Here is a 57671-nt window from a genome sequence, read left to right as displayed (position 1 = left end):
TTCCGCTTCCTTGTCCTATTTTTTCTAAAGCGGTAATTACAGCCTGAGTTGCATTTTTATAATTTAATCCGTTTAAGAAATCAGAGTTTGCAATTTCAACATTGTCTTTTGAACCGTAGGCCGCTTCAGAAATATCAACATTTGCAAAAATATTTTTGATTTCCGGCATTCCGTTTTGACCTTTAAAGAAATTCGCAAAAGCGTAATCTCTCTCATCTCCACAAGGAACCGCCATTACAGCGCCTGTTCCGTAACCAGCTAAAACGTAATCACCAATCCAAACTGGAATTGCTTCTTTTGTAAAAGGATGCTCAGCATAAGCTCCTGTAAATACTCCAGAAATGGTTTTTACATCGGCCATACGCTCACGCTCTGAACGTTTTGCGGTTTTTTCTATATAGGCTTCAACAGTCGCTTTTTGTTCCGGAGTTGTAATTTTAGCTACCAAATCATGTTCTGGCGCCAAAGTCATAAAAGTTACTCCAAAAATAGTATCAGGACGAGTTGTAAATACGTCGATTACTTCATCATGATTTTTTACGTTGAAAGAAACCATTGCACCAACTGATTTTCCGATCCAGTTTCTTTGTGATTCTTTTATAGATTCGCTCCAGTCAATATCATTCAAACCTTGCAACAAACGCTCTGCATAAGCAGAAATACGCATGCTCCATTGCGTCATTTTTTTACGAATTACAGGATATCCTCCACGTTCCGAAACACCGTTTACGATTTCATCGTTTGCCAAAACAGTTCCTAAACCAGGACACCAGTTAACTTCTGTTTCTGCCAAATACGTCATTCTGTATTGCAAAAGGATTTTTTCTTTTTGGTCTTCAGAATACGAATTCCATTCCGCTGCAGTAAAAATCGCAACATTATCATCGCAAACTGCTTCAACCAATGCATTTCCACTTTCTTCAAAAACAGTTACAAGTTCTGTAATATCAAAAGCTTTTCCTTGTTTTCTGCAATACCACGAATTAAATAATTGGATAAAAATCCATTGGGTATGTTTGTAATAATCAGGATTTGAAGTACGAACCTCACGGCTCCAATCAAATGAAAATCCGATTTTATCTAATTGTTTTCTGTATCCGGCAATTTGTTTTCCTTCTTTATCAACGCCACCATCAATATTTACACGCGTTGTATCTTCGGGACGTTGTCCTGTCTGAATCGCGTATTGTTCTGCAGGCAATCCAAAACTATCGTATCCCATTGGGTGTAAAACATTGAAACCCTGATGTCTTTTGAAACGAGAATAAACATCTGAAGCAATGTAACCCAGCGGATGCCCAACGTGTAACCCTGCTCCTGACGGATAAGGAAACATGTCCAGCACATAATGCTTTGGTTTTTCAGAATTGTTACTTGCAGCAAAAGTTTGGTTTTCAGCCCAATATTTTTGCCATTTTTCTTCGATTTCGTTTGGATTGTATTTCATTCTTTCTTTAAGGTTCAAAGGTTCAGAGTGACAAAGGCTCAAAGGTTTGTCACCTAATTTAGAGCGCAAATTTACATTTATTACAGATTGTACCAAAGCTATTTCGCTGACAAACAAATAAAATAACAAAATACTTATTTTTAATTACGTAAAAACACTTATTTTTACATTTTAATACTTAGAAAACTATCCCCAATCCAAAGAATTATTTTACCAGAAAAGAATTATTTTTGAATAGCATTAAAAAAATTGAAATGGCTGACAGCAAAAAATACAAAGTTGAAGTTCGGGTTTGGATTGAAGAAACTGAAGGCGCTTTTTTAGGAATTGGAAAAATCTGGCTGCTTGAAAATATTCGAAAAACGGGCTCTATAACCAATGCAGCCAAAGAAATGAAAATGGCGTATCGTCAGGCCTGGCAATTAGTCGAAGAAATGAATCAGCGTGCTGAATCTCCTTTGGTCGAAAAACTGCTTGGCGGAAAAGGCGGCGGCGGTGCAAAATTAACCGAAGCTGGAGAAAAAGCGATTACTGTTTTCTACGAAATCGAAAAACGTATTAAAGACTTTGCATTAAAAGAAACCCAAAATCTAAAATTTAGGCTCTAAGTTACTAGTCCGAAGCCCCGGAACTGAGTTGCTAAGATTTTTATATTGATTTATTCATGTTTGAATCGTATATTTATGGTACGAAAGTTAAAACTTTGAACGTTATTAACTTCAAATAAAGAAATTCTTTATTATTTTTACCACATAATTTAAGCATACTATGAGTTCTAACTTTGATAAATTTCAAAAGCGCAGGTTAATTTCCTCTTATTTTTCGGTCGTATTAAGTGTTTTTCTGGTGTTATTCCTTTTAGGAGTACTAGGATTATTCATTATCAATTCTAAAAAACTGGCTAATGATTTTAAAGAAAAAATCGCAATGACGGTTTTCTTTAAAAATGAAGCTAATGATAGTGTTATCAAAGCATTCAATACCGAATTGAAAAGAGCACCTTTCGCAAAATCTTATGCTTATGTTTCTAAAGAAAAAGCAGCAAAAGAACATACTGATATTATCGGAGAAGATTTCTTAACCTTCTTGGGAGAAAATCCATTATTGAACTCGTACGACATTCACCTAAAAGCAGATTATGTTGAGCGAGACAGTATTTCTAAAATTGAAAGCAGTCTGCGCCAAAATACCATGATTGAAGATATTGTTTACGACAAACAATTGGTAAATCTGGTAAACGACAACATCAAAAAAGTAAGTATGTGGATTTTGATTATTAGTGGTTTCCTTGCGGTAATTGCCGTCTTATTAATCAATAGTTCATTACGTTTATCCATTCACTCTAATCGTTTCATCATTAAAACAATGCAAATGGTTGGCGCAACAAAATCGTTTATCCGTAAACCTTTTGTAATGCGCAGTGTAAAATTAGGAATGTTAGGTGCCGGATTGGCTATTGTCGCTCTAATTGGACTATTACTTTATGTAGAAACTAATTTCCCTGGCTTAGGAATCTTAGAAGACAAAGTTTTAATCGGATTGGTTTTATTGGCCGTTTTCGGATTAGGAATTTTAATTACCTGGGTAAGTACGCATTTTGCAACACAACGTTTCCTGAATTTAAGAACAGACGATCTTTATTAAATTTTAGAATTCAGACTTTAGATTTTAGATTAAAAAAAATGCCTTCGACTTCGCTTAGGCTGACAAAATAAATAAAATGAAAAACAATATTAAAGAAGAACAACAACCTCAAAAACAAGAATTTCTTTTTGAAGGTATCAATTATAAAATCTTATTGATTGGAATTGGTGTAATTACCCTTGGATTTATCTTAATGTCTGGAGGAGGAAGTGATAACCCGAATGTTTTTAATGAAGATGTTTTTAGCTTCAGACGCATTCGTTTAGCTCCAACAACGGTTTTAATTGGTTTTGGAATCACGATTTATTCGATCTTCAAAAAATCTAAATAATAGATTTTTTGAATTTTGACTGTCATCCTGAGCGTAGTCGAAGGACAACAATCTAAAATCTGAAATCTAAAATCTAAAATTCTACATGAATACATTACAAGCTATCATTCTTGCCATTATTGAAGGAATTACAGAATTTTTACCTGTTTCTTCAACTGGACATATGATTATTGCCTCTTCTTTTTTCGGAATTGCACACGAAGACTTTACAAAACTTTTTACAATTGTTATTCAGCTTGGCGCGATACTTTCAGTTGTAGTTTTATATTTCAAACGTTTCTTTCAAACACTTGATTTTTACTTTAAACTTTTGGTTGCGTTTATTCCGGCCGTAATTTTAGGATTATTATTGAGTGATTTTATTGATGGCTTATTAGAAAACCCTGTTACAGTTGCAATCTCGCTTTTAATAGGAGGTTTGATTTTATTAAAAGTTGACGAATGGTTCAACAACCCAAATACAGCAGAAACCTCTCAGGAAATTACCTATTTACAAGCTTTTAAAATAGGATTATTTCAGTGTATCGCTATGATTCCCGGAGTTTCAAGAAGTGGTGCAAGTATCGTAGGTGGAATGTCGCAAAAATTATCAAGAACAACTGCTGCTGAATTTTCATTCTTCTTAGCTGTTCCGACAATGTTGGGTGCAACAGTAAAAAAATGCTACGATTATTACAAGGCTGGATTTGAGTTATCTCATGATCAGATTAATCTATTAGTTATTGGAAACGTAGTAGCGTTTATCGTCGCACTTTTAGCAATTAAAACCTTCATTGGATTTTTAACCAAAAATGGTTTTAAAGTTTTTGGTTACTACCGAATTCTTGCCGGAATCGTTTTATTAATTATCCACTTTTTCATTCACCCGCTTACCATAATATAATGACAACTGAAGAATATTTAGACGGACAAGTTTTACTGATAGACAAACCTTTAAAATGGAGTTCGTTTCAAGCTGTCAATAAATTAAAATACCTTTTAATCAATAAAGTTGGGCTTCCAAAAAAGTTCAAAATTGGACATGCGGGAACTTTAGATCCTTTAGCATCTGGGCTATTATTGGTTTGTACAGGAAAATTTACCAAAAGAATTTCTGAACTTCAGGGTCAGGCGAAAGAATACACGGGAACTTTCCACATTGGAGCCACTACTCCATCGTATGATTTAGAAACCGAAATCGACCAAACTTTTCCAACGGATCATATTGATGAGGCTTTGATTCATGAAACTGTAAAACAGTTTTTAGGAGAAATTGATCAAAAACCACCTATTTTTTCAGCCATAAAAAAAGACGGCGTCCGCTTGTATGAGCACGCACGTGCCGGAGAAACAGTGGAAATTGCCAGCAGAAAAACTACAATTCATGAATTTGAAATCACCAGAATTGCATTACCTGAAATTGATTTTAGAGTGGTTTGCAGTAAAGGAACATACATTCGTTCCCTGGCTTTTGATTTTGGAAAAGCCTTGAATTCAGGTTCGCATCTAACTGTTTTACGCCGAACTAAAATTGGTAATTACGACGTACAAGATGCGATCGACATTACTTTGTTCGAAGAAAGTTTGAAATTGGAGTAAAAACAAAATAGCACATTACGGAATGAGGCGATAGTAATGTGCCAACTTCTAAAATAATTTTGTTTTCCGTACTTGTTTTTTTGAGGTTAATAATGTGTCATATTTTTCCCTCCAAACAATAAACCTGAAATAAAATCGTAAAATCTGTCGAATAACTTCATCATGGCAGTGTATTTTTAATTGTTAAACATCAAATAAACACCAGTAAAAAGAGTAAATCAAAAAATAATAATAGAAGTGGGATTATGACAACAAGGTACAAAATATTATAATCAGAAAAAAATATTTTAACGGATTATTTATTACTAAAATTCTTGTTTTCAGTAGATTACCCTAAAAACAAGGGGTTTCACCGATTTTATTTCATACAAAAACTTACAATCTATCGTATTTTATGTTTTCCATAATCTGAAGCAATTCTTCCTGAACGGAAATTCCTTTATCAGCCAGATACCATAATTGCAAATCGGTTTTGATTTTTTCATCGATTGCACCAAATTCTTTTTTATAATTGGCCATTAATTCTGTGGCGCCTTTTGGTCTTGGTCCCCAGTCTGCACGAACAATTCCGGCTTCTTTGCAAATCACAATAACTTTTGGGATTGCTCTACCTCCATTTGTCAGATAGTGACGCATTAACTCATCATTTTCATCGCGTAAAACAATTCGAAGATCGACTTTTTTATTTGATTCATTTGCCATTTTATGGATAATAGGAAGTATTTGAGCAGCGTCACCACACCAGCCTTCAGAAATCACTAACCAAATATAATGGTTGTCTAAATTTTGAAGTTTTGTTATGGCCTCTTCAGAAATTTTAATCGTTTTTTCCAATCGATTCATTCGTGCTTCATTGAGACTTGTATAGTGCGTCAGACTTTCGGATTGTTCATCACCGGTTGATTTTCCTTCAGATAATAAATCGGTTACTAATTTTCGATATTCGGCATAGGAATGACTGTTGAATAATGCTTTAGCGACAATACTTTTCATAATTCTTTCGTTTTGGTTTTATAAATTTAAGAAATTTAAAAAGACAACCAAATGACTTTTATCAGATTCACTCAAATAAAGTCTAAAAGTCTTTCAGAATTAAATATATAAAGAGTAATTAATTTTTTGTAAACATTATTTTTAAAAATCAGAATATGTCTATATTTGCACAAATTAACGCAACACAAACATGAAATATAAAAGAATTCTTCTAAAACTTAGCGGCGAGGCCTTAATGGGTGATTTACAATACGGAATTGACCCTAAAAGATTAGCCGAATATGCTGAAGAAATTAAGCAAATTCACAGTAAAGGAGTAGAAATTGCTATTGTTATTGGAGGAGGAAATATTTTTAGAGGCGTTGCTGGTGCAAGTGCCGGTATGGACAGAGTACAAGGCGATTATATGGGAATGCTTGCTACCGTAATTAACGGAATGGCTTTACAAGGCGCTCTTGAAGACAAAGGAATGAAAACACGTTTGCAGACTGCTTTGAAAATGGAATCTATTGCAGAACCATACATCAAAAGAAGAGCGGATCGTCACCTTGAAAAAGGAAGAATCGTAATCTTTGGAGCCGGAACCGGAAATCCATATTTCACAACTGACACTGCTGCTGTTTTAAGAGGAATCGAAATAAATGCTGATGTTATCCTGAAAGGAACTCGTGTTGATGGTGTTTATGACTGTGATCCTGAGAAAAATGCTTCTGCAGTAAAATTTGATTTCATTTCGTTTGACGATGTTCTTAAAAAAGGATTAAACGTTATGGATACTACAGCTTTCACATTAAGCCAGGAAAATAAATTACCAATAGTTGTTTTTGATATGAACAAAATTGGAAACTTATTGAAAATTTGTGAAGGAGAAAACATCGGAACTGTAGTTAATATTTAAACTACTTAGATTACTAGATGTTAGATCATTAGATTTTTACAAAATCTTAATAATCTTTAAAGCAATTAAAAAAATAAAATTATATTAGTTAGTAAATTAGAGGATTGCGATTTTAAAAATCCAATCGTCTAAAAATCTAAAAATCTAAAAAAATGAGTGAAGAAATAGATTTTATATTAGAGAGTACTGAAGAATCAATGAATGGCTCAATTGCGCATTTAGAGAAAGAATTCCTAAACATTCGTGCAGGAAAAGCTTCTCCTGCGATGTTGGGAAGTGTTTTTGTAGAGTATTACGGATCTGCGACGCCGCTTTCGCAAGTTTCAAAAATTAGTGTTCCAGACGCAAGAACAATTACTTTACAGCCGTTTGAAAAAAACATGCTTCACGTTATTGAAAAAGCAATTATGGTGGCTAACATTGGTTTCAACCCAATGAATAATGGAGACATGATTATCATCAGCGTTCCGCCTTTGACAGAAGATCGTCGTAGAGAATTAGCCAAACAAGCTAAATCTGAAGCGGAAGATGCAAAAATTGGTGTTCGTAACGTACGTAAAGACGCTAACACTGATATTAAAAAATTAGAAAAAGAAGGAACTTCTGAAGATGTTTGTAAATCTGCTGAAGAAGAAGTTCAAAACTTAACGAATGCTTACATCAAAAAAATCGATGAATTATTGGCTGCGAAAGAAGCTGAAATCATGAAGGTGTAATTTTTATTCAACATAAATTAAAAATCCGTTTGGTTAAATTATACCAGACGGATTTTTTTATTCTTATTTTTGCATACCAAAATTAGAAAGTTTTCGTTTTTGAAACTATAACCCTCAGTATGAAGCTATTTTGTTTATTGACTTTGTTTTTTACGCTTACTATTCAAGCGCAATTTCAAATAAACGGAATTGTAACCGACTCAAACAGGAGACCTCTTCCGTTTGCCACAATCACTACTTCAGACAACCACAATACCATCACAGATGTTGATGGGAAATTTGATCTGAAAATCAATGCAAAAACTAACACTTTTGCGGTTTCTTATATTGGATTTCAAACTAAAATTATTACTTTAACAGATAGTAAAAAGTTTTATTCGATTTCACTTTCTCAAAAAACAGATGATTTAAAGGAAGTTGTTGTTTCTAATGAAAATCCAGCTTTAACCATTATAAAGAAAGTTATTGCAAATAAAAATTTAAACAATCCACAGAAGAAACTTAGCAGTTTCGAATACAAAACCTATAACAAACTTATCGTTACGGCTAATCCGGATTCTATTGATGGCAGAATTGATTCCTCCGCAGCCTATAAAGATTTCAATAAAAAAACGATAAACGTAGACTCATCAGACTATAAGTTTAAAGAAATCATCAGCAAGCAGCATTTATTTCAGACTGAAAAAGTTTCTCAATATCAGTTTGGAAATAACAAGCTAAAAGAAACTATTCTCGGTACCAAAATGGCAGGTTTTAAACAACCTGTTTACGAAATCATTGCTTTTAATCTACAGTCTATTTCGGTTTATGGTTCGAAATATGAATTATTCGAAACCAAACACCAGAGTCCAATTGCAGACAATGCTTTTGCAGATTACAACTATAAATTACTCGACACCGTTCCAATAAAAGGGAGAAACACGTATATGATTTACTTTAAAAACAAGAAAAAAAGGAAATCAAATGGTCTTGAAGGGGTATTATACATTGATAAGGAAAATTTCGCTGTTGCGAAAGCGGTGATGCGAATAAAAGGCGTTTTGGATATTAGCGGTATTCATGAATTTGAATATATCCCGGATGAGAAAATTTGGTTTCAAAGCAAGACTACTTTCAAAATTGTAAAAGGAAAAAGTAACGATGATATCAAAATTTTAGGTGGAACTATTCAGTTTGACGGAGATATACAAGACAATTTTGAACCTCGAAAAAAAACGGCTTCAGATTTCACTTATTTGCTTTCGGAAAGTAATAATTTCGACATTCATTACAACACCAATTCTCCAATAAAAGATCCATCGCTTTATATCGAAATTAAAGACGATGCCAGCAAAAAGCCAGAAGAATTCTGGGATACTTACAGAATAGAGAGTTTAGACTTAAAAAGCCAGAAAACATATCAATTATTAGACAGTATTTCGATAAGTAAAAGAATTGAAAAACGTTTAGGCCTTGGACGAAAAATCATAAACGGTTATTTACCTATTGGTCCGATTGATCTTGATTTAAAGAAAATCATCAGTTATAATAATTACGAAGGATTTCGTTTAGGCGTTGGCGGAATTACAAATGACCGTTTTTCTAAAAACTTTAGAATCGAAGGTTATACCGCATATGGAACAAAAGACGGTAATTTCAAATATAGCTTAGGCTCCGGCGCTTTATTGGATAAATCAACCAATACCTGGCTTAACGGATCATACACTGACGATGTGCGAGAGATTGCAAGTACAGTTTTCGCTGTGGATAAACGTGTTTTCAAAATTTACGATCCGCGCCCCATCAATATTAGTACTTTTTATAAATACATTAGCTGGAAGGCGAATGTACAGACAAAAATAATTCCGAAAACCGAAGCGGTTTTTGAATTAGCGCGAACAGATGTTGAACCAAAATTTGACTATTTATACAATTTAAACGGACAACTTTACTCGAGCTATGTCATGACAACGGCTATGGCCTCAATTGTTTGGGCACCATTTAGCGATTTCATGCAAACACCAACCGGAAGAACGGAAACTGAAAAAAGGTTTCCGAGATTTACTTTTCAATACACGCAATCTTTACCAAATGTTTTAGAAAATGATTTTACTTTCAGCAAAATAGATTTTAAAACCGAGTATGAAAAAAAGTATTTAAACGGACAAAAAACTAGTCTGCTTTTACAAGGAGGTGTCGCCATGGGAGATGTTCCTATTACCCACTTATACAACACAATGCCAAACAACCTGACTAAAGAAACCATTATCCAGCGTATTACTTTTGCCGGAAGAAACAGTTTTGAAACCATGTTTTTTAATGAATTTTTCTCAAGTCAATATGTGTTTTTTCAAGTTAAGCACGGTTTTGACCGAATTAAAATTATGAAAAAAGTCCGTCCTTCCTTGGTATTAGTAACAAGAATGGCATGGGGAAATATGGAAAAACCGGAACAGCATGTTGGACCGGCTTATAAAACTTTAGACAAAGGTTTCTTTGAATCAGGAATTGAACTAAACCGAATCTTCAAAGGTTTTGGTTTAGGCGGATTTTACCGTTACGGACCAAATCAATTATTAAGATTTGACAATAATATTGCGGTAAAGATTTCTTATGTAATTGATTTGGGGTTATAAATTAAATTTCAATCCCGACACCTCGGGATAAATTCCAAATTCCAACCAAACGTCCAGTTTGTCATTTCGACGAAGGAGAAATCACACACGGAATCGACAAAGATTCGCAATTTTGATTGCAGAGCTCCTAGTGTCATCCTTCGTTCCAGGATGACAAAAATGCGAATAGATCAAATAACAAAATCCCAAACTCCAATCATAGAATTGGAATTTGGGATTTTTTATATTGGATTTTTTAAATTTTATGGTTTCAAAATCAAAACCGAAGGTGTATTATTCAACCAGATACTTTGCGATTCAATCAATTTTTTCCAGCTGTCTAAACTAATAATCATTAAGTTCTGACTTTCTAAAAACTCTTTTTTAATTGTTCTGTCGTGCATAATCATAATATGATTCGGTGCAATTTGTTCTATTGAACGAATACTTTCCTGAATATCACGAGTATTTTTTACTTCGCCACTGGCATCCAAAACCGTAATCTGTGATCCGTTATTGTTGATTAATTTCTTGGCGTATTCAATTAAAAAAGAATCTTCTTTACTGAAAATCGGCATGAAAATCTGATTGACTTCTTCTAAATCTTTATCAATAAAAATTCCGACCGGCATTTTACTTTTTGCAATAATATGACGTGTTCTTTCATCAAAAGGAGAATTTTCAAACAAACCTTCCTTTCCTGTGAACTTATCAATCAAACGATCCGGATTTACGATTCTCGTTGTAAAACCAAGAATCTTTCCAAGCAAAGTTCCGTCAAAAATAGACTGTCCTAAACCAACTAATAATAAATCATATTCGCCTTGATTGGCTGTATCTATAATCTCAGTATCGATATCATTTGTTACTTTAAACACACTCAGCATATTTTGATTCAAACGATGTGATTCTTCAATTACCGGAACTAACATTTTACGTTCGTGATCTTTAACATCAAAGGAATGTATTTCAGTACTTAATGATAAATGCATTGCCGTTACTATTGAATTGTCTCCTTGTTTTTTAACTAAGCTATTGGCAATTTGCAATAGTTTTTTTCCTTTTTCCGGAGTTGCAAAGGAAAGCAGAATTTTGTATTTGCTTTTGTTCCCTATTTCCTGAGGAACAGCCGTAACTTTATCTTTAAAAATAAAATTAATAAAGTCTAATGCCGGACCTGTCATAAATGTCGTCACCAAAGCCATAATCACCATCATGGTAAAGATTTCAGTCGAAAGAACTCCTAAATCATAACCAATATTTAAAACTACTAGTTCCATTAAACCACGTGTATTCATCAAAGCTCCAATGGCTAAACTGTCTTTCCAGTTTTGACCCACAAATTTTGCGGCCAAAGCACTTCCAAAGAACTTTCCGGTCACGGCAACGGCAATAATTACAGCTGTTACTTTCCATAAATAAGGATCGTTAAGTAAACCAATTTGTGTACGTAAACCTGTAAACACAAAGAACAAGGGTAACAAAACGATAATGGAAACATCTTCTACTTTTTCGATAAAAATATTTCTGAATTTATTATTTTCCGGCATGATAGCTCCAGCCAAGAAAGCACCAAACAAGGCATGAATTCCAATTAATTCTGAAGCATACGCAGAAAATAAAAGCGTTAAAAAGAAAATAGCAACAACCGGTTTATTCAAACTTTCACGTGTTGAATTCAAATCACCCACACGTTTTAAGAACGGGCGAACTATTTTCAACATAACGATTACATACAAAATAGCCAAGCCAATAACATACAAAGCACTTGTAAATGAACCTGCTTTTACAATCGCAATTACAACGGCTAAAATACACCAGGCCGTAATATCATCTGCCGCAGCACAGGTTATGGCAATTGTACCGAGTTTTGTTTTTTGCATGCCTCTCTCCTGAACAATTCTGGCCAAAACCGGAAAAGCAGTAATACTCATGGCAATTCCCATAAATAATCCAAAAGACGAAAACTCAACTCCAACCGGGGCAAAAGTTCCGTATATAAAATAAGCAAATGTTAATCCTAAAGCAAAGGGAATTACAATACTCGCATGACTAATTACAACCGATTCGTGTGCTTTATTTTTCAGCACTTTCAAATCCAATTCCATTCCAATCACGAACATGAAAAGAATCAAACCAATCTGACTTAGGAATTGTAAGTTTCCTAAAGATTCTTTTGGGAATAAAGCGGCTGAAAATTCAGGGAAATACATTCCGACCAAAGAGGGTCCCAAAACAATTCCGGCAATCATTTCACCAATTACAGATGGCTGCCCGATTTTTCTGAAAATCCATCCAAACAAACGGGCTACTAAAATTATGGTTACAATCTGAGCCAGTAAAATAGCTAATGGATGCTGTAAATTTTCGACCATTGAATGCAGAAAATCATTCCAATGATTGCTTTCAATTTTTTTCTTAACAATGTTACGCCCAACTTCTAATGCTACACCTTGTGAAATTACCCAATAGATCAGAGCGCCGAAACCTCCAATAATAGTAACATAAAATAAAGAGTTTTTAATGTTATTCATAACTCGTTTTTTTGATTTATTGCCGCAAATATCAGCACTGAAAGTGTAGTGAAAAAGTAAATTTACACCTAATTTTCAATCTATGTAACAAGTCCGAAAAACTTTGTAATAAGTTAGATCTTTATCTTTTTTAAAAAGTCAGAACGATACGTTTCGCTCAGAATCAAAGTCGTATTTTTATTATTTTCTTCTAGATGATGCAATACAATCTCGTTATGATTAAAGAATTTGATTGCTTTAACCGCTATAATTTCTTTTTTATTTATTCGACAGAAATCAGCTTCTGGCAATTCTTGTAAAAGTGTATCAAATTTTACGTTTTTCAAATTCAGAAAACTGCCATCAGAAAGCAAAACCGTTTTATCACGACTGTCGCTGATTGCTGTTTTTATCAATTGAATTTGATCGAAATACAACAACGTTTTTCCTTTATCCGTATTTAACTGAATGAATTTTTTTGCCGTTTCTGGTTTGTTGAATCGTTCAAAAGCTTTTGAGATTGCTTTCTGTAAACGTTCTAATTTTACAGGTTTTGTAATATAATCTACTGCATCGATATTAAAAGCATCGGCAGCATATTCTTTATACGCCGTACAGAAAATCATCAATTTATTGTCTAACATTTCAGCCAAATGCAAACCGTCAATTCCTGGCATTTCGATATCTGATATTAGCAAATCAAAATCAAGATTCGGAATCTCGGCAAGAAGTTTTTCAGGATTATTAAACGTTTTTACGATTTCTAATTCGGGAATTTGTTCGCAAAGCATTTTCAGGTACATTAATCCAGGCAACTCATCGTCCAGCAGCAAGCATTTCAGTTTTGTATTCAAGTAAATCTATTTTTAGATGGGCAATATAAATATCATTTTCTACGAATCGGTCCAATTTAAAATTATTCTTATAAATAATTTTAAGACGATGTTCTAAAGTGGCGTGGCCAAAACCGCTTCGTTCCTTTTTCAGTACTTTTTTATCCGATATTTTATTCGAAACGGTCATAAAAAAAGCGTTGTCTTTGAACTCAAAAACAACCGAAATAAATGCATCGGCACTTTGAAGATCAGCATGTTTAAAAGCATTTTCAATTAAATCAATCGAAATTAACGGCGCCAGTAAAGGCTGTTCGTATAATTTATCTTCTTTGTTAATGTTGGTTTTGATTTTCAACTCAAAAAGCGGACTGATTTTAATTTTATTGATTTCGATTAGATTCAGTGCAAAATCAATTTCTTCTTTTGCCGTGACGAATTTCTTTTTGCTTTCGTATAAAATATAATCCAGAACATTCGCCAGTTTATCCAAAGCAAAGTACGTTTGGTACGCGTGCGACTGAATTGAATTCAAAATATTCTTAAACAAGTGCGGATTCAGTTTTGATTCTAACGTTTCTAACTGCAAGTCATTTACTTTTCTTTCCAAAGCATAAAAACTTTCTTCGGCATCATCTTTTGATTTTTTGGCTTGCATTAACTGATACACCATAAAACAAATGATGATGACGAGCAATAAAATTATCGCTAGAAAAATAAAAGTGATGGTATTGTTTTCCTGCATGCTTTTGAAAGTTTTTTTGCCACGAATTTCACAAATTTTCGCGAATTAAAAAGTCTGTAAAATCTGTGGCATTTTTTTTAATGTTAAAAAATTTATCAGCGAAAATCCGTTTCATCCGGTTATCAGTGTGCTAAATTTTTAATGACTAGAAACAAACTTCAACCCAATAATCGAAGCAATTAATGTTGAAAGAAAAAATATTCTCCAGAAAGTTGCCGGCTCTTTAAAAATAAATATTCCGACTAAAACGGTTCCAACAGCACCAATTCCGGTCCAAACGGCATAAGCGGTTCCAATTGGTAATTCCTGGGTGGCTTTATATAATAAAATCATACTAATGGACAGACAGACAAAAAATCCAGCCATCCAATAAGTTGAAATAATTCCTGAGGTTTCTTTGGCTTTGCCTAAACAAGATGCAAAACCTACTTCAAAGAGGCCCGCAATGATTAATAAAATCCAATTCATTTTCGTTTCATTTTTAAATTAAGTACAAAGATGAGAAAAGCTACTGACTAAACAGCAAAAAGCAAAAATTTATCACAAGCCAGGATCTTTCAAATTTGTGTTAACATTAAGTAAAATACCAGCGATTGTTTATGATTTAGAGCAGTTTTCACTACATTTGCAACCATTTTTAAAGATTTTATGAAAAACGCTATTCACGTTGGTTTTTGGGAAAAAATAGCCCGAATTATTCTTAAAAACAGAATAACAATATTGGTTTTGGTTGTGGCCCTGACAATTTTCCTTGGTTACCAATGGAAAAACCTTGCTATGACGTATACCGAAGCTAATTTACTTCCAAAAAATCATATTGCAAATAAAGATTATCAAAAATTCCTGGACAAATTTGGTGAAGAAGGAAACCTGATTGTAATTGGTTTTCAGGACAAAAAATTCTTTACTCCAAAAAATTATGCCGCCTGGAATGAGTTGATGACCGGTTTAAAAAAATCAAAAGAAGTTGATCTGGTTGTCTCTCTAAATGATTTGAAAAAATTAGAGAAAGATACAGTAAACCAAAAATTCGTTCTTAGTCCTTTTATTGATCAAAGTAAAACGGTTGATCCGGCTTATTTGAAAACCGTTCAGCACGATTTATTTAATAACTTGCCTTTTTACGAAGGATTACTTTTTAATAAAGAAAGCGGAAGTGTCCGTTCGGCAATTTACATGAACAAAGCACTCGTAAATACTGCTGAGAGAAAGACTTTTATTCTTGAAAATTTAGTTCCAAAGATTGATAAATTCGAAAAAACAACCGGAATCGATTTGAAAGTTTCGGGAATGCCATACATCAGAACGATCAACGCTGCGGATATGAAAGGTGAAATCGGACTGTTTATCGGCGCGGCTTTATTTACTGTTTCTTTGATTTTCTTTTTCTTTTTCCGTTCGTTCAGAGCAACTTTTATCTCAATCTGTATTTTGATTGTTGGTGTAATCTGGTCGTTTGGAACGCTTGGATTATTTCATTATAAAATCACGATTTTAACGGCTATTATTCCGCCATTAATTATCGTAATCGGAATTACGAATTGTATTTTCCTGATCAATAAATACCAGCAGGAAATCAAGTTGCATAACAATCAGGCAAAGGCTTTACAGCGTATTATTTCTAAAATTGGAGTTTCGACTTTAATGACGAATTTAACTACGGCGATAGGTTTTGCTACGTTTATGATTACAGGAAACGATTTGCTTTTTGAATTTGGTTTGGTGACTTCTATCAATGTAATTTCAGTGTATTTATTGACGCTTTTAATTGTGCCGATTGTATACAGTTTCATGTCACTTCCAAAAGAAAAACATTTATATCACTTAACTAAAACCTACATTTCTACATTGTTAGATTTTGTAGAAAATGTGGTAAAAAACAAACGAAAAGTAATTTACACGATTTACGGTTTGCTTTTAGTTTTCAGCGTTATTGGAGTTTCGCAAATGAAAGTTTCAGGAAGTTTGATTGGTGAAATGCCAAAAAGCGCTTCTTTCTTTAAAGATATTTTATTCTACGAAAAAGAATTCAACGGTGTCATGCCGCTTGAAATCATGATTGACACCAAAAAGAAAAAAGGTGTTATGAAAGCATCAACCATTCGTAAAATGGATGAGTTGCAAAATACAATTGAAGAAATGCCTGAATTGGCAAAACCAGTTTCGATTGTGAATTTGGTTAAATATTCAAAACAGGCTTTTTATAATGGAAATCCTGAATATTACCAATTACCAACTTCGCAAGAGCAAACTTTTATTTTGGGTTATGCTAAAAATGCAACAAAAAACAGCAAAGAAAATCTAATGAAAGCTTACGTTGATTCAACTGGACAATATGCCAGAATCACAACTTTCATGAAAGATATTGGTACCGACGAAATGGCGAAAGTCGAGAAAAAATTACATTCAAAAATTGATGAAATTTTCCCGAAAGATCGTTACGAAGTTACGGTTACCGGAAAAGCATTGGTTTTCCAGAAAGGAACATCGTATTTGGTTGACAACTTAATTGAATCGTTGATTTTTGCGATTTTAGTGATTGCTATTTTGATGCTGTATTTGTTCCGATCGTTCAAAATGGTTTTTGCATCGGTAATTACAAATGTTTTACCGCTTTGCATTACGTCCGGATTAATGGGTTATTTTGGAATTCCGTTAAAACCTTCGACGATTTTAGTATTTAGTATTGCGTTTGGAATCTCGGTTGATAATGCGATTCAGTTTATGGCGAAATACAAACATGATTTAATCCAAAGCAACGGAAAAGTAAAAAAATCTGTTTTTAGTGCTTTAAGAGAGACCGGAATCAGTACTTTTTATACATCGGTAGTTTTAATTTTAGGATTTGCTACTTTCACGCTTTCTAGTTTTAGCGGAACGATTGCCCTTGGTGGATTAATTTCCTGCACATTGGCGTTTGCAATGTTTGCGAATTTATTGGTTTTACCGGCTTTGGTTTTGACTTTTGAGAAGAAGAAGGCTAAGAAAGAGGATTTGGAGGGATTGGAAGGAAACACTAATTTCACGAATTAGCACGGATTTAAAAGGCTACAAAAGTTGATGAAGAAAAGTATAATAACTCTTGCCTTTTTATTTTTGTACAATACAAATTGCCACGCTGAAGGGCAGGACATTGGATTGAATGAATTAGCCAATATTATGAATCTGGTTCATTCTATTGTAATTTTAATCAGTATTGTTTGTTATATCATAATTTCAAGATTTATTTTAAAAGTGATATTGACAAAAAAGACGATAATAGTTTTTGGTAAAAAAATAAACAATAGCACTTTTTTAGTCATATCTGTAATAACCTTTTTATTAGCACTGTTTTTGGCAATGATTTTCTATTTCTATTTTGAAGGTTGAATAAGAATTGAAACACAATCTTGTCATTCCGAGGAACGAGAAATCTCCTCAAGTGGCTCGACAAAGATTGACGCTTTTGTTTGCGGAATTTCTAGTGTGATTCCTCGTTCCTTGGAATGACAAAACAGGACTTTTGAAAACGAGCCCTGATAGCAGCGGTATCCTTTTTAGGCAATCGGAAATATCTCGTTTGTAAACGTTCTGCCTAAAAAGATATAGCGGATAGCGGGAAACAGCTTCTAATTTTAATAATTATCGTTTATATTTGCAGTTAATGCACAACAAATAATTTAATTTCAATATTATATATAAAAATGAAACACACAAAAGTTAAAGACTTATTAAACAGTACGACGACGCTACAGGAAGTAAATGCAAAAGGATGGGTGAGAACTTTTAGAAATAATCAGTTCATCGCGCTTAATGACGGTTCTACCATTAATAATATACAATGTGTTGTTGATTTTGAAAATACACCGGAAGAAACTTTAAAAAGAGTTACAACCGGAGCTGCAGTTTCTGTAACGGGAACTTTGGTAGAAAGCAAAGGTGCTGGTCAGAAATATGAAATTCAGGTTAAAACGCTTGAAATTCTTGGAGATTCTGATGCTGAGAAATTCCCAATGCAGCCAAAAAAACACTCATTAGAATTTTTAAGAGAAAATGCACATTTACGTGTTCGTACCAATGCTTTCGGAGCCATTATGCGTGTGCGTTCGGTATTGTCGTTTGCAGTTCATAAATACTTTCAGGACAAAGGTTTTGTGTATGTAAATACACCAATCATTACGGGTTCTGATGCTGAAGGTGCGGGAGAAATGTTTAAAGTGACAGCTTTGCCTTTCGACAATACACCAAGAACAGAAGACGGAAAAGTAAATTATAAAGAAGATTTCTTCGGAAAAGAAACCAACTTAACCGTTTCTGGACAATTAGAAGGAGAAACTTTTGCAATGGCTTTGGGTCAAATTTATACTTTTGGACCAACTTTTAGAGCAGAGAATTCAAATACTTCTCGTCACCTGGCAGAATTTTGGATGATAGAGCCGGAAGTTGCTTTCAACGACCTTGATGACAACATGGATTTGGCAGAAGATTTTATTCAGTATGTAATTAAATATGCTTTAGACAACTGTAAAGATGATTTGAAATTTTTGGAAGGAAGACTTTTAGAAGAAGAAAAATCAAAACCTCAGGCGGAAAGAAGCGAAATGGCTTTATTAGAGAAATTAAATTTCGTTTTGGAGAACAACTTCAAGCGTGTTTCTTACACAGAAGCTATTGATATTTTAAAAGATTCAACTCCAAATAAAAAGAAAAAATTCAGCTACATTATTGAAGAATGGGGAGCTGATTTACAATCGGAACACGAACGTTATTTAGTGGAGAAACACTTTAAATGTCCGGTAATTTTATATGATTATCCAGCAAATATTAAAGCGTTTTACATGCGTTTGAACGACAACACAGAACCTGGAAGAGAAACAGTTCGTGCTATGGATATCCTTTTCCCTGGAATTGGAGAAATCGTTGGTGGTTCTGAAAGAGAAGAGCGTTACGATGTTTTGGTTGAAAAAATGAAAGCCTTAGATATCGACGAAGAAGAATTATATTGGTATTTAGACACCAGAAGATTTGGTTCTGCAACACACGCAGGTTTCGGTTTAGGATTTGAGCGTTTGGTATTGTTTGTAACAGGTATGACAAACATCAGAGACGTAATTCCTTTCCCGAGAACTCCAGGAAACGCAGAATTTTAATCTAAGATTCTAAGTTTCTGAGATACTGAGATTCTAAGTTTTTAGAATAGAAATGAAAAATAATTTTAATCCGAATTTAATTCGTCAATAAAAAGATACTTAGCGTCTTAGTGCCTTAGTATCTTAGCAACTTTTTTTATGCTAAAGCAATTTTTAAATTTAAAATTATCACAAAAATTATCTCCACAGCAAATTCAGCTGATGAAGTTAATTCAATTGCCTACGCAAGCTTTTGAGCAACGTTTATTAGAAGAAATGAACGAAAATCCGGCTTTGGAAGCTGGTAAAGAAGACGAATACGAAGCTGATGAATTCGCAAATGAAGACTACGACGATTATGATGATGCAGAATCAGACAGAATCGAAGCGGACGACATCAACATTGACGAATACCTAAGCGACGACGATACTCCGGATTATAAAACCCAGGTTAACAATTATAGTGAAGACGAAGAACGCGAAACGCCTTTTGCATCGCCAATTAGTTTTCATCAGGATTTAATCAATCAGTTGAATACTTTTATTCTGAATGATGAAGAGCGTGAAATCGCTGAATTCCTTGTTGGAAGTATTGATGATATGGGTTACATCCGCAGAAGCGTTGCCGATATGGTGGACGATATGGCCTTTACTCAGGGAATTTATACTGATGAAGCAATGGTCGAAAAAATGTTACATGTAATTCACGAACTGGAACCTTCGGGAGTTGGTGCTCGTGACTTACAGGAATGTTTGTTATTGCAGTTAAAGCACAAAACGCCAACGGAATATATTGATTTAGCGATCGATATTATCGAAAATCAGTTTGATGCTTTTACCAAAAAACATTATGATAAATTATTGCAGAAATATGCTGTTTCGAACGAACAGTTGAAAAAAGCCATTCACGAAATCGAAAGATTAAACCCAAAACCGGGCGGATCTTACACTGGAAACAATAAAGTAACGGAGAATGTAGTTCCGGATTTTGCTATCAGAATTGTTGATGGTGAACTTGAATTGACCTTAAACGGAAGAAATGCTCCTTCGTTGCACGTTTCTAAAGATTATCAGGAAATGATGCAGACGTATAAAGATTCTCGTGATAAATCGTCGGCACAAAAAGATGCCGTTCAGTTTATCAAACAAAAACTGGATTCGGCTAAATGGTTTATTGATGCGATCAGACAACGTCAGGAAACGTTATTTGTTACGATGAATGCGATTATGCATTATCAGGAAGAATACTTTTTAGACGGCGATGAAACCAAACTAAAACCAATGATCTTAAAAGACATTGCGGATATGGTTGGTCTGGATATTTCGACAATCTCGCGTGTTGCCAACAGTAAATATGTGGAGACGCCGTACGGAACAAAACTGATTAAAGAGTTTTTCTCTGAAGCGATGAAAAATGATCAGGGAGAAGATGTTTCGACTTTAGAAATCAAAAAAATCCTTAAAAATACAATTGAAGAAGAAGATAAAAAGAAACCCTTACCAGATGATCAATTGGCAGAAATATTAAAAGAAAAAGGGTATCCGATTGCGAGAAGAACGATTGCAAAATACCGTGAACAACTTGATATTCCGGTTGCAAGAATGAGAAAGAAGATTTAATATAATCCTATTTTTATAAAATAATAAACCCGACAAATTTAAAATCTGTCGGGTTTTATTTTATGAAGAAGCAAGAAATTCGGAAGGAGTCATTGTTGGTATTTCAGAGTTTTTAAAATCTTTTTTATTCCGAGTTAGAATAATATCAGATTTATGATGCAAAGCACTAAAATATTGAACAGCATCTTCAAAATCATTAAAACTTGAAATTAAACTTTTGTCAATCACAATTTCATCAATATTTGCAACATCACATATAATTCTAAACTTTTTTAAAGCTTCTAAAACTAATTTCTCCTCTATACTCCTTGAAACTACATAAACCGTGTTTACAAAAGACAAAGAAGAAGCTGCTAATTTAAACTCTTTATTTTCCGCCATCGAAGCAATGACAGCTATATCATTATAAAAAGGCTCTCTTTGATCAATCAAATCGATTAATACATTTGTGTCTAAAAATAAATTCATATTATTTATATTTTTGAGACAAATAATCCTGACGATCTTTTTTATAGTCGAAATCCACTGGAACCTGCCCCTTACCTACTGTTAGACTTTTAACAAAAGAGCTTATTTCAATTTCTTTTGTATTTTCTTTTTTTTCAGTTTCAGTAATTGCCTTTAAATAATTTTCAACCAAAAGTGACAAACTATGCTGATGTTGAGCCGCATATATTTTAGCTTTTTCAATTACGCTTTTATCTAATTTCAATGTTAATTTTGCATCCATGACTCTACACTTTTATACGTACAAATATAATAATTTTGTCCGTACAAAACAAAACCCAACAAATTTAAAATCTGTCGGGTTTTGTTTTATATAGGAATTTCTAAATTATTTATATTGATCCGGTAATATTTTCACATCAAACAAAAAAACATTCTTTTTGTCTTTGTAGCTATAAAGCAATGTATAATCATTGTCACGAAAAACCTGAAGCCCTGGATTTGCCTTAGCAGTGCTGATCAAACTTTTTTCGATTTCAGCCTGTATAACATCAATTTCTGCAGATTCTTTTTCTACATTCAGCAATGTCAAATTGTATTGAACCGCTTTTTCCTCAGGTAAATTAGGTAAACTAACACTATCTAAGCGAATGCCTTCCTGAATTTTGAGTGGGCAATTTTTATTGTATTTTGCAACTAATTCTGTGATTTCGACTTTTACTTCTACTTTATTTTCAGAAAGAAAAAATTGAAAATAAACAGCCAAAGCCACCGCGATTCCAATTACACCTACTACTAAGATATTTTGTTTTCTTTTAGTTTTATTGTCCTGCATTGTATTTCGCTTAAATGGATTTTAAATCTATTTTTCCTGACTTTTTTTCATTGCATTATAATAGGCCGCACGGCTCAATGGCTCATACTCTTCCGTTTCACCCAACATTACCAATTTATCGTTATCCGTTTTACGAAAACTATAATTGGCAAGATTTCCTGTTCTGGTACAAACAGCGTGAACTTTAGTTACATATTCGGCTGTAGCCATAAGTGCCGGCATGGGTCCAAAAGGATTTCCTTTAAAGTCCATATCAAGTCCTGCTACTATCACACGAATTCCCTGATTGGCAAGATCATTACAAACGGTAACGATTTCATCATCAAAGAACTGCGCTTCATCAATTCCGATAACGTCGCATCCTTGGGCTAAAATAGCAATATTGGCTGCAGCCGGAACGGGAGTTGAGCGAATTTCATTGGAATCATGCGATACCACCATTTCGTCATGATAGCGAGTATCAATAGCAGGTTTAAAGATTTCGACTCTTTGTTTGGCAAATTGGGCGCGTTTTAATCTGCGGATTAACTCCTCGGTTTTACCCGAAAACATTGATCCACAAATAACTTCAATCCAACCAAATTGTTCTTTGTGATTTACTGTATTTTCGAGAAACATTTTGTATTTTTCTACCTTTAAAAATGAATAGTTTTTATTACTTTGTACTGGTAATAAATCGACGTGAAAAATCGCTGTTTTTACACTTTTTCAAAAGTAGAAAATTTTTATCAAATCGGAGATTCGCAATCGCTTATTAACAGAAATAAAAAAAAATCTTGTTGATTTCTTTCCGTAATAAAGACATTCAATTACAAAACATATAAATTACCCCTATTCACTATAATTTCAACAGCTATGAAAAAAAAATTGGAAGCCGATTTAATCAGCATTGCACATCGAATTTTAAAACTTAAAAACAAATCCGATATCAATCAATTGTATCTTGAAACGCAGAAATTATATGAGAAACTGGCGGTTTTAAAATTTATAGACGAAAACTTCGAAGGCGCAAAACCAACCATCAGTCAAGGAGAAATCACTTCACAAATTGAAACTATTTTTGAAAAAGAAGAAATAACTCCGGCGGAAATTAAAGAAGAAACTCCAATTGTTGCTAAAGAAACTATAGTTGAAGAAACTCCTGAACCAGTAATTGCAGAAGAAATAGTTGCTGAAATTCCGGAACAAATAACTCCGGAACCAGCTCAAGAAATTATCGAAGAAACGGTTGTCGAAAAAATTGAAGAAACGGAAGCTGTTACTGAGACGGAAGAACCGGAAACAGTTGAAGAAACAAAAACTACCGAAAGTGTTAAAGATCCAATTATTGAAAAAATCGAAGAAGCTGTTCTCGAGGCAAAAAAAACAATAGAAGCAAATAGAGATCTTTCGTTTAAAACAATCAGCGATATAAACCCAATTCCGGATTTTAAACCCGCTTTTGAATTAGATAAGTCAGAAGAAAAAATTGAAGAAAAAGAAGAACCAAAAATTCAAACTACATCAAAATCAAACCCACTTCCTCTTGCATTTGAAGATTTCGGAATCAATTATGCCGATACGCAGTTTGTAAAAGTAGATAGTTTTGAAGCTGTTGCTTCATCTCCTTTTCCATCTCTTAATGAAATTCAAGAGACAAAAATTGAAACAGAGGTTCTGGAAACTCCGGCTGAACCAAAAGTGGTAACATTAAATGAAAAACTGGCAAAAGGTTTTCATATTGATTTGAATGACCGAATTGCTTTCACTAAAAACCTTTTCGGAAACAGTGCTGAAGATTACAGCCGTGTTTTAAATCAATTATTGACTTTTGATACTTACGGAGAAGCGCAGGAATTTATCGAAAACATGGTAAAACCAGATTATAATAATTGGGAAGGAAAAGACGATTACGCTGAGCGTTTCTTAGGAATTATAGAGAAGAAGTTCTCATAAACACGAATTTCACAGATTTACACTAATTGATATTCGTGAAATTTTAGCACTTAAATTATTCGTGTTAATTCGTGCAATCTGTGTTTAATATTTAAAATTGATTATGTCTAAATTATATATCGTTCCAACGCCAATTGGCAATCTTGAAGACATGACTTTTCGTGCCATTCGGATACTTAAAGAAGTCGATTTGATTTTGGCCGAAGACACCAGAACGAGTGGAAAATTGTTGAAGCATTTTGAAATTGGCACGCACATGCACAGCCACCATATGCACAACGAACACAAAACAACTGAAAATTTAATTGCACGTTTGAAAGCTGGCGAAACCATCGCCTTAATTTCAGATGCTGGAACTCCGGCGATTTCTGATCCTGGATTTTTATTGACGCGCGCTTGTGTCGAAAATAAAATTGAAGTTGAATGTTTACCAGGCGCAACAGCTTTTGTTCCAGCTTTGGTGAACAGTGGACTACCAAATGATAAATTTGTTTTTGAAGGTTTTCTGCCTGACAAAAAAGGGCGTCAGACTCGATTTTTGGCTTTAGCCGAAGAAACAAGAACAATGATTTTATACGTTTCTCCACATAAACTCGTTAAGACTTTAGCCGAGTTTATTCAATATTTTGGAGAAGACAGACAAGTTTGTGTTTCAAGAGAATTATCAAAAATGCACGAAGAAAATGTTCGCGGAACGGCAAGAGAAGTTTTAACTCATTTTGAAAAAACAGCACCTCGCGGTGAAATCGTCGTTGTCGTTGCCGGAAAAACAATAATTAAAGAACCTAAGAAAAGTAAGTTTTCTAAGGATGAAGAAGAATAAAAAACAATATTAACCACAGATTAATAAAAATAGTTTGCCACGAATTGCACAAATTTTCACTAATTAAATTCGTGATAATTCGTGTAATTCGTGGCAAAAAAATAACACCAACATCATGAGCATTCAAGCCTTTTTAGAAAAAGTAAAACAAACTCCAAACGACATAACATTCCCGGAAACTATTGCAGTAATTGAGGAAAACTACAATTTTACTCCAACCGCTTTCCAAAACGGAACACAGCATAACGCTGCCGGAGAAAACTCAGGTTCTTGTAAATTATTTTCTTTTGCCAAATTGCAAAACTTAAGTAAAGAAGAAACTTTAGCCTGTTTTGGTGCCTTTTATTTCGAAGAAGTTTTAGGAGATCCAAACGGAACTAACCATCAAAACATTAGAAATTTCATCAACTTAGGCTGGGACGGAATTCAGTTTGATGGAAATGCTTTGGAATTAAAATAAAATATTTCTAATTATACATTTGTCAGGCTGAGGGGAGTCGAAGCCCTTTTCTAGTAATAAGAATCTCGACTCCACTCGATTTGACAGCTAAACATAAAAAACTTTGTCAAAGTTTGAAACTTTGACAAAGTTAAAAACTGAATATTCTTCTACAGATTAAACGATTTTTGATTTCTTCAATCTAAAATTCAAAATCTAAAATCAACAATAAAAAATGCGTTGGACATTAAAACCAAAACCTTCTGAAGATAAAGTTAAACATTTGGCGCAGGCCTTAAATGTAGAAGATTTTGTAGCCACGCTTTTGATTCAGCGTGGTATTGAAACTTTTGAAGATGCCAAAAATTTCTTTCGCCCTTCATTAGAACATCTTCATGATCCATATTTGATGAAAGATATGGATAAAGCAGTTGCCCGAATCGAAGCGGCAATTGAAAATCGCGAAAATATCTTGGTTTTTGGCGATTACGATGTTGACGGAACTACCGCTGTTTCTTTAGTTTCATCGTATTTGAAATCACATTATCCTAATATTGCCACTTATATTCCGGATCGTTATGACGAAGGTTACGGAATTTCCTTTAAAGGAATTGACTTTGCCGATAACAACGGATTCTCCTTAATTATCGCACTCGATTGTGGAATAAAATCCATTGATCATATTGCTTACGCGAAAGAAAAAAACATCGACTTTATCATTTGTGATCACCACAGACCCGGAAATACGCTGCCGGATGCGGTTGCAATTCTAGATCCTAAAAGAGAAGACTGCGCCTACCCTTACGATGAGTTGTGCGGTTGCGGTGTCGGATTTAAATTGATTCAGGCTTTAGGTCAAAATCGAGACGAAACTATCGAAGATCTTGTTCCTTATCTGGATTTAGTTGCCACGGCAATTGCGGCAGATATTGTTCCGATAACAGGCGAAAACAGAGTTTTGGCTTACTTCGGATTACAGGTAATCAACAGCGATCCAAGACCGGGGATTAAAGCTTTGGTGCATCAAGTTAAAAAGAAAGTCTTAGACATTACAGATGTTGTTTTTATTATTTCTCCTCGAATAAATGCTGCAGGAAGAATCAAACACGGTAATCACGCCGTTGAGTTGTTAACCGAATTTGATTTTGAGCAGGCACAGCAATTTGCGTCAGAAATCGAACAATACAATGCAGACCGAAAAGATTTAGACAAAAAGATTACTAAAGAAGCTTTTCAGCAAATTATAGCAAATCAGGAAGAAGAACGTTTTTCAACCGTTGTTTTTCAGGAAGACTGGCATAAAGGTGTTATCGGAATTGTCGCTTCAAGATTGATTGAAACCTATTATCGTCCGACTTTGGTTTTTACTAAAAGTGGTGATAAATATGCTGCTTCAGCAAGATCTGTAAAAGGTTTTGATGTTTACAATGCCTTGGATGCCTGTGCACAACATTTGGAACAATTTGGAGGTCACATGTACGCAGCCGGAATGACATTAAAAGCAGAGAATTACAAAGCTTTTAAAGAAGCTTTCGAAAAGCAGGTCGAAGAAACCATTTTGCCTGAAATGCGAACTCCGGAAATCGAAATCGACGCCGAAATTAATTTTTCAGACATCACGCCAAAATTAATTCGGATTTTAAAACAATTCGAACCTTTTGGCCCGTTGAATATGACGCCCATTTTTATGACTACGGAGGTAAAAGATACTGGTTATGCTAAAACGCTGGGTTCAGCAGATGAACATTTGAGATTGTTTGCTAAACAAAATAACTCAGAAGGAATCGCCGCAATTGGATTTGGACTTGGGAAAAAACTAGATATTACAAAAAATCAAAATACTTTTCAGCTGGCTTACACTATCGCTGAAAACGAGTGGAACGGAAATGTCTCTACTCAACTTATGTTAAAAGATATTCGGACAAATGGAAAATAAAGAAAAGAAAAACGACCCCTATCAGGCACTTCGTTTTAGAGAATTTAATATGTTTTTATTATTGCGTTTCGCAATGGTTTTTGCCTGGTCAATGCAGTTTATTGTTATTGAATGGGAAGTTTACAGCTTAACCAAGAATCCGCTTTCACTTGGAATCATTGGTTTGATGGAAGTAATTCCGGCCGTTTCAATGGCTTTATTTGCCGGACATATCGTCGACCAGAGAGAGAAAAAAGGAATGCTGGTATGGTGTATTTTAGGTTTTTCAATCATCAGTTTTGGGTTATTTTTACTAACCTGGCCTAAAATTGTTGGCGGATGGTCGTCTGATATTATTTTATATTCGATTTACTTTTTAGTATTTCTGGGCGGATTGGTTCGTGCCTTTTTAGGGCCAACAATCTTCTCGCTATTATCTTTAATTGTACCGAAAAAGGCTTATCCAAATGCTGCAACCTGGAGTAGTTCAGTTTGGCAAATTGGTGCGGTTTTAGGGCCAGCGGTTGCAGGTTTTTCTATCAATTGGATTGGAGTTCACTGGTCAATGTGTCTTGTTGTTGGTTTCTCAATATCTGCCTTAATTGCTTTAACTCAAATTGAGAAAAAACCAATTTTGAATCCGAAGATTGGTGAACCGGTTATGGAAAGTTTAAAAGAAGGAATTAAATTCGTTTTTAATAATAAAACTATTTTAGGAGTACTTTCTCTTGATATGGTTGCCGTTCTTTTTGGAGGAGCCGTTGCTTTATTACCGGTTTTTGCACAGGATATTTTAAAGGTTGGACCTGAAGGTTTTGGTGTTTTAAGAGCTGCGCCTGCAATTGGTGCTTTTATTACCATGTTGATTTCAGCTTATGTTCCGTTATATAAAAAAGCCGGAATGAAGCTTTTGATTGCTATTTTCATTTTTGGACTTTGTATTATTGTTTTTGGAGTTTCAACTATTTTCTGGCTATCTGTTGTGGCGCTGTTTTTAAGCGGTGTTGCTGACGGAATTTCAGTTGTAATTCGTCAGACGATTTTACAACTGAAAACTCCAGATCATATGCGTGGGCGTGTAGCTGCAGTAAATTCTATGTTCGTGGGTTCATCCAACGAATTAGGTGCTTTTGAAAGCGGTTTAACAGCAAAATTAATGGGAACGGTAACATCAGTAGTTTTTGGAGGAAGTATGACCTTATTGACTGTTTTAGGCTTCGGAATTGCCTCGTCTACTTTTAGAAATTTAGATCTTCAAAAAGACATGGAAGATCATCAAAATATGGAATAAATGAGCAAATTCAAAAAGCTACTTTTAAAAATTCATATCGCAACATTAATTATACTTTTAATAAATTTCATAATTAATGTTGTTTTCGAAATTAGCTTAATTGCCAACTTACATCTAATTCTTAAAGTTCTATTTTATTTTTCAGCTTGTATCTTGTTCTTTTATTATGTCAAGCCTTTTAAAAAAATAGCTTTATACTTTTCACTTTATATCTTTTCGCCTGTTTTTATTTTTATAAGCTGGTTAATTGATGGAATTATGGGAGCTATTTTATCATCTATTTTAGTTTTTTTCTTTTTTCCAAATGATATCAGATTTGAAAATGAACAAATCCAAATCAAGAAAACACCTAGAGGCTTTTTAGGTGCTTGTTGTAAATACGAAGTAATTGAAAAAAAGTATTTTTTGTTTGAGAGAAATATCGCCGAATTTCAATTTGAAAGAAATCTCAATTTCAAAAAAAACGATATTAAAATTCAAGATAACATTTTGCAAATGCATCTCATCATAAAAGATTATAATGAAGAAAAAGAGCATTACATCGCAAAAGACACTACAATTTATGCCGTTTTAAAAACTAAATCCATAAAGTAAATGAAATCATTACTTTTCGCTTTCTTTTTCACCCTTTCACTTTTTGCAAGTGGACAGAATCTCTACATCAAAACTTATGGAAACAAAAAAGAGAAAACCATAATTTTTATTCATGGCGGTCCAAGCGGCAACTCCACTTTATTTGAAGGTACAACTGCTCAAAAATTAGCTGATTTAGGATTTTACGTAATTGTTTACGACAGAAGAGGTGAAGGAAGATCTGTGGATCCTGAAGCTAAAATTACCTATGCAGAAGCATTTAAGGATTTAAATTCGATTTACAAAAAATACAATCTCAAAAAAGCCACACTTCTGGCGCATAGTTTTGGCGGTTTAGTTGCCACACTTTACACCGAAAAATATCCTCAAAACGTAAGCAACCTCATCATGGTTGGAGCTTTATTTTCACAGCAGGAAACTTACGATCATATTTTGAATTCGGTTTCAAAGATTGCAGCCGCTAAAAAAGACACAATTCAATTAGCGAAAATAAAGGCAATTGAAAAGCTAAATAAAAATTCTGCTGAATATCGAAAAGCCTGTTTTGATTTAGCAAGTGAAAACAATTACTTCAAAATACCAAATCCAACTGAAGCTTCAAAAAAACTATATAGTGATTATGAAGCAAGTGATTTCTTCAAAACGAATATTCGAAACAAAAATGCTCCATTACTTTTTTATAAAAATGAAAAGCAAAACAATATTGACAGCAGACCGTCCTTAAATAAAATAAAAAAGAACAGAATTCCTATTTATGCCATTTACGGAAAAGAAGATGGTATTTTTTCATCGGCCCAAATCAAATCTATAAAAGGTATAGCGGGACAAAACCATTTTGTTTTATTGGATAATTGTTCCCATTATTTATTTGTTGATCAACAAAATCAATTTCTTAAAAGTATTAAAAAATGGCTTAAATAAAATCACATAGCCCAAATATACTATAATTAAACTTATAACATACCCATGAATGAAATCATTTTATTTATGCTTAAAAAATTCAAATATCTGGAAATGTTAAACTTAGAATAAATTGATTTTAAACCATCAACTTATTTCATTTCTTTATAAGAAAATTAATTGTAAATGAAATATAACATTACTCTTCTGTTCTTCTTGCTTACTTTTGGAATAACGGCTCAGGAAAATTCAATTTCCGGGGAAATAAAAGATTCCAAAAACAATTCAAATTTAGATTATGTCAATATCGGTATTTCAAATAAAAATGCCGGAACGATATCAGACGCAAAAGGAAATTTTAATTTAAAATTGAACAACAAAGTCATACCAAACGATACGATTGTTTTTTCGCATATTGGTTTTGAGACTGAAAAATTACTGGTCAGTCAACTGAAATCAGACCATAATAAAATAATTCTGGAACCTTCTGAAAACACTTTAAAAGAAGTGGTCGTACAATTCAAAAAGCCAAGATCAAAACAATTTGGCCGAAGCGCAAAAGGTCTTGCTCTAATGCATGCTAATTTTTTCTACGCAATGGATAAAACCATTGATGACCGGTTAAGCAGGGAAAAAGGAATGCAATTCAAAATCAAAAAAGACTGTAAAGTCAATGATTTCAATTTCAACATTACGGTAAATGACTTTAAATTGGTCAAATTCAGATTAAACTTCTACAAAGTAGAAAATGATTTACCATCAAAAATTATTGTCGAAAAAGACATTCTCTTTGAAGTAAAAGATGGATTTCGAGGATTGTATACTTTGGATTTGAAACCCTATGATATTTATCTCGATAAAGAAATGGGAGAAATTGCCGTAACCATTCAATGGATTGAGAGTGTGAAAAAGGATGAAAAAAGCAAATTCTTCGCTATTTCAACTGCGGTAGCACCAACTCAAACCAGTTTTTCCAGAGAAAGAAACATGAACACCTGGTACAAAAGCGATCAAAGCCTTACCTTCTACCTCAACACTATGTGCCAATAATTTTTCATCCCACCATATAAGTCATGTAGGTTCATTTCGCCAAACTTAAAATTTATAATATGCCTTATATGGTCAAACATTTTTTCCAAATTTTATGAGTTTCTATTTAGAATTAATATAAATAATATTTATATTTGTTGAAATAAAGGATTGCAATGAGAGAAATAGAACAATTATACCACAACAATTTTGGAATTGCCTTTTATTGGAAAAAGGAAAACGAAACCATTACAGACAAAGTACAATTGGTATTCAAAGAAACCGGATTCTATTTTACGGTTCAGGAACTGAATTACTTTTGCGATTTAATCGAAGACAGCATGATTGAAAACGCTTGTTGTGAAGCCTGCGAACTGAAAAACTCCTGTCATAAATTTCTACTCAAAACGCCTTGTGCTCAAATTGATTTAGCCGTTTCTATAAAAGAATTAAAATCGATTAAAGATTTAGTTGAAGGCTCTTTATTCCGAATTGAGCTTGATGAATATGTTTACGGAGTTGGGATGAATTAATGAACATTCTAAATATTTTAACAGCATTCCTTCATAATTGAAATATATTTTGGTTTTCTTCAAAAAAAAGTATATTTACGGTAATGAAAAAATTAAGCATTCTTTTTGCCATTACTGTTTTAGCGGTTTTCTTATCCAACTGCACGAACAAATCTGATGAATATATTGATCCTCGCGGAACCGATTATGCCGGTTCTGAAAGTTGTATTCAATGTCATCAGACCCAATATGACATGGCTTTAAAAAGTTCGCATTTCAAAGCAACAGCACCAGCCTCTTTAGAAAATGTTTTAGGTGATTTCGACAAAGGAAATCATACTTTCATCTACGATAAAAACACCAAATTAGTCATAGAAAAACGCAACGACAGCCTCTATCAGGTTTTGTATAAAAACGGAAAAGAAGTTGAAGCACATCGTTTTGATATCGTTTTTGGAACGAAACATGCTCAAACCTCTGTTTATTGGCGAAACAAGAATACGTACGAACTACCCATTTCTTATTACCATTCTATAAAAGGCTGGGCCACAAGTCCGGGATTCCCAGCTGACAAACCTTACTTTGACCGAATGGTAGTTAAAGATTGTTATGCGTGCCATGCTTCAAATGCCAGCAGTCGTACTGTTGAGCAAAATTCTACTGAAAGAAATTTCATGTCAATGGATGTTGAAGATATAATTGATCCTAAAACTATTGTTTATGGAATTGATTGTGAACGTTGCCATGGCCCGGCCAAACAACACGCCGAATTTCACCTTAAAAATCCAAACGTAAAAGTTGCCAACAGCATTACCCGTTTAAAAAACTTAAACAGACAACAAAAATTAGATGCCTGTGCCTTATGTCACGCCGGAAATGACGGAATGAAATTGAAATCGCGTTTTGATTTTAAACCAGGTAATAATCTTTCAGACTTTTACAGAAGCACAAGAAGTGTAACCGATACGGCTACATTTGACGTTCACGGAAATCAATTTCGTTTAATGGCGCAAAGTAAATGTTTTATCAACAACGAAAAAATGGATTGTATTACGTGTCATAATCCACACGAAAATGCTTCAAAAAACTTAGCTTCTTATTCTAAAATTTGCATGAGTTGCCACCAAAACGGTATAAAACATTCAGATAAAACACTTAAAAAAATGTCTGGAAGTTTATTGGCTAATAATTGTGTAGAATGTCATATGCCGAAAAAATCATCGGGTGCGATTAAATTTCAGCTATCTGATAGCAAACAGCTATCGAATTATATTTTAAGAACACACAAAATCGGAATCTATCCGGCCAAATAAAGGTTTATTTTTCGAATTTTTTCAATTCAAAAGTCTCACCATCAAAAACACCGTAAGTAAAATAACCAATCCAGTCGCCCAAATTCACATATTTGGATTCTTCTCCAACCGGAATAATCATTGGTAAATGGCGATGGCCGAAAATAAAGTAATTGTAATGTTTCGTTTCGAGTTTACGTTTGGCGTATAAAACCAGCCATTCGTTTTCTTCCCCTAAAAATTTCACATCTTCATCCCCCGAAATCAGTTTGTTTTTAACCGATAAATATTGCGCTAAACTAACGCCAACATCAGGATGTAACCAGCGAAAAAGCCATTTTGAAAACGGATTCGTAAATACCTTTTTCATTCGTTTATAGCCTTTATCTCCAGGACCTTTTCCGTCGCCGTGGCCAATTAAAAAGGTTTGACCGTTAAAAGTAAATTCCTTATTATCATGATAAACCGGAATATTCAATTCGGTTTCAAAATAATCATTCATCCATAAATCATGATTTCCAACGAAGAAATAAATCGGAATTCCGCTGTCGCGAATCTCTGCCAGTTTGCCTAAAATACGCACAAATCCTTTTGGTACAACGGTTTTATATTCGAACCAAAAATCAAACAAATCACCCAATAAAAAAATAGCTTCTGCATCTTCCTTTACCTCATCTAACCAGGCGACAAATTTCTTTTCACGCGGTAAACTCAACTCAGGAGTCGGAGCACCAAAATGCTGATCAGAAGCGAAATATATTTTTTTCATTTAGATTTTTAGATTGTGAGACTTCTTAGATTTTTAGACTTCTTAGATTTCTGTTGGAAAACTTTGGACTTTCGACTAATTAATTGTCAGAAGCATACCATTCTGCAAATGACGATTCTGTTTCCTGAAGTTTAAGAGAGAATAATGTTATTCCGGCAGGAAGTCTTGCGACGATTCTTTCTGCGAAATCTACCACCATGTTTTCACTTGTTGGTTGGTAATCTACCAAAATTACGTGATGTCCGCGGTTTTTCAATTCATTTGCCAATTCGATATGCGGAGTCGTTTCGTTAAAAACAGTTGCATGATCAAACTGATCGACGATTTCTTCTTTTACAATTTTCTTTAGATCCGAAAAATCAATTACCATTCCGAATTTCACATTCGATCGATCTGTAATTGGCGAACCAATAACCGTTACCGATAATTTATAACTATGTCCGTGAACGTTCTTGCATTTTCCGTCGTAACCGTATAATGCATGTCCGGTTTCGAAGTTAAATTGTTTTGTAATTCTGATATTACTCATCGATTTGAATTTTAGGTTGCAAATTTACGAATTAATAACCGTTTAAATAATAAATTCCAAATAAAGAAAAATCCAAAATTCCAATAGTATTGTGTCTTTATTGGAATTTGGAATCGAGCGATAGCGAACAGGCGAAGCAATTTAAAAATATTGGAATTTCCCTTTTCTTACTTCTTAAATTGCCTCAAAGCCTCTTTCGCGAAGTCAGACAAAACCAATTTCCCCGTAATTGCAGCACGCTCAATTAATATCGATTCCCACTGTTCGGTTCCTTCCCAGATGATTTTCTTCATTTCGAATAAAGCTTCCGGATTATATGAACTCAGTTTTTGAGCAAAATTCTCCACTGCAGCATCCAATTCATCCGCGTTATGTAGCGACGCATAAAGTCCTTTCTCCAAAGCCCATGCCGCCGATTTCCAATCTGTTGCTGCCAACGTCATTTCAGTCATAGCCGTTTTACCAATTTTACGCGAAACAGCCGGTTCAATTACAAACGGACCAATTCCGATTGCCAATTCAGATAATTTTATAGCACTTTCAGTCGTAGCCAAAACATAATCACAAGTCGCAATAATACCGACACCACCGCCAACCGCTTTTCCCTGAACCCGACCCACAATTATTTTAGAGCAATTGCGCATGGCGTTTAATAAATGTGCAAAACCAGAGAAAAATTCTGTTCCCTGTTCTTCATTTTCCACTTGCAAAAGTTCATCAAACGAAGCCCCGGAACAAAATGCTTTCGAACCTTCGCTTTGCAAAACAATAACCGAAACCGCTTCATTACGGCTCAGCGAATTAATTTCAACAGTTAAGCGATTCAACAATTCACGCGGAAAAGAATTACTCGCCGGATGACCAAATTGCACCGTCGCAACGGCATTATTAAAAGTAGTTTGTAAAGAACCGTTTTGAATTTCTGCACTCATAAAAATAGTTTTGAACGTAAAGTTACGGTTTTGAAAAATAATTTCACCCGAAGCCTTTTGAAATTTGTTTTTTGAAAATTAATTGACTTTATTTGCTAACGCTTTGGGGGATTAGCTCATTTGGCTAGAGCGCTTGCCTGGCAGGCAAGAGGTGACCGGTTCGAATCCGGTATTCTCCACTTTTCATTATTAAGCACTTATAGAAATATAGGTGCTTTTGTTTTTTCTACGGGTACAACATAGGTACAACAAATTTAAAATATCTCTACTATTATAATTTTAGCAATTTGATTACTTTTGATAAATGCAAAGCACAAAAGAAAATCCATTAGGCTATTTTGAATCATATATAGTAGGTAGCGGTTTAAAAATATCGCTTGCGGAATTTATTCATGATTTAGTTCATGTTTCAGGTTATCATATCACAGATGTTGACAAAACCACCGGTATTGTAAAATATTTTGATTACAATGATTCAGAAACTTTTGAAGTCGAATCTAAATTTGAAAAGCAATTAACTAATGATTTACTTAATGAACTAAACAATACAAAAGTATTAATCAGTGATGCAGTCACAGAAATGGTTAAAGCAAATCAAGATTATATCAACTTTTTACTCCTTCAGCAAATACAATTACAGTATATAGTTAATAGTGGTAAAGAAAACATAAACTCATTTCCAGTATTACTAAAGCCTTTGTTAGGAGTTGCAAATTATATAAACAATAAGTTTTTAACAGAAAGCCCTAAAAAAATACACCTTGATTTGTCTTGTTTAAAAACTGATACAGACAATGCTATAATACAAGATAAAAACCAAATCATTTCTTCAGTTTTAAGTTACTTAAAAACACAAAATGAGAAAGATCAAAAAATCATGTCCGATCAAGAATATGAATTAATGATTGGTTACATCAGTTTCTACGTTGAAAACAACATTCTTCCTGAAGATATTCAAAAATTACAAACTTTAAACATTTCAAAAAACCTATTAAGATTTACTTTCTGGGTTCTTCATAAAAAACTTTATACAACGAGCTTAATCCGTCCAGATTTTATTTCATTAATAAAGCAAATATTTTCAGACTTTGATGAGTGGGAATTATCAACCTTAAAACGAAAATTTGGAAATAAGGATAAAGTCACCCATAATGGCAAATTGTTTATTCCAGAAATAATCAAAAATGAACTAAGATAATTCAATAGAAAAGTGGTATAACCACTTTTTCTTTTTTTACAACCACAATAACCACTTCAGAACCACTTTCCATTTTATTTAACCATTTCGTATCCTCTCAATTTTGCATCGGATAACAGGAAGAACCTGTTTATAATCAAAATTAAACGAAAATGGAGGAACAAATTCTTCAAGAAATCAAAAGTCTGAAAGACCAAATAGAGTCTTTAAGCCTATCCACAAGAGATATATTAAATATGGATGAGGCTATGACCTACCTGCAAGTTAGCAGGTCCTATCTCTATAAATTAACTAGTGGAAAACTAATCCCCCACTACAAACCCACTGGAAAATTAATTTTTTTCAGGAGATCTGAATTAGACCAATGGATCTTAAAAAACAGAGAGTCTAGTCTAGATGAAGTAAAAGAAATTGTAATGTTGAATTTAAAGAAAAAAAAATGATAGTAGAAAATATCAATGGGAGCTTCTATAAGATTGCTCCCAATAATGGAAATATAAAAGTGATAATTGAAAAAGCTAAATTGTTAAATTTTTGGGAAAATTTGGGCTATAGAAAATTAATATTAAAAAGTGGAAAGTATGAATTAGTCAAAGTAAATGAAAATTCTATTGTTGAAATTGTAGAAGATTACAGATTAGCTGATGAAGTAAGAACTTATCTTGAAACGCTAAATCATCAAATAGTATTCGAAGAGTTCTTAAAAAAAGATTATGCATCTAGTTCTTTGATTAAAAGTTTAAAAGGAATAGAAATAAAATTTAGTAACGGAAATTCGAATGAGGCTCAATTTTTTTATAAGAATGGAGTGGTGAAAATTTCAAGTACAGCTCATTCAATAACTCCATATAACGAATATGAAGGATATATATGGAAAGATCAAGTTGTTGATAGAGTATTTAGTCCCACTTCTGAATATAAAAAATCCGAATTTGCATCCTTTGTTAATAAACTATCTGGACTTGATTCCAACAGATTTAAAAGCTTAAGAAGCATAATTGGTTACATGCTTCATTCTTATAAGGATCCGACAAATAGTCCTGCCATTATTTTATTAGATGAAGATATGGATATGGAACAAGAGGAAGCAAAAGGAGGTAAAGGAAAATCATTACTAGCTAGAGGTATAGGAAAGATCATTCCATATTATTTCAAAGAGGGTAAGAATTTTAATAAAAACTTTCCATTTAGTGGGTTAGAAAAGCATCATAAAATGATTTTCATAGATGACATAAAAAAAGGTTTTGATTTCGAGAGTCTATTTGCTATTATAACAGGAGATTTTTCTTTTGAAAAAAAGTTTAAAAATGAGGAAGTTATATCCTTTTCAGAATCTCCAAAAATATTAATTAGTTCAAATTACATGGTTTCTGGTGTAAGAGGCTTTTCAGAGGAAAGAAGAAAAGTAGAATTTGAAGTATCATCATATTATGGTCCTCATCTTACACCATTTGAAGATTTTGGTCACAGACTATTTGATGATTGGGACGAAATGGAATGGACAAGATTTGATTCCTTTATGCTATTCTGTTGTAAAGAATTTTTGAAACATGGATTAGTGAAAGCAGACTCAATTAATCTTGCAGATAATAAACTAAAAAATGACACTGACCCTAAATTTATTGAGTTTATGGATGAAGAAATAACAAATGATTGTAAAATAGATAAAAGAGAGTTATTTAATAGTTTCAAAGAAAAGTATAAGCCTGATTTTATTCTATTGTCTTCGAATCAATTTACAAAATGGTTAAAAATATGGGCAAGTTCTAGAGGTCATATAACAAAAATTGACAAATCAAATAGCAAGCAGTATTTTGAAGTTATAATTAAAAGATAAAATCATTTCGTACTAAAAAAAGGGCTTTTAACTAAGCCCTTTTTTTATTCTTAATTCCTAGATCTTTAGTGTACATTAAAATCCGTGAGATTTAAATGTTGGTGTAAATGTTCCATCTTTTGTATTATACAAGAATAACGCTTCATAAATTGTATCATGGCATATAAACAGACTTCCTAAATTAGAATTACTAAATAAGGTCTCATTTGACTGATTCCCTATTATTTTTAAACTCAAATTTGCAATTCCAGTACTACTACCACTTGCAGAATCTGCTGAATTAAAGTTCAAAAGTTTTATATGTACTCCAATTATCTTACCAGACAGATTTTCATTCTTTAGAATTGTCTCCTTAGCACTACCGTTGAAATTTAGGCTACTTTTAATATTGTCATCTGAAAGATATTCCATCTTTACAGAATAAGAATTTGTTGAAGCACCACACGAATTAGTTTTTAATATACCTCCTACCTCGACTTTATAGCTAGTATTTACAATAGTTGTTCCTGACTTCTTCTCGTAAATTGTAAAATTAGAATTATCTCCTTCTTTAAATAATTTAATTTTATAGCCACTCATGAAAGTAATATTATCTTTCATTACAACAGTTACACCTTTAGGAAATGTTCGGGTTAATAAACCATTTACCAAACTCCAAGTACCATCTTCTTCATCCATATCTGAACAATCAAAATAATTTTTATAATTGATTGTTTTGTCATCATTAAAGGTGTAGCTATTTTTACAAGCATTACTGTTTAGCTTTATTGTTTCTACACCTGTAGTTAAATTTCTACTTCCCGTACTTGTAACTTCCCATGTTCCAACAAGCTTTTCTTCTTCCTTACTTACACTTGCAGAATTTTCATCACTATTACAACTTGCTACAAGCATATAAAATAGAAGTAAGATTGATAATTGTAGAGTTTTTTTCATTTTAATTAGTTTAAGGTTTGTATTTAATAATTTTAACTTTCTGGGAATTAGGATATGTAATTATCTCAACTAGTCCTCTAAAATCGTTTAATCCATTTCCAATGTATAATTGAAATCCTCTAAAACCATAACTTTTAAAAACCCCACTATTATAATTGGTGGGGTTAACATCTGGCTCCAAAATGATAACCTTTATTTCAGAATCATCTTTAACATCTCTCAGCTTTAATGGATAATTAGATATATTGAATCCATTTGTATGTCTAATAGATTTTGTGTCCCAATCAAAAAATATTGAAGTTGAGGCATTAACATTTTTTTCATCTTCAAGATGATAACTTGAAGAATATTGATTCTGACCAATTGAGGTAAATGATTTAATCATTAGTAAAAGCACTATAATCTTTTTCATATTAGATTTACTTATAATTTATTTCAGGTTTATAATTCATTAATTTAGAGTACATAGATACGAATTAATTAAATACGTAACGTATCCGTTCCTCTAAAATTCAGTCCAAAGGTCAAATTTTGACTAATGGATAAAGAGCAGACACTTCAAAAATTTGGCAAGAAGATTAAAGAAATAAGAGAATCCAAAGGATTAACTCAAGCTCAACTTGCACATAATATTGATAAAGACAGAGAATCAATTGCACGATTGGAGAGAGGAGCAATAAATCCTACTTACATTTATTTATTAGAGGTATGTGAAGGTCTTGAAATTACAATAGAAGAACTAATGAGACTCAGTTCTAGTAGCGAATAAAATTTAGCTATCTATATATGTATTGAATAAAAGTAAAAAGTGCATTTTTATATTAAATACAATCAAGTAATAACACGCATACACTTTTACTTTATAGTAAGACCTTAACATTTCGCAAAGGAACTAGATCTTATAATATTATATTATCACTAAAGCTATAATACCCTTTTGTTGTAATAATTAAATGGTCTAGGAGGTTTAAGTCTAATAATTTACAAGCTTCTTTAAGCTTTTTTGTAATTGATTTATCAGGCTCACTGGGCTCTAAACTCCCACTTGGATGATTATGTACAATTACAATACTCGAGGCATTACATTTTAATGCTATACCAAGAATTATTTTAATATCTACAACAGTTCCTGACGTCCCTCCTTTTGACATTTCATAAAGTCCTAAGACAATATTAGCTCTATTAAGAAGTACAATTTTTACTTCTTCTTGGAATTCTATTAGATCTAAATCCCACTGCTTCAAAACCAGATTATACAAAATTTGGCTATTTGTTACTTTTATCCTTTCAAGGTTTGTATTTGAATAGGAAACTTTTATTTCTGCTACTTCCATAATAATAAAAGTGTCAGAACTTGTAAAGACATACAATACACGAACTAACACTTTTTGAATTAATTAAATTGACATTTCAGCTAAATGACCATTTCTAGAAAATGTTTCTATTTTAGTAGCAAAGTCACTTTCAAATGACTCTCTTTTGGAATTAGTGGGAATAGAACTATTTAACTCTGGCTGATACGCATATCTATGAGTTAACATGATAATTTCTCCCGTATCTCTAATTGTGTATTCGTAAGGATCAGAATCAATTTTGGTAATATTCCCTGGCATCTCTGTCCCTAATAACGCTTTACAAGTTTCTTCATCAAATGTTGAAGAAATATTTGCTTTCTTAGCTGTCGCATAGTATTGTCCTGTTTTAGTACTTAATACCATTTCAATCCCACTTTGGATTTCTAATACAAAGAATGATTTCCCTTCCTCTGTTTGTCTTTTTTGATAGTTTACAATTCTTACCATGTTTTTGATTTTTTGAGTTGAAAATACCCTGAGTTAAAACATCAATTCGCCTACAAAAAATTACAGCTCTCAACTTGAATTTTATATGTATGAAAAAAATGATTAATATCAGGAGCAATAAATTCGTCATTACTCAGAATAAGTGTGGGTATTTAATGAGTTGTTTATATTAAATATAACACTTGAATGGAATCTGAGGTATCTATCAAAATTAACATAGTGCTCTTGAGTGGATAGTTGACATAGTATAGAAATAGATCTAAAATCATATGTGATATGAATTTACTTATCATACTGACCATAAAAGTGCATTGTGTGCATAGTAGAATAATATATTATAGGAACAATTTTTTTATTTTCTCTACAAACAGGTTGGGGTATTTGTAAGTTGTTTAGAACCCCTACGGGGTACTTTGAGGTAGAATGGGGATGCATAACATATAGAGTAACAAAAAAATTTTATAAGATTTTTTTTAATTAACAGAACAGGTGTTTATACCTGTTAAGTGTGTTAAATAATTGATATATTTGTTAGTGAAGCCTTTTTCTCATTAAAAGTTTCATCAAGTTTTAAAATTTAAGAAAAGTTTGAATTTACATTGTTCATCAAGAATTTAAAATTTAAGAAAACATGCCTGAAAGAATAAGCATGATACTGGATGTTTCTGAAGAGGAACTTGATGCAAGAAAAACTATCAGCTAGTAAGAGAAAAAATTAATCATTTAAAATTTAAATAAATGGATATTAGAAAGCTAAGTCTACACAAAATTGACATAACAAAAAATACTGCTGAAAAAATTGAAATTGACATTAAGAAGGAGACTATTATTGAATATGTAAATAATCTTGTTGATGAAATTCTAGACAGTCCTAATAAAAGAATGTATCGGTTTAAGAATGGTGAAACTCAAGTTAAATCATCATTAGATAAACTTGTTAAAGATGATGTAGAAGTAGAAAAAATTCTTTTGCACAATGCTGAAAGATTATTAGAAAAAGAGGTACATGCACATGCTCAATTAAAATTAAAAAACTTATCCGTCAATATACAAAAAGGAAGCTTATTGCATTTGCATTTTGTTCAAGAAGGAATTAGTAAAGTATTGATTTGTAAAGTTGAACATGATGAGTATTTAAATGAACTTAGTTTTGATAAAAACAATGGTTTAAATACTAAAAAGAAGGTTTTTAAGTCATTCTTGCTGTTTTTAGATACTGGACATATTTATCTGAATGACAAAAATAATAGTAAATATTGGTGGGATGACTTTTTAGAGTTAAATCAATTAAATACCGATGATAAAAATACGGAAACATCTTTACATGAAATAGATAAGGTTTTAACAGCATATAAAACTAAGTATTATGCTGACTATTTAATTGTTAGGAATGCCTTGATAGGTCACTATCGAAGTAGAGAAGATTTTAATTTTACTACTATGGTAGATGATGTTTTTACAAAGTATACTCCTATTAGTATAGACTTTCCAAAGGATAAAATTATTAATAGAATTGTAGCATTGCCAGATTCAAAAGGATTTGATACTCAATTTACTATTTCTAAGAAAGATATTAATAAAAGGATTAAGACTCATATAAAATTATCAAATAATCTTTATTTAAATATAAATGATTATGTAGAAGATCTTAAAAATATAATAGAACCTGTTGAAGAACATGGTGCTAAATATATAAAAATACTTTCTACAGAAGGTTACGAAACATTAAAAGCTTTACTGAAAAAATGAATCTACAAATTCTTGATTTTTTCCCCGTAAAAAGTACCTCATATATACTTGATAACTTTAGTATTTACGAGTTAAAATTTATCGCATTTCCTAGTATTGAAAAAATATCAGATTTTACTCAAAGTTCATATGATAAATTTAATTCTCAATTTAATTCTTTTGGATATGAATGGAGTTTAGAAATAGTAGAATTAAATTATTCTATTAATCAAAATAGATTTATTAAAATAGATGTAGATGATATAGATGGGATTGAAGAATTAAATTTAACTTTTCAAGTTTTCAAAAAGACTAATAATATATATGTCTTTAATCAAGTTAAATTTATAGAAAACATTAAAAATACAGGACTAAATGAAGTCCTAAAAATTTTTAATAGCAAGTTCCTGAATGGTTTTATTATTTACAATCATAAACGAGATTATAAATTTTCATCCAATTATATTGGATATAATCTAGAATTGAAAACTGAAGTAGATTGTATCGAAAAAATAAGTAATCAATGTCATTTTACTAATTTCTCTGACTTTAAATTCACTCCTAATAACTTTAATATAGGTGATTTTAATAAAGATGATGAAATAATACATTGGATTAATAAGGTGTACCTGATTTTTATTCTAATTTATATTTTTGATAGGTCAGAGATTTCTCAAAACGAAATTAAGTTAAAAATTAGTGGATTTAAAACTATTGAATACGACTTGATTTTTGACGATATTAATATTGATTCAATAGAAATTTATGAAAAGATATTTTTATGGATATATTCAGAAAAGAATAAAATAGAGGATAAAATTGGTATAGCTAGGAATATACTCTCTATTTATTTAAAGAGTGGGAGTCTTAAAATCGATGATAATACATTTAACTCAATTTTATCTGCAAATAACACATATATAAAAGGTAATATTTCCAAATATATCGAAGCTAGAAATAAAATACATGAACAAATTGAGCAAGTTTCAAATAAGGTTAATTCTTCATTAGAAATTTTTTATAATAATTTCCAAAAATCAATTTTTGTTTTCATTTCATTTTATCTTACAATCTTTGTTTTAAAAGTTTATACTAAAAATGATGTTACTTCATTAATCAATAAAGAAGCAACAATTATGGCTCTAGGACTATTAACATTATCATTTCTTTTTTTATTGTTTTCTGTTTGGATTTTATCACTTGAAAAAGGTAGAATAAATCAAAAATATATTAATATAAAAGATAGAAGTTTAGACTTGCTTTTAAAAGAGGATATTGATATTATTCTTAAAAATGATAGCGAATATAATGATGAAATCAAGTTTCTAAATAAAAGGAGAGATCTATATATTATATTATGGATTTCAACATTAATTGTTTTTTTAGCTGTTCTTTTTACAACTTCTGATTACATTAATTTTAAATATATAAAAGATAATAAACCAATTGAAAAGGTTGAGATAATCAAGGATAAAACATTTGTTCCAGAAAAACAAATCCAACCTCAATCAGGAGTGGACTCTTCTAAACTTAAAACAAATAATAATAATAAATCCCTTTTGAAAATTCCTATGCATTAACATTTCCATTCTAGAAATGTATCAATTTAACTGCTCTTATTAGCTCGAATGAAAAAGATTATAAATAATCAAATTTACAACTGAATTTCTGTGCGTTTTGAAAATAGGACTGTATGCCTAAAAGTCACATCCGCGTATGTAACATGAAGATGTTAATTTTTCTTAACAATAAACATTATCTTTGAGAATTAGAAGTCATTAAAGCAATGTTATACACGCTCAATGTTTTATTTAAAATTTTAATTTAATGAAAGATACGTTCAGTGAATATTATAAATTAAATGAAGCCCAAATCAAAGAACATTGGGAGAAAGATATCTTTTGTTTTGATGCAAATGTCTTATTGAATTTATACAGATATTCACCTAGCACAAGAGAAGCTTTTTTTAGTTTATTAGAACAAGTAAAAAGCCGAATTTGGATTACTTATCAAGCTGCATTCGAGTATCAAAAAAATAGACTTGTTGTAATCAATGCACAAAGAGAAGCTTATAAAGAAATTCGAGAAACTCTAGTAAAAAAGAAGGGGGAAATAGAAGCGAAACTTAATAGTTTTAAAAAACATCCTTACTTACAAACTGGTGAACTAAAAAAACAAATTGAATCTGCTTTTGACTCAATAGGTCGTGATTTAGATAGCTTAGAAAAAAAGCATCCTGATTATTTAGACAATGACCCTATATGGGAAAAGCTGAGTGTTTTATTGGAAGGTAAAGTAGGAGATGATTTCGCTAAGGATGATCTTGAAAAACTTTATAGAGAAGGAAAGAAAAGATATGACGAAAAAGTCCCTCCTGGATATATGGATATGAAAGAAAAGCAAAATGAAGGTAATCGTTCATTATATGGAGATATAATTGTTTGGAAACAAGTTATTGAGAAAGCTAAAACAGTTGATAATTCCATAATTCTAATTACAGATGATTTGAAAGAGGATTGGTGGTATAAATTCAAAGGGAAAACAATAAGTCCAAGACCCGAGTTAATCAAAGAATTTAAAGAAGAAAGTAATAAAAGAATCAATATTTATCAAGCGGATAAATTTCTTGAAATGGCTAATAAAAATCTGGCTCAACAAACAACAAAAGAAGTCATTCAGGAAGTTAGAAATGTCCGTTTAGCTGATGAATTAGATATTGAAAAAGAAATAAGAGAGTTAGAGATGTTGTTTGAAGATAATGGTGACGAGAATTTTAAAGAAAATGCAAAGTTAATGATATCGAATAGAGAGACTTCTTTTGAGAAGGCCATAAGAACTTCTTCAGAAGAGCAAAATAAATAAATTAAGATATGGACCAATTTGAAGGATCGATTGATGATTTACAAAATAAACAACCAGAATGGGATGCAAAATCAATATTTTCTAGACTGATTCAGAAAGATCAACTGGTAGGAGATTTATATTCTATAAATTATGATGAGGGAAAAGTTTTGGTACATGATTTTCATAGACAAAAAGTTGGTGGAATTCCAAGTCTTAGCTTTCTCATTGCAACAAGAGTTAATCCGGAAAATGAAATCGATTATAAAGATGAAGATGCATCAATAATTCTTTTAAGGGTTATGGATGCAGCACAAATTCCGCAAGATAAAGAAGCGGAAAATATACGGATAAACACAAGTCAAAGAATAAGTGGTGAAGTTGATAAAAACTGGGATGGTGAAGATTCAATGGATTTAAATACAAGACATGTACTTAGTTTTTCAGGTGTTTCTTGTCGAATTATTGGTACTTTTTTTCTGGAAGAAGATGAAGACAAGCCTCATAATGGACTTAAATTGAAATTTGGAAGTGATATTTCTAATTACTATTCCAATAAGGGATTCAAAATTTTCAAACCAAATGCAGAAGCCTTAGAAGAGATTGTTAACTATTGTGATCCTTTAAATATTAAAACGCATATCGAGAAATATGGCAACACAGAACGTGTTAAACTTGGATTCGTTCGCTACGCATCAACAAACAGGAAACACCAACAAGTAGATAATGTGCCTGTGTATATTTATCCAGCAGACTTACTATCTCAAAAATCTGCATTATTTGGTATGACTAGAACGGGTAAATCTAATACAACTAAAATAATAGCTAAATCTGTATTTGAATTACGAATTCCTAAAAATAAAGACAATAATTCGATTCGTATCGGACAAGTTATTTTTGACCCTAATGGAGAATACGCAAATGAAAACGCTCAGGATAGAGATGGAGGTGGCAACCCTAATGCACTAAAAAATATTTGGAGACAAAATTCCGAGCTTAAAAAAAAGTCTGACTCATTAAAAAAGAAATTTTTAGCGGAAACTGACAAGACGAAAAAACAAATTATAAAAGATGAAATTAAATCAATAGCAGAAACCGAAGTTGTTACTTATGGAATTCTTAAGCACCCTAAAGACCCTTTTAGAAGATTAATGAAAATTAATTTTTTTGAAGAAGATAACCTTCAAATCGGAAAGGAAATTATTGATTTTAAAATCGCGGATCAGTCAGCTCAATATTTTAAGAATTTTAGACAGATTGTTTTTAGTAAGCCTATTGAAAATGACTATGAGGAGCAAGGTGAATATTTTGGACAATTAAAAAGATACGAAAGACGAGTTCTTATTTACAGAACTTTACTCAATAAAGCGGGTTTTAATCCTCCAAATCGAAATGTTGATATAAGTCGAATGTTCAGTTCAGACCTTAGGAACGCAATGATAAGCTATGAGGAAAAAAAATTCAGTAAAAAACAAGGTTTAATAAATAGCGCGGGGCAAGTATTAGGATTATCAACTGTAACATGGGATAGTTTATTTCCTGCTTTTGAAGGATTATTTCATTTTTTGTCTACTGCAGACTTTAATACATTTAATCAAGATTATATCAATAATCATACTACTAATGAAAGTAATGATTCTACAGGTGAAGGTTGGGCAGAAGCAGAACTAGAAAGTTTACTTGAAATGTTTAATTATTCAAAAGCTGTAAATTTGATAGGTGGTGTTAGTATACAGCATACAATAGATGTGGGGACCGACTTTGCTAGCGATATTTATCAAGACCTTCTTAAGGGTAAATTAGTAATAATAGATCAGTCAAGTGGAGAACCTGAATTAAATAAATCTTCGGCTACTCGAATAATGTGGCATATCTTCAAAGGCAACCAGAGTGCTTTTAGAAATGGAGATGAAAACATTCCTGAGATTCTTGTATATTTAGAAGAGGCTCATAATATCTTACCTGCAGGAAATGATTTAGATCTTTCTGATGTTTGGGTAAGAACTGCAAAAGAAGGATCAAAATATCGTATTGGTATGGTGTATGCTACACAAGAAATCAGTAGTATTCAAAAAAATATATTGAAAAATACTGCTAATTGGTTTATTAGTCATTTAAATAATACTGATGAAACAAAGGAACTTAAAAAGTATTATGATTTTGCTGATTTTGAACCTTCAATCAGACGTGCACAAGATAAAGGTTTTTTGAGAGTAAAAACTCTAAGTAATATGTTTGTAGTTCCTGTACAGGTTGACAAATTTGAGATAAAAACTGAGTAATAATGAGCGATAGTAATTTTGTAAATGGCCAGTCGTATGAACCTCTAAGAAGATTGCTCTCTGATTCAAAAATTCAGGAGTTACAAACACATATTAGAGTTAATAGTAATATTGAGAATATTAATTGGGACGAACAAACAATAAAATTAAAAGATTTAGAACAATCCTCATGGCAACCTAAATTATTAATTGCAATTGATGGCGATTACAGTAAATCTATTATACAGAATGGATATCCAGGTGCTGAAATAGGTTACATTACTGTATCTACTGTAGTAATTTTACTTGATAAGGTAAGAGAATTAGAGAAAGAGCAATTTATAGACCCAAAAAAGTTTCGTGAAACTGAACAACCAACTTCAATTGATAGTCTTTTTGTAGGCTGTAATGTCGTTCTACAAGGAGAAGATTCTGCCAAATCCTCTATGAGAAACATATTATACAATGAACTTAAAAAATTTCAAGTTTTTGGCAATACAGAAACCTTATTAGATACTTATGAATATTTACTTAAAGAAAGATTAATGAGCGGAAGAGCATCTAAATGTCCCCATGATAATTGTGATGCTGATTATCAATTTAATGTAGGGGAATATGAATGTAAATCTTGTAATGGAAAATTATATTCAACGGATGCTCTTAGACTTCATGAATTACTTAACTCCTCGGGAACAAGTGGTGAAATGTATGGCCAAATAAAAGAAACCTTCAAAAAATTACAATTAATACATTTATTAAGATCATTTGAACAACAACCAAAATATTTTTCTTTATTAAGAGATATAGCCTTCTTTATTGAAGGGACCTTGGCAGTTTTCAGCACAGCTTCTTGGCTAGCAAAACCAATAAGAACAGAATTAGAAAGATTAAATACAAAAGTTCAAGAGGAATTCGGTTCAAACCTTATGGTTTTAGGAATTGAAAGAACAGGAAGTTTTGTAAATCATTTTTCACAAATTGACATTATGCAAAATGGATCTAATAATAACTTTCCAAATCAATCGGCTTTTCTTATAACTAATAAATATATAAAAGAACATATTGTTTTTAATGAACAACCCGGATACGTATATTTGGAAGATACTTCATTTGGTCGAAAATTTTTTTACAAAACAAATGCTGGTCATAGAGTAGTTGCATCAGTTGCAACTTATAATAATTATCAATCGAATCCTGAAACAGCTTATCCTGCTCAATTTCCAAGACTAATAGAAATACTTCAATTACTAGATAAATTAGTCTCAAATCGCTATGAAAACTCTGTTACCCCATTAGCTACTGCTCATGCTGAAGCAGCTATTCCTCTAAATCTCGGAAAATCAATTTTTGACAAAATCGCAAGAGAAATAAGAGCAAATTCAACTAACAATGATTAAAATAGACGACATAGTAAAAAGACAGCAGACTGCAGAATCACGTTGGGCCAAATTTGGCCCATATTATGCTATGTTTCCAATAGAATTTGCTTTTAATGTAGTGAAAAAGCATTCAAAAAAAGGAGATTTTATTATTGATCCATTTGCAGGAAGAGGTTCTAGTGTTTTTGCTGGAGGAGTGCTTGAACGACATAGTTTAGGTATAGAAATTAATCCTGTCGGATGGCTCTATGGCTCTACAAAACTTAACCCTGCAGAGCAGCAATCGGTACTAAATAGATTAAATTCTGTTTACAAATTACGAAATCACTATACAAGTTCTATAGAAAAGCTACCAGAGTTTTACAGATTTTGCTACTGTGATGAAGTACTAAAATTTTTGTTGGCAGCCAGAAAAAATTTGAAGTGGCAAACTGATACAGTAGATGCTACCTTAATGTCAATTATTATCGTCTATTTACATGGAAAACTTGGTGAAGGGTTATCTAACCAGATGAGAATGACTAAGTCTATGGGGATGAATTATTCGATCGAATGGTGGAAAAACAAAGGTTATCTACTTCCACCTGAAATAAATCCGTTAGAATTTATTACAAAAAAAATTAAATGGAGGTATAAAAATGGAACTCCAAAAATTACGGATAGCTCTATACTGTTTGGTGATAGTTCAGATGAGTTAGAAAAAATTACCAAAAAGGCAAAAGAAGGCGAAATAAAATTTTCGTTGTTATTCACCTCTCCACCTTATTGGTCAATAACAGATTACTACGCAGATCAATGGTTGAGGCTATGGATGCTAGGTGGATCATCTATTCCTAAATCAAATGCACACAAACATAAAGGAAGATTTGGATCTAAAGTAGAATATTATAATCTTTTAGATAATGTTTTTGGATATTGTTCAAAGATTATGAATGAGGAACATAGCACGATATATGTCAGAACAGACGTAAGAGAATACACCTTTAATACAACATTAGAAATATTAAAAAAACATTTTCCATTTCATACTGTGGTCATAAAAAAACAACCTTTTAAAAAGAAAACTCAGACAGAAATTCATGGAAATTCATCAAAAGAATCTGGAGAAGTAGATATAATTTTAACCCTTAAACTTAAATAAAATTTAATTATATAAACTAATCGAAAAACATATTTAAAACCCAACTCCGATTTTAGGAGTTGGGTTTTTCTCAACTCAAACTATTTTTCGTCTCACTCGTAATTAAATACTTTCTAAGGCTACTTTAAAAAAAAACACTGCTATTGATGTCCTGTTTATAACTAATTATTTTTTCGTCGCTTTTACTATTCGAGCCTCCTTATAAATATCTTGCATTAGTTTTGCTAAAGGTCTGTTGTTTATTTCTTCTAGTAATGTATAATTTCCTAAAATAAACCTTTCAATTTCACTATCTGAGAATTCTTTTGAAAACGCCCCTTTCAAAGTCTCTACAAAACTATCAGTATAGATATATTGTTTAGAATATATTTCAAAAGCGACGTCTTTATGTTCATTATATACTTGAGTTAAATTAAAGACTAAATCATGTGCTTTAATTAAATCTTCATATCCTTTTTTTGGGTTTAATTCTATCGATAAATTTTCGAATTTTCGATCTCCTTTCAAAATCATATCTATTATCGAGTTCTTATCTGTTATTACATCAAATTTGTCATTAATAGAATCAAAATAAGGGTGGACATAACTACTAATATTAAAATCTTTATCACTCTTAGCAGTATTGCATACTGAGCAACATGGCACGAGATTATAAAAGGATAAACAAAGGAAAGGGTATTTACTTTTTGAATAAAAATGATCAAAATGAAGATTAGCCTTTTTGGATTTTTTTATTGTTAGAACATAATGATTATTACAATACGGACATGTTTTAATACCTAGATCCAGAGCAAAAGTATACATCATCCTTAATTTTCTTATTCGCGAATAGCCGAATAATTCCATATAACTCTTATAACCTTTATTTTCAAACAAAGTATTAAATCTAGCATAATCAGTAATAATGGTTGAAAAATCGTTTAAAGGTGAAATTATTAATTTTTTAAACTCGTTGTCATCAGTCACTTTCTGTAAAAAATCAATTTTTAATTGAATATCAGCGGTACGAGGTGTTACTAAACTAGTCTTTGTTAGTTCTTCTCTTAGCTTTTCTAGAGGTGTGATTTTATAATTTCCAAAAACTGTTGTAAGTCTATTATAATGTTCTAATGCAAGAACATCAAGAGTGACAGCTGTTTTTTTTAAACTACTAAAACCTTTTTCTATCTTAATCATAGTTGCCCTTTATTTTGTTCTTTTTTTGCTTCAGATAATTCAAATTCTAGTCGGCTTATTTTTGCTTCAGTTGATTCGTAATTAATAATTGATTCTTCAAAAAGTTCATTTAATTTTTGTTTTAATATTGGTTCACCAATTAGATTAATGACATCTTTAATTTTAATTAATTTTTCTTCAAGCAGAGTAGGATCCATACTTTGCATTCTTTTCTTTATATTATCGAGGTCTGCAATTATTTCTTTAATTTTATAAATTGCAAATTCACCCATATAGCCATTTTTCAGAAAAAAACTTTGAGCTAATAGATCATGTATGTTAGCAGAAAAAGTTTTCGCTAAGACTTTAGTTTGTTGTGTAAACTTACTTTTCTCTTGATTTAATTCTAAAAACATAACATTTGAAGTAGGTATATCAGACAATATAAATGGAGAGTGTGTTATGAAACAAAAATTAATGTTTTTTATATTATTAAATTTGATAACACTAATTCTATCCAAAATATATTTAATATATCTTCTTTGAAAATCAGGATGAAAATATAATTCAATTTCATCTAAAACGATATTTACATTACTGTACTTAATTCCTTTACCAACAGAATCTAAGTTTATGAGATGATATAAAATTGAACTAACGGAATAAATCAGTTGTTTTTCGCCAGAACTTAACGTGTGAAATTCAACAATCTCTTTATCCCCTTTAATAGTTTGCAAGATGATTTCCGTTTTAAAAATTGGAGGAGGAATCAATTCGATTCTATTCTCTTCTCTCAAATCATTATTAGGATCATTAATTAAAGCATCTATTTTTTTTGTAACACTATCTAATTTTAAACTTTGGGTTGACAAACTATAGTGTTGATACTTTAAAAAATTTAATGTTTGCTTTATTTTGAAACCAATATGACTTTTATCTTCAAATAAGAGTTCTTTTAGATAAGCTTCAAACTTATCATTCACAAATGAATTTTCATTTCTGTCAAAATAATGCGCATAATTAGCATAGACTAATGCAATATTTACTAATTTATATACTAAATAATCAAGACTCAATTTCAGAATAGGATTAGCAATATCTTCATATTCATAAACTTGTAAATCAGAAATTTTAAAACCATAAACTTCACTTATTTTATTTAAAATTAAATTTAAATCAATTTTTAAATCCATTAATTTTACATCAATTCTTTCTTCCTTAAAAAAAGATTCCCCTTTACCTACTCTTTCACTTTTTTCTATTTTAGTATAAAGTGTTCTCTCATGGAGATTTCTATTATTAGAAGTTAATTTTAACTTAATGGCAATGAGATTTTCACTTATGATTCTAAAATCAATGTATCCATCTTTTACAGGCCTTACCAAATTTGTAATGAGTCTGGATTTAGCTAAACTATTTTCAACATTAATATCAAAATTCCCTTCAATTCTCATTGGATTGATAACAATTGGTATTTGATATCCATCATTTTTATGAAATAATCCATCTATCCAATTTCCAATTTCTAGTGAGTTCAAAGCATATTGTGAATAATTTATAGCAACTGTGTAAAAAAGTTTTTCCAACTCAAAATTAGTTTCTGCGGTTTTAGAAATTTTGTTATCCGTGTACTTAAAAACTTCAAAAGTATCGTCCTTTATTACAAGTTTATAAAAATTATCTGTTTCAAAATATAAAGATGCCTGTAATCCTTTTATAAAATCTAATTGATTTTTAAAATCTTCATTTATATATGATAGGTTATTGATGATCATAAATAACAAATCAATTATCGTGCTTTTGCCACTCCCATTTTTACCTGCGATTGCAGAAATATTAATATGAACATTCGGGAGCTCATACAAGTTTTTACAATATTTGTCATTAATAGTTATCTCTTCTGATTTTTCATCTATTTTGATATCTGTGTAGAAATAATAAATAACTTTTGGCTCTAGTACTTTATGTATCTTTACATTACAACCTTCATCTATTTTTAAACCAATAACTCTAAAATTTTCCATTGCTATATTTAAATATGGCCTAAAAGTAAGATATTTCAATCTAACAAATAATTATTTAGGGCTAAATAAATAGCCCCAATAATCAACTCAAAAACCAATGATAATTTCCACTACCATTTAGTGTTTTTGAAATGCCATTTGAGAAATCAAAGGCATTTACATTCCTATCTAAAAATGTATCAATATAACTGCTTTTATTAGCTTGTGTGAAAAGGTTGTACATATTCCATAGATTTACATCTCCATTATAATTTCTTCCAAAGTGTTCATCTTCATAATAATCCTTAGCAACAACATTAAGTTGACCATCATTAAAATGTAATGCAGGGATATTTATTTTATCCCTTTTTGGCATATGTTGATAGAGTTTGCTTCTGCCTAATAGAGTTGCAAATTGATGCTCCGTAAGAGAATACTCTGAAAGTTTTTTCATTTCCACTAAATGCTTTTCAGCATTATAATTTTGAAGAACCTCCATAATCTTTGACTGTAGTTCCACATAACTAGTTACTCTCATTTCTTCTGCAAAACCATCTGTACTCACACACAAATTACAGCATACTTTTACCTGAAAACCTATAAAGAACTTAAACTTCTCGAAAGATTTCTTGCTATATAAGTTCTCAAGATTATAACTTCTAACTCCACCTATTACTAGTGCCATTTCATTACCATTAATTGTTTCTGTGATACTAGGAATTTTAATAATGAAAGCCATTCTCTCAAAATATTGTGTTCTTTCATGATCAAGCAAATCTTTAGCATGTTTTTGTATAGCTTCTGGAATTCTTCCTTTTATTTCATGACTGACCCTAATTTCAGGTTTATCAAAGGCATGATTAGGAAAAACTCTACTTGTGCATCCCTGTACAATTTCTATAAATTCCTGATGTGCAATTGTTCTTTCATTGTCTTTTGAGAATACTGGTATGACACACTTGTTCTTTAAGTGGCTTAAATTCATTTCCACAGTATTGGCTTCGATAAATGGCTTTGGAAGATATAGGGCACTAGAACTAATAGTATTATCATTTCTTTGGAGAATTGGTCTCTCAGGGATCACAGACTTGATTTCTAATCCCCTCTCTTGGCTAATTTCAAAGATGCTTGTGTCCATTTGAACTAAAATTTTGTTGGTTAGTTAATTCTTCTAAATGTATTTTCTTATCGGTAAATTGAGTTTTCAAAGTTTCTTGATAAGAAGGATTTTCATTGTACAGCTTTGTTAATTCAGAGACAGATAATGAACTTTCTATTTTGTCCAACATTTCTTTTATAGAGGTGGGCTTTACATTACACCAATCTAGAATTCGTTTACCTGTAGCAGAAGTAATTACAAACTCCGGTTTATTAGCAAATAAAGATGTTCTATCTTTACTTGCTCTAACTAAATGATTGTCATTGACTAGCTCGAAATTAACTGTTAACTCATACTCAAATCCTTCACGAGTAATTTCTTTTGTCCCGTGTTTTACAACTCTTGATTTACCATTTTCTGATTCCATACTGTAGTCAATTTTTCGTCTTACTGTTGTAATAATATGGCAACTAGAGTTAAGAATCTTATCAATAAATGCCTGATGCCTTGGTGTAATAATTGCCCAATCTTGAAATCTACCTCCAAGTTTTTCATGTATCTCCAGACAACCTCCTGCGCCATTCCACTCATGGGAGATGCTATCTACAATAACAACTGAAATATTTTCTTTTTCACAGAGTTCAATAGCTTCTATATATCTCTCAGGAGAATATGGTGCAGACAAATCAATTACATTGAAATTGCCCAAATCTGAGTATAATGAAGCAGATGAATTCTCTGTATCAATAACCGCTATTTTGCTCCAGTCATTAGTCATACCATAAGCTAATAAAAGTGCTGACTTGGTCTTACCAAATCCCGAAGCCCCACTGATTCCTAGGCGTAGCTTTACTTGTTTTCTTTCGGATTGTTTTAATTGCATAATTTTTAATCTTTAAAATGGTTAATATTAAAATGAAAAAACAACTAACACAGTGACAAAGTGCTAATTGTTTTGAAAAGTTTTATAAGCATAAAAAAGCCATTCATAATAAAATGAATGGCATTAAATAATAATCTGAATCAAATAAAATTCAAATTAACTTTTAGATAATTAAATCACTTTGTCACTTTTTGCAATAATGTTTCCATTGCAGAATCAATAACATCATTCTCTAATTCTTTTAAATATACTTGAGTAATGGATAAATTCTGATGCCCCATTGCTTCAGAGATTATATCAGTAGAAACTCCACTTTGCTTTAAGTTAGTGGCAAAACTATGACGAGCTACATAACTTGTAATCTTTCCATCAATCTTGCAAATCGAAGCTATTTCTTTCAAATCCTTATTGTATTTCTTAATAGTCCTTTCCTTTCTATATTCTAGTTCCATAGGTGTAGAATTTTCTTTTAATACAATAGGAAATACATATTTTGTAGCTCTGTTTTGACTTCTATAATATTCAATAATTTGCTGAACAGGCTCTAGCATTTTAATTATAAAACGTGCTTTAGTCTTACTCCTTACGTAGATAATTTTATCATCAACAATATTCTCCCATCTCAGCTTCATCATATCACTGAAATTCATTCCACGAGTATAGTAACTAAAAACGAAATAATTTTTAGAATCAATTAGCGTAGGATGTTCTGTCATATCGAGATTTATAACTTTATGAACATCTGCAATACTTAAAGCCCTCTTGTTGCTTGTTGCTTTTAGTTTTGAAACCTTATACTCTGTAAATGGATAATATTCTTTACTAGTACAGCCTTTCTTGATTGCATCATTATATATTGCTCTAATAGCTCGCATTTTTGCTGAAACTCCGGTATCAATATTATTGTTAGCTCTAAGAAAAACTTCATATTTACCAAGCAAAGTAGGAGTTATATCTTTAAAATAAATATTCTTATTCTCAAGAAACTTAAAAAAACTGTTTTTAGAAAATTTGTAAAATTTAGCGTTACCTGTTCGTCCTGATTTATTTAAATCATCAATATGTTCATCCCAAAACTCTTTCACAGATATTTTTTTATCTCCCTTAAAGTTTAAAAACAGCCCTTCAAATTCATCTAAAGCAATATCTTCTCCTTTTGCTAAATGATCTGAAATAATCTTCTCTGCTCTGTTCCTAATCTCAGTTAAAGCAGAATTCATTTGTTTATAATTCGGATGGTTTTTTCTAAACTCAGACTTGGTTTCATTCCATTGTGACAAATCGCATGATAATTTCAACGAAATAAATTTAGTTTTCCTATCTTTAGTAAATCTTAGAAAGATTGGGTTTTCTCCATTGGCTAGGACTTTAGCTCTTTGAGTAATTTTTATAGTAGCCATAAATGATCAGTAATTTTAGGTACAACATAGGTACAACAAATGTATAAAAAATAGGTTAAAATAGGATAACAAAAGAAAACACAAATATTCAAATCCCTTTTAATTCAGGGTATTTGAAAGTATAAGAAAATAAATGAAAGAATACTAACCTTGCCTGGCAGGCAAGAGGTGACCGGTTCGAATCCGGTATTCTCCACAAAAAAATTAAACAAAAAAATACCCAAACAGAACTGTTTGGGTATTTTCATTTATACTACTTATGTTTTACACTTACATCATTCATTCAGCTGCGATTACAAGGGATCATACGCAAAAGTTGGGGATTAGGCAAAAAGATTAGATAATCTGAACAGGAAAAAATCTATTTTTCTCACTCCTCTAAACTGACTTCTAAATGCTTTTATTTTTGCATTGAAAGATTCAGCCGAAGCATTTGTACTTCTGTTGTCAAAATAGTTTAAGATCGACTGGTAGTTAAAAGTTATGCTATTGAGTAGTATATTGAAGTTCTTAAAACCAGATTCCTCTACATTTCTGTACCAATGCGCCAGTTTTGTCATGGCGATATGTTTATCGTTGTTGTTATTATAAATACTACGGAGTTGTTGGATTAAACCGTAAGCTTTCCTTATATCGGGATATAACCCAAATAAGAGCGCCGCTCTTTCGTTTTGACTTTGTGTCCATTTTTCACGGGATTTATAAAGAACATATCTGCTTCTGGCCAAAAGCTGTTTTACAGAATC

The 57671-nt window shown here is 32.0% G+C and carries 55 protein-coding genes and 1 tRNA gene (1 of these 56 running past the window's edge); 33 read left to right on the top strand and 23 right to left on the bottom strand.

The features are described 5' to 3' along the window. Nucleotides 1–1447, bottom strand: the 5' portion of a protein-coding gene (gene leuS / locus Q7C23_RS18935; RefSeq protein WP_375034038.1) for a leucine--tRNA ligase. 1421 nt of this gene lie to the left of the window's left edge; the window shows 1447 of its 2868 coding nt (coding positions 1–1447); its start codon is at nucleotides 1445–1447; the stop codon falls past the left edge of the window. A gap of 254 nt (nucleotides 1448–1701) precedes the next feature. Between leuS and Q7C23_RS18930 the strand changes: the two genes are divergently transcribed. From Q7C23_RS18930 to truB, 5 genes are all read left to right on the top strand, one after another. Beyond that, complete coding sequence (locus Q7C23_RS18930; RefSeq protein ID WP_375033965.1) at nucleotides 1702–2055, top strand: winged helix-turn-helix domain-containing protein; 354 nt, start codon at nucleotides 1702–1704, stop codon at nucleotides 2053–2055. A 160-nt stretch (nucleotides 2056–2215) separates the two neighbouring features. After that, nucleotides 2216–3091 (top strand): cell division protein FtsX, encoded by an 876-nt coding sequence (locus Q7C23_RS18925; protein ID WP_375033964.1) that lies wholly within the window; start codon nucleotides 2216–2218, stop codon nucleotides 3089–3091. 76 nt (nucleotides 3092–3167) lie between these two features. Beyond that, nucleotides 3168–3422, top strand: a complete 255-nt coding sequence (locus Q7C23_RS18920; RefSeq protein WP_375033963.1) for a DUF3098 domain-containing protein — start codon at nucleotides 3168–3170, stop codon at nucleotides 3420–3422. A gap of 85 nt (nucleotides 3423–3507) precedes the next feature. Beyond that, nucleotides 3508–4305, top strand: a complete 798-nt coding sequence (locus tag Q7C23_RS18915; protein ID WP_375033962.1) for an undecaprenyl-diphosphate phosphatase — start codon at nucleotides 3508–3510, stop codon at nucleotides 4303–4305. Beyond that, nucleotides 4305–5000 carry a tRNA pseudouridine(55) synthase TruB gene (truB, locus tag Q7C23_RS18910; protein ID WP_375033961.1) on the top strand — a complete coding sequence of 232 codons (696 nt, stop codon included), beginning with the start codon at nucleotides 4305–4307 and terminating at the stop codon, nucleotides 4998–5000. The genes Q7C23_RS18915 and truB overlap by 1 nt, the downstream gene beginning before the upstream one ends. Before the next feature lie 375 nt (nucleotides 5001–5375). Here the strand turns inward: truB and Q7C23_RS18905 are convergent, their stop codons facing one another. Beyond that, nucleotides 5376–5993, bottom strand: coding sequence for a thioredoxin family protein (locus tag Q7C23_RS18905; protein ID WP_375033960.1), 618 nt, complete (start codon nucleotides 5991–5993; stop codon nucleotides 5376–5378). A gap of 190 nt (nucleotides 5994–6183) precedes the next feature. Here Q7C23_RS18905 and pyrH point away from each other — a divergent pair, with 190 nt between their 5' ends. From pyrH to Q7C23_RS18890, 3 genes are all read left to right on the top strand, one after another. Then, nucleotides 6184–6891 carry a UMP kinase gene (gene pyrH, locus Q7C23_RS18900; protein WP_026983543.1) on the top strand — a complete coding sequence of 236 codons (708 nt, stop codon included), beginning with the start codon at nucleotides 6184–6186 and terminating at the stop codon, nucleotides 6889–6891. Between the two features lie 152 nt (nucleotides 6892–7043). Further along, complete coding sequence (frr, locus tag Q7C23_RS18895; protein ID WP_375033959.1) at nucleotides 7044–7607, top strand: ribosome recycling factor; 564 nt, start codon at nucleotides 7044–7046, stop codon at nucleotides 7605–7607. A 119-nt stretch (nucleotides 7608–7726) separates the two neighbouring features. Beyond that, on the top strand, nucleotides 7727–10222 hold the full coding sequence (locus Q7C23_RS18890) for a DUF5686 family protein (RefSeq protein ID WP_375033958.1): 2496 nt from the start codon (nucleotides 7727–7729) through the stop codon (nucleotides 10220–10222). Nucleotides 10223–10464: 242 nt separating this feature from the next. Here Q7C23_RS18890 and Q7C23_RS18885 read toward each other — a convergent pair whose 3' ends face one another. The 4 genes from Q7C23_RS18885 to Q7C23_RS18870 form a co-directional block, all read right to left on the bottom strand. Further along, entirely contained in the window at nucleotides 10465–12735 is a 2271-nt protein-coding gene (locus Q7C23_RS18885; RefSeq protein WP_375033957.1) for a cation:proton antiporter, read from the bottom strand. Between the two features lie 113 nt (nucleotides 12736–12848). Further along, a complete protein-coding gene (locus Q7C23_RS18880; protein WP_375033956.1) occupies nucleotides 12849–13568 on the bottom strand; it encodes a LytR/AlgR family response regulator transcription factor in 720 nt (239 codons plus the stop codon). After that, entirely contained in the window at nucleotides 13531–14292 is a 762-nt protein-coding gene (locus Q7C23_RS18875; RefSeq protein ID WP_375033955.1) for a sensor histidine kinase, read from the bottom strand. The genes Q7C23_RS18880 and Q7C23_RS18875 overlap by 38 nt, the downstream gene beginning before the upstream one ends. Nucleotides 14293–14430: 138 nt before the next feature. After that, the gene (locus tag Q7C23_RS18870; RefSeq protein WP_194657438.1) at nucleotides 14431–14760 is read right to left on the bottom strand and encodes a multidrug efflux SMR transporter; all 330 of its coding nucleotides are present in this window, start codon (nucleotides 14758–14760) and stop codon (nucleotides 14431–14433) included. 180 nt (nucleotides 14761–14940) lie between these two features. Here Q7C23_RS18870 and Q7C23_RS18865 point away from each other — a divergent pair, with 180 nt between their 5' ends. From Q7C23_RS18865 to rpoN, 4 genes are all read left to right on the top strand, one after another. Beyond that, nucleotides 14941–17325: an RND family transporter gene (locus Q7C23_RS18865; protein ID WP_375033954.1), complete on the top strand. Its 2385-nt coding sequence runs from the start codon at nucleotides 14941–14943 to the stop codon at nucleotides 17323–17325. A 27-nt stretch (nucleotides 17326–17352) separates the two neighbouring features. Then, on the top strand, nucleotides 17353–17661 hold the full coding sequence (locus tag Q7C23_RS18860) for a hypothetical protein (protein WP_375033953.1): 309 nt from the start codon (nucleotides 17353–17355) through the stop codon (nucleotides 17659–17661). A gap of 314 nt (nucleotides 17662–17975) precedes the next feature. Beyond that, nucleotides 17976–19421, top strand: coding sequence for an asparagine--tRNA ligase (asnS, locus tag Q7C23_RS18855; protein WP_375033952.1), 1446 nt, complete (start codon nucleotides 17976–17978; stop codon nucleotides 19419–19421). Between the two features lie 138 nt (nucleotides 19422–19559). Further along, entirely contained in the window at nucleotides 19560–21020 is a 1461-nt protein-coding gene (gene rpoN, locus Q7C23_RS18850) for an RNA polymerase factor sigma-54 (RefSeq protein WP_375033951.1), read from the top strand. A 60-nt stretch (nucleotides 21021–21080) separates the two neighbouring features. On the opposite strand, the gene Q7C23_RS18845 is transcribed toward rpoN, so the two are convergent. From Q7C23_RS18845 to Q7C23_RS18830, 4 genes are all read right to left on the bottom strand, one after another. Further along, the gene (locus tag Q7C23_RS18845; RefSeq protein ID WP_375033950.1) at nucleotides 21081–21488 is read right to left on the bottom strand and encodes a type II toxin-antitoxin system VapC family toxin; all 408 of its coding nucleotides are present in this window, start codon (nucleotides 21486–21488) and stop codon (nucleotides 21081–21083) included. A gap of 1 nt (nucleotide 21489) precedes the next feature. Beyond that, the gene (locus Q7C23_RS18840) at nucleotides 21490–21750 is read right to left on the bottom strand and encodes a DUF6364 family protein (protein WP_375033949.1); all 261 of its coding nucleotides are present in this window, start codon (nucleotides 21748–21750) and stop codon (nucleotides 21490–21492) included. Between the two features lie 105 nt (nucleotides 21751–21855). Next, nucleotides 21856–22302 (bottom strand): hypothetical protein, encoded by a 447-nt coding sequence (locus Q7C23_RS18835; protein WP_375033948.1) that lies wholly within the window; start codon nucleotides 22300–22302, stop codon nucleotides 21856–21858. Nucleotides 22303–22329: 27 nt separating this feature from the next. Further along, nucleotides 22330–22920, bottom strand: a complete 591-nt coding sequence (locus Q7C23_RS18830) for a thymidine kinase (RefSeq protein WP_056248698.1) — start codon at nucleotides 22918–22920, stop codon at nucleotides 22330–22332. Nucleotides 22921–23157: 237 nt separating this feature from the next. Here Q7C23_RS18830 and Q7C23_RS18825 point away from each other — a divergent pair, with 237 nt between their 5' ends. From Q7C23_RS18825 to Q7C23_RS18780, 10 genes are all read left to right on the top strand, one after another. Next, a complete protein-coding gene (locus Q7C23_RS18825; protein WP_375033947.1) occupies nucleotides 23158–24237 on the top strand; it encodes a hypothetical protein in 1080 nt (359 codons plus the stop codon). A 103-nt stretch (nucleotides 24238–24340) separates the two neighbouring features. After that, nucleotides 24341–25060: a 16S rRNA (cytidine(1402)-2'-O)-methyltransferase gene (gene rsmI / locus Q7C23_RS18820; protein WP_026983559.1), complete on the top strand. Its 720-nt coding sequence runs from the start codon at nucleotides 24341–24343 to the stop codon at nucleotides 25058–25060. A 115-nt stretch (nucleotides 25061–25175) separates the two neighbouring features. Beyond that, a complete protein-coding gene (locus Q7C23_RS18815) occupies nucleotides 25176–25520 on the top strand; it encodes a HopJ type III effector protein (protein WP_375033946.1) in 345 nt (114 codons plus the stop codon). Nucleotides 25521–25734: 214 nt separating this feature from the next. After that, complete coding sequence (recJ, locus tag Q7C23_RS18810) at nucleotides 25735–27435, top strand: single-stranded-DNA-specific exonuclease RecJ (protein ID WP_375033945.1); 1701 nt, start codon at nucleotides 25735–25737, stop codon at nucleotides 27433–27435. Beyond that, nucleotides 27425–28705 carry an MFS transporter gene (locus Q7C23_RS18805; protein ID WP_375033944.1) on the top strand — a complete coding sequence of 427 codons (1281 nt, stop codon included), beginning with the start codon at nucleotides 27425–27427 and terminating at the stop codon, nucleotides 28703–28705. Before recJ ends, Q7C23_RS18805 begins: the two co-directional genes overlap by 11 nt. Continuing rightward, nucleotides 28706–29299, top strand: a complete 594-nt coding sequence (locus Q7C23_RS18800; protein WP_375033943.1) for a hypothetical protein — start codon at nucleotides 28706–28708, stop codon at nucleotides 29297–29299. After that, entirely contained in the window at nucleotides 29300–30220 is a 921-nt protein-coding gene (locus Q7C23_RS18795) for an alpha/beta fold hydrolase (protein ID WP_375033942.1), read from the top strand. A 165-nt stretch (nucleotides 30221–30385) separates the two neighbouring features. Beyond that, nucleotides 30386–31249: a carboxypeptidase-like regulatory domain-containing protein gene (locus tag Q7C23_RS18790; RefSeq protein ID WP_375033941.1), complete on the top strand. Its 864-nt coding sequence runs from the start codon at nucleotides 30386–30388 to the stop codon at nucleotides 31247–31249. A gap of 155 nt (nucleotides 31250–31404) precedes the next feature. After that, a complete protein-coding gene (locus Q7C23_RS18785) occupies nucleotides 31405–31761 on the top strand; it encodes a hypothetical protein (protein WP_056187127.1) in 357 nt (118 codons plus the stop codon). 83 nt (nucleotides 31762–31844) lie between these two features. After that, nucleotides 31845–33053 (top strand): cytochrome c3 family protein, encoded by a 1209-nt coding sequence (locus Q7C23_RS18780; protein ID WP_375033940.1) that lies wholly within the window; start codon nucleotides 31845–31847, stop codon nucleotides 33051–33053. A 4-nt stretch (nucleotides 33054–33057) separates the two neighbouring features. Here the strand turns inward: Q7C23_RS18780 and Q7C23_RS18775 are convergent, their stop codons facing one another. From Q7C23_RS18775 to Q7C23_RS18765, 3 genes are all read right to left on the bottom strand, one after another. Then, on the bottom strand, nucleotides 33058–33801 hold the full coding sequence (locus tag Q7C23_RS18775) for a UDP-2,3-diacylglucosamine diphosphatase (protein ID WP_375033939.1): 744 nt from the start codon (nucleotides 33799–33801) through the stop codon (nucleotides 33058–33060). A 79-nt stretch (nucleotides 33802–33880) separates the two neighbouring features. Next, on the bottom strand, nucleotides 33881–34330 hold the full coding sequence (locus tag Q7C23_RS18770; protein WP_375033938.1) for a 6-pyruvoyl tetrahydropterin synthase family protein: 450 nt from the start codon (nucleotides 34328–34330) through the stop codon (nucleotides 33881–33883). 167 nt (nucleotides 34331–34497) lie between these two features. Beyond that, the gene (locus Q7C23_RS18765; RefSeq protein WP_375033937.1) at nucleotides 34498–35262 is read right to left on the bottom strand and encodes an enoyl-CoA hydratase/isomerase family protein; all 765 of its coding nucleotides are present in this window, start codon (nucleotides 35260–35262) and stop codon (nucleotides 34498–34500) included. 105 nt (nucleotides 35263–35367) lie between these two features. On the opposite strand from Q7C23_RS18765, the gene Q7C23_RS18760 reads away from it, so the two are divergent. From Q7C23_RS18760 to Q7C23_RS18745, 4 genes are all read left to right on the top strand, one after another. Further along, nucleotides 35368–35441, top strand: a tRNA-Ala gene (locus Q7C23_RS18760). Between the two features lie 125 nt (nucleotides 35442–35566). Next, nucleotides 35567–36460, top strand: coding sequence for a hypothetical protein (locus tag Q7C23_RS18755; protein ID WP_375033936.1), 894 nt, complete (start codon nucleotides 35567–35569; stop codon nucleotides 36458–36460). A gap of 152 nt (nucleotides 36461–36612) precedes the next feature. Continuing rightward, nucleotides 36613–36903 (top strand): helix-turn-helix transcriptional regulator, encoded by a 291-nt coding sequence (locus tag Q7C23_RS18750; RefSeq protein ID WP_375033935.1) that lies wholly within the window; start codon nucleotides 36613–36615, stop codon nucleotides 36901–36903. Continuing rightward, nucleotides 36900–38297, top strand: a complete 1398-nt coding sequence (locus Q7C23_RS18745; RefSeq protein ID WP_375033934.1) for a primase-helicase family protein — start codon at nucleotides 36900–36902, stop codon at nucleotides 38295–38297. The genes Q7C23_RS18750 and Q7C23_RS18745 overlap by 4 nt, the downstream gene beginning before the upstream one ends. A gap of 75 nt (nucleotides 38298–38372) precedes the next feature. On the opposite strand, the gene Q7C23_RS18740 is transcribed toward Q7C23_RS18745, so the two are convergent. Beyond that, on the bottom strand, nucleotides 38373–39233 hold the full coding sequence (locus Q7C23_RS18740) for a DUF5004 domain-containing protein (protein ID WP_375033933.1): 861 nt from the start codon (nucleotides 39231–39233) through the stop codon (nucleotides 38373–38375). A 10-nt stretch (nucleotides 39234–39243) separates the two neighbouring features. Beyond that, on the bottom strand, nucleotides 39244–39645 hold the full coding sequence (locus Q7C23_RS18735) for a hypothetical protein (protein WP_375033932.1): 402 nt from the start codon (nucleotides 39643–39645) through the stop codon (nucleotides 39244–39246). Nucleotides 39646–39771: 126 nt separating this feature from the next. Between Q7C23_RS18735 and Q7C23_RS18730 the strand changes: the two genes are divergently transcribed. Then, nucleotides 39772–40002, top strand: coding sequence for a helix-turn-helix domain-containing protein (locus Q7C23_RS18730; protein WP_375033931.1), 231 nt, complete (start codon nucleotides 39772–39774; stop codon nucleotides 40000–40002). 130 nt (nucleotides 40003–40132) lie between these two features. Here the strand turns inward: Q7C23_RS18730 and Q7C23_RS18725 are convergent, their stop codons facing one another. Further along, nucleotides 40133–40567, bottom strand: a complete 435-nt coding sequence (locus Q7C23_RS18725) for a JAB domain-containing protein (protein ID WP_375033930.1) — start codon at nucleotides 40565–40567, stop codon at nucleotides 40133–40135. 63 nt (nucleotides 40568–40630) lie between these two features. Continuing rightward, nucleotides 40631–41035 (bottom strand): hypothetical protein, encoded by a 405-nt coding sequence (locus Q7C23_RS18720; protein WP_375033929.1) that lies wholly within the window; start codon nucleotides 41033–41035, stop codon nucleotides 40631–40633. 738 nt (nucleotides 41036–41773) lie between these two features. Between Q7C23_RS18720 and Q7C23_RS18715 the strand changes: the two genes are divergently transcribed. The 6 genes from Q7C23_RS18715 (at nucleotide 41774) to Q7C23_RS18690 (ending at nucleotide 50385) form a co-directional block, all read left to right on the top strand. Beyond that, on the top strand, nucleotides 41774–42784 hold the full coding sequence (locus Q7C23_RS18715; protein ID WP_375033928.1) for a hypothetical protein: 1011 nt from the start codon (nucleotides 41774–41776) through the stop codon (nucleotides 42782–42784). After that, nucleotides 42781–44343 carry a hypothetical protein gene (locus Q7C23_RS18710; RefSeq protein ID WP_375033927.1) on the top strand — a complete coding sequence of 521 codons (1563 nt, stop codon included), beginning with the start codon at nucleotides 42781–42783 and terminating at the stop codon, nucleotides 44341–44343. Before Q7C23_RS18715 ends, Q7C23_RS18710 begins: the two co-directional genes overlap by 4 nt. A 247-nt stretch (nucleotides 44344–44590) precedes the next feature. Continuing rightward, nucleotides 44591–45625, top strand: a complete 1035-nt coding sequence (locus tag Q7C23_RS18705) for a PIN-like domain-containing protein (RefSeq protein WP_375033926.1) — start codon at nucleotides 44591–44593, stop codon at nucleotides 45623–45625. Between the two features lie 8 nt (nucleotides 45626–45633). Next, a complete protein-coding gene (locus Q7C23_RS18700; RefSeq protein WP_375033925.1) occupies nucleotides 45634–47886 on the top strand; it encodes a helicase HerA domain-containing protein in 2253 nt (750 codons plus the stop codon). A 2-nt stretch (nucleotides 47887–47888) separates the two neighbouring features. Beyond that, complete coding sequence (locus Q7C23_RS18695) at nucleotides 47889–49262, top strand: DNA double-strand break repair nuclease NurA (protein WP_375033924.1); 1374 nt, start codon at nucleotides 47889–47891, stop codon at nucleotides 49260–49262. Continuing rightward, nucleotides 49255–50385: a DNA methyltransferase gene (locus Q7C23_RS18690; protein WP_375033923.1), complete on the top strand. Its 1131-nt coding sequence runs from the start codon at nucleotides 49255–49257 to the stop codon at nucleotides 50383–50385. Before Q7C23_RS18695 ends, Q7C23_RS18690 begins: the two co-directional genes overlap by 8 nt. 165 nt (nucleotides 50386–50550) lie before the next feature. On the opposite strand, the gene Q7C23_RS18685 is transcribed toward Q7C23_RS18690, so the two are convergent. The 6 genes from Q7C23_RS18685 to Q7C23_RS18660 all read right to left on the bottom strand — a co-directional run. Beyond that, nucleotides 50551–51561, bottom strand: coding sequence for an HNH endonuclease (locus tag Q7C23_RS18685; RefSeq protein WP_375033922.1), 1011 nt, complete (start codon nucleotides 51559–51561; stop codon nucleotides 50551–50553). Then, complete coding sequence (locus Q7C23_RS18680; RefSeq protein ID WP_375033921.1) at nucleotides 51558–53564, bottom strand: hypothetical protein; 2007 nt, start codon at nucleotides 53562–53564, stop codon at nucleotides 51558–51560. Before Q7C23_RS18680 ends, Q7C23_RS18685 begins: the two co-directional genes overlap by 4 nt. 82 nt (nucleotides 53565–53646) lie before the next feature. Continuing rightward, the gene (locus Q7C23_RS18675; RefSeq protein WP_375033920.1) at nucleotides 53647–54681 is read right to left on the bottom strand and encodes a DUF3871 family protein; all 1035 of its coding nucleotides are present in this window, start codon (nucleotides 54679–54681) and stop codon (nucleotides 53647–53649) included. Further along, on the bottom strand, nucleotides 54662–55525 hold the full coding sequence (locus tag Q7C23_RS18670; RefSeq protein ID WP_375033919.1) for an AAA family ATPase: 864 nt from the start codon (nucleotides 55523–55525) through the stop codon (nucleotides 54662–54664). Before Q7C23_RS18670 ends, Q7C23_RS18675 begins: the two co-directional genes overlap by 20 nt. Before the next feature lie 176 nt (nucleotides 55526–55701). Continuing rightward, nucleotides 55702–56925: a site-specific integrase gene (locus tag Q7C23_RS18665; protein WP_375033918.1), complete on the bottom strand. Its 1224-nt coding sequence runs from the start codon at nucleotides 56923–56925 to the stop codon at nucleotides 55702–55704. A 323-nt stretch (nucleotides 56926–57248) separates the two neighbouring features. Next, nucleotides 57249–57671 (bottom strand): transposase (locus tag Q7C23_RS18660; protein ID WP_375033917.1); only part of this gene is annotated, 423 nt, incomplete at its 5' end.

Origin of the sequence: Flavobacterium sp. LAR06 (genome assembly GCF_041946075.1) — a bacterium.
Classification (GTDB): Bacteria; Bacteroidota; Bacteroidia; order Flavobacteriales; family Flavobacteriaceae; genus Flavobacterium.
This window is presented reverse-complemented; position numbering and strand designations above follow the sequence as displayed.

Excerpts from the sequence above, each read along its gene's own strand:
- Q7C23_RS18765 (WP_375033937.1), bottom strand. The coding sequence starts at position 35,262 with ATGAGTGCAGAAATTCAAAACGGTTCTTTACAAACTACTTTTAATAAT.
- Q7C23_RS18845 (WP_375033950.1), bottom strand. The coding sequence starts at position 21,488 with ATGAATTTATTTTTAGACACAAATGTATTAATCGATTTGATTGATCAA.
- Q7C23_RS18775 (WP_375033939.1), bottom strand. The coding sequence starts at position 33,801 with ATGAAAAAAATATATTTCGCTTCTGATCAGCATTTTGGTGCTCCGACT.
- Q7C23_RS18905 (WP_375033960.1), bottom strand. The coding sequence starts at position 5,993 with ATGAAAAGTATTGTCGCTAAAGCATTATTCAACAGTCATTCCTATGCC.
- Q7C23_RS18815 (WP_375033946.1), top strand. The coding sequence starts at position 25,176 with ATGAGCATTCAAGCCTTTTTAGAAAAAGTAAAACAAACTCCAAACGAC.
- Q7C23_RS18670 (WP_375033919.1), bottom strand. The coding sequence starts at position 55,525 with ATGCAATTAAAACAATCCGAAAGAAAACAAGTAAAGCTACGCCTAGGA.
- Q7C23_RS18920 (WP_375033963.1), top strand. The coding sequence starts at position 3,168 with ATGAAAAACAATATTAAAGAAGAACAACAACCTCAAAAACAAGAATTT.
- Q7C23_RS18690 (WP_375033923.1), top strand. The coding sequence starts at position 49,255 with ATGATTAAAATAGACGACATAGTAAAAAGACAGCAGACTGCAGAATCA.
- Q7C23_RS18720 (WP_375033929.1), bottom strand. The coding sequence starts at position 41,035 with ATGGTAAGAATTGTAAACTATCAAAAAAGACAAACAGAGGAAGGGAAA.
- Q7C23_RS18800 (WP_375033943.1), top strand. The coding sequence starts at position 28,706 with ATGAGCAAATTCAAAAAGCTACTTTTAAAAATTCATATCGCAACATTA.
- Q7C23_RS18770 (WP_375033938.1), bottom strand. The coding sequence starts at position 34,330 with ATGAGTAATATCAGAATTACAAAACAATTTAACTTCGAAACCGGACAT.
- Q7C23_RS18785 (WP_056187127.1), top strand. The coding sequence starts at position 31,405 with ATGAGAGAAATAGAACAATTATACCACAACAATTTTGGAATTGCCTTT.
- pyrH (WP_026983543.1), top strand. The coding sequence starts at position 6,184 with ATGAAATATAAAAGAATTCTTCTAAAACTTAGCGGCGAGGCCTTAATG.
- Q7C23_RS18925 (WP_375033964.1), top strand. The coding sequence starts at position 2,216 with ATGAGTTCTAACTTTGATAAATTTCAAAAGCGCAGGTTAATTTCCTCT.
- asnS (WP_375033952.1), top strand. The coding sequence starts at position 17,976 with ATGAAACACACAAAAGTTAAAGACTTATTAAACAGTACGACGACGCTA.
- Q7C23_RS18840 (WP_375033949.1), bottom strand. The coding sequence starts at position 21,750 with ATGGATGCAAAATTAACATTGAAATTAGATAAAAGCGTAATTGAAAAA.
- Q7C23_RS18750 (WP_375033935.1), top strand. The coding sequence starts at position 36,613 with ATGGAGGAACAAATTCTTCAAGAAATCAAAAGTCTGAAAGACCAAATA.
- Q7C23_RS18740 (WP_375033933.1), bottom strand. The coding sequence starts at position 39,233 with ATGAAAAAAACTCTACAATTATCAATCTTACTTCTATTTTATATGCTT.
- rpoN (WP_375033951.1), top strand. The coding sequence starts at position 19,560 with ATGCTAAAGCAATTTTTAAATTTAAAATTATCACAAAAATTATCTCCA.
- Q7C23_RS18875 (WP_375033955.1), bottom strand. The coding sequence starts at position 14,292 with ATGCAGGAAAACAATACCATCACTTTTATTTTTCTAGCGATAATTTTA.
- Q7C23_RS18725 (WP_375033930.1), bottom strand. The coding sequence starts at position 40,567 with ATGGAAGTAGCAGAAATAAAAGTTTCCTATTCAAATACAAACCTTGAA.
- Q7C23_RS18825 (WP_375033947.1), top strand. The coding sequence starts at position 23,158 with ATGAAAAAAAAATTGGAAGCCGATTTAATCAGCATTGCACATCGAATT.
- Q7C23_RS18680 (WP_375033921.1), bottom strand. The coding sequence starts at position 53,564 with ATGGAAAATTTTAGAGTTATTGGTTTAAAAATAGATGAAGGTTGTAAT.
- Q7C23_RS18665 (WP_375033918.1), bottom strand. The coding sequence starts at position 56,925 with ATGGCTACTATAAAAATTACTCAAAGAGCTAAAGTCCTAGCCAATGGA.
- Q7C23_RS18710 (WP_375033927.1), top strand. The coding sequence starts at position 42,781 with ATGAATCTACAAATTCTTGATTTTTTCCCCGTAAAAAGTACCTCATAT.
- Q7C23_RS18675 (WP_375033920.1), bottom strand. The coding sequence starts at position 54,681 with ATGGACACAAGCATCTTTGAAATTAGCCAAGAGAGGGGATTAGAAATC.
- Q7C23_RS18715 (WP_375033928.1), top strand. The coding sequence starts at position 41,774 with ATGGATATTAGAAAGCTAAGTCTACACAAAATTGACATAACAAAAAAT.
- Q7C23_RS18870 (WP_194657438.1), bottom strand. The coding sequence starts at position 14,760 with ATGAATTGGATTTTATTAATCATTGCGGGCCTCTTTGAAGTAGGTTTT.
- Q7C23_RS18745 (WP_375033934.1), top strand. The coding sequence starts at position 36,900 with ATGATAGTAGAAAATATCAATGGGAGCTTCTATAAGATTGCTCCCAAT.
- Q7C23_RS18730 (WP_375033931.1), top strand. The coding sequence starts at position 39,772 with ATGGATAAAGAGCAGACACTTCAAAAATTTGGCAAGAAGATTAAAGAA.
- frr (WP_375033959.1), top strand. The coding sequence starts at position 7,044 with ATGAGTGAAGAAATAGATTTTATATTAGAGAGTACTGAAGAATCAATG.
- Q7C23_RS18700 (WP_375033925.1), top strand. The coding sequence starts at position 45,634 with ATGGACCAATTTGAAGGATCGATTGATGATTTACAAAATAAACAACCA.
- Q7C23_RS18885 (WP_375033957.1), bottom strand. The coding sequence starts at position 12,735 with ATGAATAACATTAAAAACTCTTTATTTTATGTTACTATTATTGGAGGT.
- Q7C23_RS18705 (WP_375033926.1), top strand. The coding sequence starts at position 44,591 with ATGAAAGATACGTTCAGTGAATATTATAAATTAAATGAAGCCCAAATC.
- Q7C23_RS18805 (WP_375033944.1), top strand. The coding sequence starts at position 27,425 with ATGGAAAATAAAGAAAAGAAAAACGACCCCTATCAGGCACTTCGTTTT.
- Q7C23_RS18755 (WP_375033936.1), top strand. The coding sequence starts at position 35,567 with ATGCAAAGCACAAAAGAAAATCCATTAGGCTATTTTGAATCATATATA.
- recJ (WP_375033945.1), top strand. The coding sequence starts at position 25,735 with ATGCGTTGGACATTAAAACCAAAACCTTCTGAAGATAAAGTTAAACAT.
- Q7C23_RS18790 (WP_375033941.1), top strand. The coding sequence starts at position 30,386 with ATGAAATATAACATTACTCTTCTGTTCTTCTTGCTTACTTTTGGAATA.
- Q7C23_RS18795 (WP_375033942.1), top strand. The coding sequence starts at position 29,300 with ATGAAATCATTACTTTTCGCTTTCTTTTTCACCCTTTCACTTTTTGCA.
- Q7C23_RS18930 (WP_375033965.1), top strand. The coding sequence starts at position 1,702 with ATGGCTGACAGCAAAAAATACAAAGTTGAAGTTCGGGTTTGGATTGAA.
- rsmI (WP_026983559.1), top strand. The coding sequence starts at position 24,341 with ATGTCTAAATTATATATCGTTCCAACGCCAATTGGCAATCTTGAAGAC.
- Q7C23_RS18685 (WP_375033922.1), bottom strand. The coding sequence starts at position 51,561 with ATGATTAAGATAGAAAAAGGTTTTAGTAGTTTAAAAAAAACAGCTGTC.
- Q7C23_RS18890 (WP_375033958.1), top strand. The coding sequence starts at position 7,727 with ATGAAGCTATTTTGTTTATTGACTTTGTTTTTTACGCTTACTATTCAA.
- Q7C23_RS18865 (WP_375033954.1), top strand. The coding sequence starts at position 14,941 with ATGAAAAACGCTATTCACGTTGGTTTTTGGGAAAAAATAGCCCGAATT.
- Q7C23_RS18735 (WP_375033932.1), bottom strand. The coding sequence starts at position 39,645 with ATGAAAAAGATTATAGTGCTTTTACTAATGATTAAATCATTTACCTCA.
- Q7C23_RS18780 (WP_375033940.1), top strand. The coding sequence starts at position 31,845 with ATGAAAAAATTAAGCATTCTTTTTGCCATTACTGTTTTAGCGGTTTTC.
- Q7C23_RS18915 (WP_375033962.1), top strand. The coding sequence starts at position 3,508 with ATGAATACATTACAAGCTATCATTCTTGCCATTATTGAAGGAATTACA.
- truB (WP_375033961.1), top strand. The coding sequence starts at position 4,305 with ATGACAACTGAAGAATATTTAGACGGACAAGTTTTACTGATAGACAAA.
- Q7C23_RS18695 (WP_375033924.1), top strand. The coding sequence starts at position 47,889 with ATGAGCGATAGTAATTTTGTAAATGGCCAGTCGTATGAACCTCTAAGA.
- Q7C23_RS18830 (WP_056248698.1), bottom strand. The coding sequence starts at position 22,920 with ATGTTTCTCGAAAATACAGTAAATCACAAAGAACAATTTGGTTGGATT.
- Q7C23_RS18860 (WP_375033953.1), top strand. The coding sequence starts at position 17,353 with ATGAAGAAAAGTATAATAACTCTTGCCTTTTTATTTTTGTACAATACA.
- Q7C23_RS18835 (WP_375033948.1), bottom strand. The coding sequence starts at position 22,302 with ATGCAGGACAATAAAACTAAAAGAAAACAAAATATCTTAGTAGTAGGT.